A 50,049-nucleotide genomic window follows, 5' to 3' on the forward strand; every position below is an offset into this window, starting at 1 on the left:
TCTCTTTAACATGGAGCAAAAATAACATATTGCTACCTAAGCGCCTATACCTATTCTTTAATATTCCTGGACTGCACGCGTTACGCTTTGCTAAACGCGCGCAAACTGAAGATTTTCTTGGGATGTACTTTAACCTCTTTTCATCTTTCGATGCGGCTGCACCACGGTGGGCGCATGCATGCCTTTGCCGGAAAAAGCCAACAATAAAAATTGGTGTGCATTCATTATTTAAATTTCACTACCTCGGCTCTTAATAAATTTGTAGATAAAATCAGTGCTTCTCCTTCAGGGCATTTTCTATTCATTTTCATCCAAAGTTCATGCATCATAGCACCAGGCCCTATATTTCCAGGATGCCCAATTTTTATTTCACAAATTACTTCATACTCTTGTATTGGATTTGATTTAAAAAACATGTAAGTATTATTTACCAATGAAGTTTTGCCAATATTCTTCTCATCATCCGAAAGTTCGGGGTCGCTGAATTTTATAATCGTACCTACATCCATATCTTCCGTCTTCAAAAGAAGCGCATCGGCTTCTATGCCTTTCTTTTGGAATTTTTCTATCGCAGTGCTCAAAGCTGCCTGCGGGCCAAAATGAGTCGCCTCCACGCCCTTAATAGTTCCCAGGATTTCATACTCATGAATGGGCTCTGCCATGTAAAAGATCGTAATTCCTTTTACAGAGAAAAACTTTCCCAAACTATTTTTCTCCGGTGTGTCGTCTCCCACAAAGGAGCTCAATATCAGAAGCATCAACATTAACGCGGCTGTAATAAATCGTATCTTTTTCATGGGGCCAAATTAGTAAAGACAGAAATGGTTTCCAACGTTACCTTTGGATTGATGACAAAAGAGCCAAAATATTTTTTGCGCATGAATGTTATTTTTTACCTGTTGGCCCTCCTGAAAATCCTGGACTGCACGCGTTACGCTTGGCTAAACGCGCGCAAACTGAAGGAGCCCTCATGGCCTTCGATAGGCAAAACTTTTATGGGGTATTGGACAATCACGTTCAACAACCGGTTCCTTTTGCCCTCGTCCGTGGTTTTGTTGATTTCTTGAACTACAAAGTCGCACACACAAGTATGGTAAAATTCGGCAGCCACATAGTTTTCAAAAAAATCCTCCGTGATCTTTTTCAGGTCAGGTGCATCATCTGCAAAAGGGAAGTTGATGACGGAAGTATCAAGATAAGCGGTTGACTTTGGCCCCTCAGCGCAAATTTGGCTAAAAGTGTCACTTTGAGCAGGAAATGATGGTGAATGCAGGCCGCTCCATGCTTAGGCGGTTTCAGATGGAAGGGCAGACGTTGGTGACGCAACTGGTGGCCGAACGGCTGCTATTGACGCATTGAGTAGATCGGCAAAGGCACGAGGGCATCCTCGCGCCAGGGGGTGAGTTCGAAATGCTACAACAATAACCATTATAAAATGCTTTAAGACCAGAGTTTATCACCGGTCTTTAAGGACAGCAGGCTTTATAACGAACCTGCGACAAGCCAAACCCAGAGCATATGAAGATGATTAATGACAAGCCCGACTACGGAGTATTCATAATCGAATCAATGGAACTAGAGGATGAGAAGAAGGGAAACCTTGATGGCAAAATACTTAAATCTATTCTGGATATCTGTCAAATTCCAAATACTTACTTTTACTTAAGGACTAAAAAAGAGTTTAAACATGCGATCAAAGAATTTCAAAAATCTAATTTTGGGTTCTTACATATATCATGTCATGGAAATGAAGAAGGAATCTCTACAACATTTGATTATATATCGTTTGACTTATTGGAAGATATTATTCAGGAGAAACTCTCCTACAGAAGGCTCTTCTTATCTGCTTGTGAAGCAGCCCGCTTTGAACTGGCGCAACGTTTCATTCCCAAATACCACTGCTATTCTGTTGTTGGATCCCCAGATTCAATCTACTGTGATAAAGCCGCAGTTTTTTGGAGCACCTTTTATCATCTTATGTATGAATCCAATCAAAAGCGAATGCCTCAGATAGAGATTATGCCAACCTTGGCCAACTTAACCAAGGTTTTTAAAATTAAACTTAATTATTATTCTATTATAAAGAATAGCAATCCTAAAAGCATAGATCATCTTAGAGAGATCCACTATCAATCAGGTGACAAGGAATTTGATAAGGTGAAGAGTAGCGGGTCTAAGAACATATTTCGGGCTTAATAAGCTATTGAGCAGCGATGCTCAAACTCAATCATGGACCCGCCCAAATTGTCTATCAAAAACTGCCGATGGGCTGTATCCGAACCAAGATTGAATATCTACTACCTTGCTCAAACATCTAATTTGCCATTTTCCAGTGTTCTTACCACTATCTCAAGTGAGACTGCCTGAGATCCTTGTAATAGAACAATGTCATTTCTGCCAATGGCATTCAACAAATGTTTTGAGGCGAGAATTGAATTTTCGAAATGCTCCCAATTATTTATTTTTGCTTCCTCACCAATAAATTTTGCATATTCACCAACCGTTACGAGCGCCTCGACTGCCCCTAGCTTTGCCATTAACCTCCCAATATGCCGATGCGCTTCTTCACTATGAGTTCCCAACTCTAACATTTCGCCAATCACCGCAACCGTTCGCTTCCCTCTTTGCCTCATTTCAGAAAGGGTATATAAAGCTGCTTTTATCGAGTCCGGGGCAGCATTATAGGTGCTGTCTAAAAGTATTGCCCCAATTTTGGCTGTAGAAGCCACACCTCTGCCTTCTGGGGTGTAAGAAGTAGAAATGCGATTGGCTATATCTTCTTGCTTGACTCCAAGTTCCATACCTACGGTGTATGCTATAGCCGCATTATATGCGTGATGTTTACCTAAACAATTAACCATTGTAATAGGGACCCCATTCAACCTAAAAGTGGGATTGCCAGCCTGATTTAATTGAATATCACTTATTCTTACATCAGCATCTTTGTTTTCTCCAAATGAAACCACCCTGCAGTTCGCCAATTCTTTTATAAAATCAAAGAACTGATCATCCTTATTTAGTATGATCACCGCCTCTGAATCCATGCCTTCATAGATTTCCGCCTTTGCCTTTGCGATATTCTCACGTGTTCCAAGCATTTCCATGTGGGACATTCCGATATTGGTAATGGCCGAGATAGTAGGTCTCGCAATCTTCGACAAATAATTTATTTGATTAAGCCCTCTCATGGCTAACTCAACAACGGAGCATTGATGCTCCTTTTGTAATTTCAAAAGTTCTATTGGAACACCTAATTGATTATTGAAATTCTTCCTGCTTTTATGAGTTTTATATTTACATTCCAATGTGTGAGCGATCAATTCTTTTGTGCTGGTTTTGCCAACGCTACCCGTAACCGCCACTAAAGGAATTTTTAGTCTCCCTCTCCAAATTCTGGCTAAATTACCCAACGCTTCTACCGTAGAGGGTACTATCAATTGAGGAATATTGATATCAAGGTCCTTTACTTCATATTCAACCACAGCTGCAATTGCCCCAGAGTTTTGTGCCTCCCGTATAAAATCGTGCCCGTCCACGCGATTTCCCCTAAGTGCCACAAACAAAGTTCCTTTCACAACTTCTTTGGAGTTTTGAGTAACATCATTCAAATAGTCCACGGGTGAAATGTATTTGTTTGGTCGACCTCCGATAGCTACGCAGGCTTCAAATAATGGAATAGTTATCATGGTAAATCATTTTTAAGGTTGATAAAAGCGCAGGCCCTCCCTACGAGAACCTGCGCTCCAAATATAAATCTTTCCGATCAATCCTATCTCCTCACAACCTTCCCAACCCAAACATCCCCACCAATCCGCCCAGCAGCAACCTCTGCCAAATCCAGCGTCTGAGAGAAAGTACCGGAAGCTGAAGCCTCGCGGGAAAGCACGACATTTCCCACCAAATTAACCACGGAAAGCTGCACATCGAAGTTGCCATTCAACTCCTTCTGTAAGTGCAGCAGACCATTTGTCGGGTTCGGGATTTTTCCCTCCCTTATGCTCAAGAAAAACGTTCTCTTCTCTTTTTCGTACTTCATCTGCCAAGGTATAAATGCCCGTTGCTAAATAAAATACAGGAAGAATATTTCTAAAATGAGAGTCATTCCTGTTGTAGTCTATTTTAAGAAGGTGATCTAATCTATAGATGTCTGTACTCATTGGTTACTATTAATTTATCTTAATATTATCCCCCATCTCTCCCACAATCTCCACCGTCCTCAAACTCACCGTACACACTTTCTTCAGCAGTTCTGCCACGTCAAAAATATATTCTTCAAAATCGTACGTATTAAATTTTTCTGCGATGGTTTTGTCACGGGGTTTTTTGGGTTTGTATTGGTCCAGCACCCACTCCAGGGCTGAGCGGTTGCCGAGCTTGTACTGCCAGGCTTCCTGCGGAATGCCGCTAAGCTGGATTGAAGTTTTTCCACTGGAAAGAAAAATTTTCCCGTCTGTCTTATCGGCTTTTAGCAGTGTCTTTAATTTTTGGTTGGGTATCGATTCCCCCTTTTCTATTGCGCTCCTCAGCGGGTGGGGTTCTGCATTTTCAAAGTTGATGTGCAGGTCCATAAGTTCTTTGCCCCATGCTGCCCACTGGCCGAAATCCTCATAGAACGGCAGGCGCGGGAAATCACGCTTCAGGTTTTGGGCGTATTTCTCGCGGTAATGCGGGTTGTGCAGCACTGCGTAGGCGTAGTGGAAAATGTCCTCGGCCGTGATGCTTTTGTCATTGTAGTGCTCGCGGAATTGTTTCAGGCCCCAAGCGGTGATGTTGTCGGTTCTGCCTTTTTCTAATTTGCGATAAAGCGGAATACATTGAGAATCTCCTGTAAAATGAAGGTCGGCAATTTTATCTGTGGCTAAGCAAAAGAAATCCTTACTATTGCCAGGTGCATTAAAGGTGATAACCGTATTTACTTGAGCAGCCATTATTTCCCGCCACTGATAATTCATAGCATTTAAATGTCTATCAAAGTAAAACCATTGATTTACAAATGGTCTGAAAGCTCCTTTTATAATTTGATCAGTTGTATAAGTTTTGCTGATGTTTCTTTCAAAATATTTATTCAGTTCCCTGTCCCACTTAATGCTCATTTTACCAGAAAACTTAGGGTTCTTCCGGGTTTTCTCATAAACCTCAATCAGGTATTTCACCTTCTTTTCCAGCGTATCTTTATTGAAATCATAAACCCATTCATCGCGCTGGGTCTTAATTCCCGAACTAAACAGTTTAAATACAGCCTTCTCGCTTTTCCCGGTCTTCACCTTTTTGTCTATTATTGGGAGCAAGTCGTCAAAGTTGTTATCGGTGAGTTTGATCCAATTATGCTTTTGGCTCGGAATAATGTGCTGAAATGAAATGTCTTTTATTCGTGATTTGGCAATGAAATCCAACTTCCGGTCAGCCTTTGCGTAATCTTCAATCTCATTGTAGTAAATCTTAATGCGCTCGCCCTTTTCTTCTTCTCTCCTGATTAGAAAGTAAATGGCAACACCCACTTTGATTTGATCGGAAAAGATGTTCCCGCCTTGCTTGCGCCTGGGTTCGCCTGCTGTTCTTGCATCTCCCTTTAAGTTCACCACGTACAGGGAACTGAATTCTTTCTCAATTACCTTTCTAAATCCATCAAACGCGGTTCCGTTGATGAAGGAACTATTAGAGACAAAGGCAACAATACCATTCTCCTGAATCCGGTCGGTTGCCCACCTGATAAACCGCACATACATGTCGTACAGCACGATCTGGTTTTGCGCGGAGCCTTGCTTCACATAAGTTTCCTTGATGCGGCTATCAATGAAGGGGTACTTGCGGTTGGCATTCTGCAGGTTGTAAAATTCCTGCTTGGCGTTGTAGGGCGGGTTGCCAATCACCACCGAAATCTTCTTCCGGTTCTGCTTCTTGATACGCTCGGTGTTTTCCAGCGAAATGCTGAAAAGATCGTGCTGCTGGCCATATCCGGTAAAGTCCATGTTGTCCAGCGTATCCACAAAGCAGATGTTGGGGAATTCCAAATACTTTCCCATGCGCTGGCGGAAGGTGTATTCAATGTTCAGATTGGCAATGTAGTAGGGCAGTATAGCCACCTCATTTGCATGAATTTCATTGAGGTACTTGTACTCCAGCTTGTCTTTGCTAATGTGCTCCATAATGTCCGTGATGAACGTGCCTGTGCCCGTAGCGGGATCAAGGATGTCAACTCCCGGGTCTTCTAAAAACTTCCCGAAGTGTTTATGCAGCAGCCAGTCGGTGCTCTCCACCATAAACTTCACAATCTCATTGGGCGTATACACCACGCCCAGCCTGTCGGCCGCTTTAGGATTGTAGACTTTGTAGAAGTTCTCATAAACGATCTTGAGGAACTTCTGCTTTTCCTCATAATTGCTAATGGCGCCCGCAGCCTCCCGGATGGCGCCATAAAAAGGCTGCACGCGGTTCATCAACTGCCTGCGCACATCACCTTTAAAGAAGGTGTTAATCACTACCTGTAGCTGCTGCGCCACGTTATTGTCGCGGTGAAAGTGCGATTCATGGTAAACCGTGGAAAAAAGCTCGTCCGTCAAGATGTGCTGGATGAGCATTTCGCGCACATCGTCCACGCTCAGCTCGGCATAAATGGCCTGCTTGCCCATTTGCAGGAATTCATCACGCGCCTGCCGGTACTTTGGGTTTTCCGTTGCCTGCTTATCAATCATTACCCGCAGTGCCTCAATCACCTCTGGAATGTCTTCCTTGAACTTTTGGATGGCACTCCTGAATTGCCGTACCTCTGGCCGTTCGTAACTCAGGAAGGCATTGAGCAGGCGGTCCAGCGCCTCCCCGTCCCGCATGTTGATGCGCATGGTTTCTTCCCCATGCTGTATCAGCACCGCCTGTTGTGAATCCTCGAATAGGATATTGCTTTTTGGATAGCCCAGCTTCAGCTTTTTGGCAATCTCCTCGTCCAGCGTGTCGTACTTGTCCTTGCTTTCCCAAAAGCCCCATGGCAGACGCAGCGAATCTTTCACTGTGCCATCCGGGCGGACGGTCTTTTTGTTGGGGAGTTCGTAGGGCAGTTCCGGGATCAGCATCAAGCCTTTGCTGTCACAGTACTTTCCAAGCAGGTTATCAAATGCACCCCGAATTGCCGATTCATTCCTTGAGCCACCATATTGAATTAGCTTCTCTAGCTCACGCTGGTATTCTTTGACAAAATATGTGGTCATGCCGAGTGATAAATGAGCGCCAATAATAAGGACTATTGCAAAGAGTTCCGCTATTTATTATTTGGCCCTAAATCAAACCACTCAATACTGCAATACACTTTCTTGGGTGGAATGGGGATAATAAAAAAAACGCCCCATTCCGTACAGCAGAATGGGGCGTTGATAATTATGGGAAGGAGCGTGTTACTTCACCACCACCAGCCTTCTATAATGTACAGCACCGCTCAATGTTATTTTCACGGTGTATACGCCCATGCGCAGATTAGCAATATTAATCTGGCCTTGAGATTTATAAACTTCCACCAGCTTACCGCTTCCATCAATCAGTTCCACCGTACCGGATTATGCCCTGCCACAAATATTTGAAACGGAGGCAAAACCAACCCCTCTAAAACTCAATCCTATACTGCGGCACGATGAACAGCCCAAGCTGGTAGTTTTTTCTCACTTGCTGGGTTTGGGGATCGTAGCTCAGGGTGAGGATGTTTTGCGTATTGAATATGTTCTCCACGTTCAGTATCCATTCCTGGGAGTATTTCTTTTTATTGTTACGGAAGGAGATTAACACATTGGTTTTGAAGAATGGATCGTATTGTTCTGAATATGCCAGGTCGTTGTTATAAACTGCGCGGCCTTCTCTTGCCGATTCTTCTAAATTGATGGGTGTATAATTTCTGCCGCCAGCGTACGATACTTTTACATTTCCTGCCAGGAAATTATTTTGGCCTATTTTTAATTCATATCCGCCAAGCAGGTTGAGGATGTAATTGTAATTAAAAGCCGTATTTCTTAATATGTTGTCGCTGCCGCGGTATTTCGATTCGAAGAAGGAGCCGGTGAAGAGCAGGTAATAATTATTGCTGAAAAATTTCTCAATGGTGAGCTCTGTGCCGTAGTTGAGGCCGGAACCATTATTTTCAAGGCTGTCAACGAAGGGTAGTCCGAAATCTGCCCCAAAGTTCAACATGCTGAAAGCGTCTGGACGGCTCATTACGGGCACATTGTATATATCCTGATAGTACCACTCCGACTTAAGCCGCCATGATTCGCTAATATTAAAATCGTAGCTAAAAATATAGTGGTTGCTGTAGGTGAAATCCAGGTCCATGTTGGTTTTGGCGAGCGTACCATTGCCCATTTCGGTGGTGGTGAAATATACCTGCAAGGGCTGCATCTGGCTGTGAATGCCAAAGGCAAGGCCGAAAGCATGGCTGCGCCACGGGCGGTATTTCATGCCCACGCGCGGCTCTGCGGAGATAGCATTATTGAGCAACAGGAACTGGGAGGCTATGCCCCCGGAAATATCCAAGTGCTCTGTAATGGCAAATTTTCCCTGTACAAATGGTTGGAGGGTGTAGGTGCTGCCATCAAATTCGGCAGTTGTTACAAAGCGGTTGTTTATCCTGCTCACCACGCTGTCGAGTGTTTTGAATGAAATCCGGTTTAGCCTCACACCGGTTTCTGTGGTAAAGTGAGCACTGAATTTTTTATTGAGCGAAAGGGCAAGCGATTGTCGGATATTGCGGGTGCTGCCCCTGAAAAATGGTGAAGGTTGCAACCCGTTCCGCTCCACAGAATCAAGCTCCGCGAATTCGCTCTGTCCGCTTATGGAGAGCGTGGTCTTGAGCCAGGTGGTGGTGTTGATGCGGGCGATATGGTTCAAGCCCACCACGCCCATTTGCGTTCCATACCGGGTATCCGTTCCATTCAGGTTAAAATCCCATTCATCCGGGTCGCGCTCGGAGTCCAGCATTTCAATCCAGCTAATGCCGCCCAAGCCAAAAAGGGAGAAGCTTCCCAGTTTGGTCTGCGGAAAGTTGAGCTTCAGGGTAAGGTCCTGGTACTGCGGAATGCCGACCACACCAAAGTTAATTCCCACCAGCTCAAAAATGCCGAGGGTAGAATAGCGGTAGTTGGCCAGATAGCTGGAACCTTTGCCGCGATTTATGGGACCTTCTGCCCCGGCTTCCAGGCCATTAAAACCCATTTGCAAAAGGTACTCGCGCTTTTCGTTGTTGCCATTGCGCATCTTCAGGTCAAATGCTCCGGCCACGGCATTACCATATTCGGCAGGAAAAGCTCCCGTCAGGAAATCGCTGTTGGTGAGCAGGTTGTTGTTTAGCATACTCACCGGGCCTCCCGTGGTGCCGAATCCGCCAAAGTGGTTTGGGTTGGGAATGTCCACGCCTTCGAGCCGCCACAGCAGGCCCAGCGGAGAATTTCCCCGGATAATGATGTCATTGCGCGAATCGTCAGAACCGGATACTCCGGCAAAGTTGGCGGCCATGCGCGAAACATCGCCCCGTGCACCGGCATAGCGCTGCGTTTCTTCTACTGAAAATTGCCGCGCACTCACAGTGGCCATCTCGTTGTTGGCTTCTTTCTTATCCTTTTTAACCACAATGGTTATTTCTTTGGCCATAAATGCCTTTTCTTCCAGTTCAATGTTCAGCACCACCTCTTTTCCTGTTCCCACCTCAATATTGCTGACACGCTGTTCCTGATATCCAACATAAGTAATGAGGAGGCTCTGCCTGCCAAGTGGCACTTCTTCAATTCTAAACCGGCCATTAATGTCGGTTGTGGTACCGCGCAATGGTTCTGAATCCAACAGCACAATATTGGCCCCGATGAGCGGCAGTTGCGTTCCGCGGTCTGTTACCGTACCGCGCACCGTTTGCGTCAGTATTTCCTGGGCATGGAGAACGGGTTGGGAAAGTAGAATGAGGAGTAAAAATGGGAAAAGCCGTTTCATATTTCAGTTGCTTTGAAATTTAATATTCAGCACAAAATTATTAACTGCCAATTTTCCCTGTAAAAGAATGGGACGAACTTTAAAATATTGGGACGGAGGGATGAATCTTTGTCCGGGAGAAAATCATCCCACCACCTGGCGATATATTTCCAGCGTCTTATGGGCCGTCTGTTCTTTGGAAAACTGTTGCACCTTTTGGAGGGCTTGCCTGCGAATATTTTCGCGCAATGGCTTATCATTTATGAGCCTTAATACCTGCGCTGCCAGCCCTTCATGGTCTTGCACCTCAGCCAGCAGGCCGGTTTGTTCATGCGCCACCAGCTCCGGAATGCCGCCAGCCCGCGTGCCAACCACCGGCACTCCGGCAGCAAAAGCATCCAGCACCGAAGTGCCCAATCCTTCTGTTTGGGACGTAACGAGGAAAATGTCCAGGCTCTGGAGTAGCTTTATCACGTCTTTCCGGAATCCTGTCATCACAACGTGATCCTGCAGTTGCTTTTCACGAATGTATGCCTCTAGCGGCTGGCGCTGTTCGCCTTCACCAATCATGAAGAACCGTGCATTCAATCCGCCCGCCACCAGCACTGCGATAGTATCAAGAAATGTAAAGTAGTCTTTATGCGGTGCAAGAGCCGCCACATTGCCGATAAGCAGATGATCGTCCGGCACGTTAAATTCTTTTCGCAGGAAATTTTCCTGTGGTGGGTTGGCAAACTTGTTCAGGTCAATTCCGGAATGCACAGTGACGAGCTTGCTTTGATCGCGAATGTCCTGCTTCATTATTTCTTTGATCGCATCGCTCACGCATATTATCTTGCGGAAGGCCCGGTGGTTATATTTTAGCCGGGAAATCCACGTTTGCTGTATTCTGAAATCCACTCTCCGGCTCACCACCACCGGGGTTTTATTTGCACTGAGGGCAGAGGCAAAGGCGAGGTTATGGGCATGCGCATCATGTACATGCACAAGATCGGCTGAGAGTCGCTGGCAAAGGCGCTTCAACCACCTGGCATACAGCAGGGGGTATATAGTCCGTTTTATGACCGGCAGGCATTCGACCTGATTTGCATCACACCATTTTTCCATTTCACTTCCTTTGGCGGCCACAACCACTTGCAGGCAACCCTGCTTTATCAATTCCTGCACAAGGTAGGCTACCTGCTGCTCGCCACCCCGCCAGGTGCGGGCAAGTGCTATGTGAATAATGGTGTACAAAATGGGCGTATTCTGTTTTACGAAAAAATAGTTTGAAATTTTAATTAAGGACTTCGTTCACAATTCTGGATTTAATTCTTCAGGAAATTCATCCTGCAAAAATTCATAAATACTATTGGCAATGACTGTATTTCCTGCGGCATTATTATGAAAATCATAAGGTGCCAGAAAAATGATTGTATCGCGCCCGGCATTTCGCATATCCGGAGTTAAATCCAGAAATGGCACATTGTGCTGCTTGCACATCGCTTCTATTAATTCGGGCATACGGGTAGAAGATTCAGGCTCATAAACGACAACGATGCTGGGATTATAAATGAAAACCGGCTGCGCATTTTGCTCCCGGCATGTTGTGAAAAACAAGTGCAGGGCAGTCAGGTAGTTTGCCACCAGTTCATTCGTTCTGGCTGAAAAGGGTTCTTCAAGGATCCACTGGTCGCCACCAAAATGTTTTCGAAAGAGGGCGATGTTTTTCTCGTGCTCGTCCGGTTCCCAGTCTATGCCTCGGTTGAAGTAATCAGAGAAGTTACTGGTCTTCTGTTCCCAGATGTAGCTGTAAATCGCGTTGCATGCAGCCGAATAATTTATCAGCCAGATAAAAACCTGGTCTGTCAGTTTCATATTCCGGGGTTGGAAAGGTGCTTTCAGCCGCAGAATTTCGTCCAGGTCTTTGTCAAGCAGTTCAGGTATATCATTGCTGGTAAAAGTGAGGAGCACAATATCAGGGTTTAAAGGGAGCGCCACTTCCCGCAGCAGTGCAAGTTCTTTATCAATGGATGCCCGTCCCCGCGCCACATTCAGCACTTCGGCCGGTGCACCCTGCGATTTGAAAAGCTCATTCAGCTTATGCGTCCATATTTCCTCATTATCCAGGAAAAATCCATCGGTTACGGAATCGCCAATAGCGGCAATTCGGAGGGCTGAAGTATCTTTTCCTGGCTCGTTGCCCCGCAGTCCCAGCGAGTTGGTTTTCACCCGGTATGGAAAAGTACCCCAGGTGAGTTCCATATCTTCATTTGGCGGATAAATTCCTGTATCGGTCATCCGCAGAAAATTGAATTTTTCGTTGGGAAATCCCATCAGACGGAATACAATTTCCACCACGGCCAGGACAATAAGTGTGGGATAAATGAAGCTGAAAAAACGGAGCAATGAATTTTTCATAGGATATGTGGCGGCAAAAATAAAAACAAGTGAGATAGCAACCCCCTTTGCGTGGAATTGTAGCCAAACCCAGACCTTTGAACTTTCATTTGGAAATGGAAATAAATAAAAATGAAAACAGCGAAGCCGCACGAACAAACGGATTTCTTTCAAAATGTGTATGCTGTTGCGCGGCTAATTCCGAGAGGCCGGGTAACGAGCTATGGCGCAATAGCCAGGTATCTTGCCTCCGGTTCGTCAGCGCGGATGGTGGGGTGGGCCATGAACAAGGCCGGATACCAGGTGCCGCAAGTCCCGGCTCACCGCGTGGTAAACCGCAACGGCATGCTCACCGGCAAGCATCATTTCGCAACCGAAACCTTGATGCAGGAGCTCCTGAAAAGCGAAGGCATTACCGTGGAAGATGATAAAGTTGTGAATTTTGCCATGCATTTCTGGGATCCCACATTAGAATTAAAAAATATTAAATGATATGATAAAACCTCCAGCCCATCATTCACTGTTTCACTGCTTACTGTTTCACTCCTCACTATTTCACTAATCCCTGTATAATTTGATCTACTTATTACTCTGCATCATTTCCTCATCATGTATTTATGTGGTGTTCAGGCTTCTTAAACATTATGATGTAAATACTTTTCAGGCTATTGTATTTAATTATTTTTTCTGTGTAATTCTGGGATTTTTTTTTCTACAGGTAAATGGAGAGCTGAACCTGGAAATTTTTGAATTGCCAGAATCTCTGTGGATATTTTCTGCTATTGTTGGGTTGATGTTCATTGTGGTATTTTATCTGATGGCACGCACCACGCAGGTTTTTGGTGTGGCGGCAGGAAGCATCGTTTCCCGGATGTCGCTGGTCATTCCCGCAGTTTATGCCATCATTTTTTACAATGAGGTTCTGACCTGGCAGAAAGCAACCGGCATATTGCTGGGGTTGATGGCCATTTATTTTATTATTAATAAAGATAAAAGAAAAGCTGCTGAAGGATTTGCTGGCGTAACGCTCAGAAAAGGGGCGCTTGTGCTGTTTCCGGTGCTGGCTTTTTTGGGCAGCGGCATTGTGGATACCCTCGTAAATATTGCGAAGGAGGAATTTGTAAATGGCGGCTCTCAGAATTTCTTCATCACTTTTCTTTTTACCTCGGCATTTATTTTAGGGAGTATATTGCTGGCCATTCGCCTGGTGCTGAAGCATGAACGGCTGGAATGGCGTAACCTTGTTTGGGGAATTCCACTGGGAACCGTTAATTTTTTCTCGGTATTTTTTATTTTGCTTGCACTCTCAAAAAGTGGACTGGAAGGTTCGGTGGTTTGGCCAATTAATCATGTGAGCATCGTAGCATTATCCACCGCCATCGCAGCGCTATTTTTCCATGAGCATCTCAATGTCAAAAACTGGATTGGTTTCGGACTTTCGCTTGTTGCTATTTTATTGATTACTTTTCACGCATGGAACGGATTCCTGATGAATATTTGACAATTGCTTCGCCTGCCGAAGGTTATTATCGTGAGAAGGGCAGTAAGTTCCTGGCATTTATCCAACCAACAGAGGATGAGGAATCAGTGAAGGAACAGTTGGATGAGATCAAAAATGCGCACTTTAAGTCGAAGCATGTTTGCTATGCTTCCCGGCTGGGAGCTGGCGGAGAACGGGAGCGGGCCGCTGATGCAGGAGAGCCCGCCAACACTGCCGGACAGCCGATTTTGCGGCAGCTTCAAAAACACAATCTTACGCAGGTACTGGCCGTGGTGGTGCGCTACTTTGGCGGTACCAAGCTTGGCAAAGGCGGACTTATAAATGCCTACCGCACCGCCACCGAAGATGCGCTTTCTCACACCACATTTGTATCCCGGTACGTAACTGAGCGGATAAAGCTAAGTTTCAGTTACCCGGAACTTGACCGCGTAATGAAATTGTTAGATGATGCGGAAGGCGAGGTGGTAGGGCAGAATTTTGGCATTGATTGTCAAATGGAAATAAATATCAGGAAAGGAAATATTTCACTTCTAAATAATTTTCTTGAAAATCATCCCGAAATAAGCGTACTGCAATGAAATATATTTTACTTGTTTTTCTATGGCTCTGGCCTGTCGTATTATTAGCGCAATCCTCAGAGGACGACCAGGTTTCTGCAGCGGTCTTTTCGCCCACGGATGGCCAGCTCTACCCAGGAGAGGCCGGACTGGAACATGAGGTAAGGCAGTATTTATTCAATCATTTTCCACAATTAAACTTTAATAATGCTTCACTGACTACGGTTTCTGTGGAGCATTCTCCTGTAGGCAGCCATTTCCATTTTCAGCAGCAGTTGATGGGATTGCCGGTATATGGCGCGTATATCAAAGTAAATGTTAGCAACGATCATAAAATACTTTCACTTTTTCCTTCTGTTCCTACGTATTCATTAAATATTAAAAATTTAAATACAGAGATAATATTTGAAGAATTGAATTTTAATGGCTGGGAAATACTGGAAAAGGAAGAAGTAGTTTGGTTGAATAACGGACAACCTGAGCGAGCTATGCGTTACCGGATATTCCGGGGGCAGGAAGGGGAGATGGTGGAGCGGATATTTGGTGCAACTTCAAATCTTTTGCATGAGGAAAACCTTGTAGCATATTTTGGCCGTAAAGACAGCCTGAGAAAAGTGCTGGCGCTGGTTTTCCTGCCCGATCCGCTTAGCACGGCCCACACAGTGTACGGTGCTCCTTACGTGGACGCCAATGACGCAAACGTGCCGGAACTGAATGCACAGCGCAAGCTCGTACCGATGAACCTGGTTATGGAGAATAAACCTTACCGGCTCGGCAGTGAATCAGTAGAATTCAGGGAAATGTCGCCTCCGTTTAATGCTCAGCCATTCTTTAAAGGAACTACTCTTTTTTATGAAAGAGGCGATTCGTTGTTTGAAGAAGTCAATGTGCTATACCATCTCATGCAATTCCGGGAGCATATCAATTTGCTAGGATATGATTCGCTTTTCAACCGCTCAATTGCTGTAGATGCCCGTGCTTATAATGGCGCTGACCAATCCTCCTTTATTGGAATACAGAATGATCCGCGGCTCTATTTCGGAACTGGCGGGGTGGATGATGCCGAAGATGCAGATGTTATCATCCATGAATTCAGCCATGCGCTCTCAGAATATGCTTCGCCCGGCACCCGCAGTGGCGCAGAGCGGGAAACGATTGAGGAAGCATTGTGCGATTATTTTGCCTGCTCATATTCCCGCAATCTTGAAGAATACCGGTGGGAGCGGCTCTTTAACTGGGATGGTCACAACGAATTTTGGGACGGCCGGTTTTGCACTTCTCAGCGCCAGTACCCGATAGACTTGGCAGGAAACAGCTACACGGATGCGGAAATATTGGTAGCTGCATTAATGAATATCTGGGCCGACATTGGCCGTGATAAGGCTGATGCCCTGATGCTGGCAAGTCTTTACAGTTTAGCCCGTGACATGAAGATGAGTGATTTTGCGAAACTCTACCTGCAAAGCGATAGCCTGTTATTTAATAAAAAATATAACGGCAGCCTTAAATTGCATTTTGTAAACCAGGGATTAATGGAATGGCCCGTAGGCATTGAAGCACCGCGGGATTTAAGCCGCGTGAAATTGCAATCCGGTGATTTTTCCGCAGGTGGAAATACCATTTATTTAAGTGCTTTAAATAATGAAGATTTTACACTTGAATTATTACGAATTAACGGGCAGGTTCTTGCGCAGACCAGAACCGGCCGGGCAGAAGAATTTTCATGGAACGTACCGCCTGTTGCTCCCGGAGTTTACCTCATTCGGATATCTTCGGCCTCCGGTCAGAGAGTAGAGAAAGTAGTATGTTATTAAAATGAAATCGCCAGATGATTGAGGCTGGGGCTATCTGATCTTTTTCCTTTTGCGTTTTCCAGTTCTTTCTAATGGAGCCGCTTTCTTTTTATCAGCCCTGAATCCACGCGTTTTTCCTTCCGTCTTTTTTCTAAAACTTTTTTCCCCTTTTTCTTTTTTCTCAGCGCGGGCACGTTCCACCAATGGAGTTTTCTTTCCATACTTTTTGGTAAAAACTTCAAGGATTTTCTCGGCCTCTTCGAATGGAGCATTTATAAAAGAGAAAGTGTCATAAACTTCTACCTGGCCGATTTTGGACATGTCAATGCCGGTTTCAGTGCTGATGAATTCTGCCAGGGTTTGCACTGTGAGTTTATCTTTTTTGCCCATTGCCACGAACAGACGCGTTTTGCCCGCCATGTCCACTTTGGGAGAGCTTCCCTGGTTCAGGGCATCCGGCTGGCCTGGATTCAGCGCCACCTGGAAGGTATGTTTCAGCAACGCGGCCACGGTTTCCTCCGGGCTATGGTCTTTCAGCAACATTGCCGCGAGGTCATTGTAATCGCTGAATTGCTTTCCTGAGATGATCTCACCTACTTCCTGGTGGATGCGTTTCATGCGGGTTTCCACGACTTCGCGGTGGCCCGGCAGCGTACCTTTCCTGATGTCTGCATTGGCCGCTTTTTTAATAAACGCAAGGCGTCTGAATTCTGAAGGCGTAATAAAGGTAATGGCCGTGCCTGCTTTTCCCGCCCTGCCTGTCCGCCCAATGCGGTGAACATAGGACTCAGGATCTTCCGGCAAGCTGTAGTTGATTACGTGCGTAAGGTCAACAATATCAATTCCCCGTGCGGCTACATCTGTAGCTACCAGGATATGCATTTTACGCTGGCGAAACTTGTTCAGGATTTTTTCGCGTTGCGGCTGCGAAATATCTCCGTGAATAGTGGCGGCACCATATCCTCTTTCATCCAGCTTTTGGGCTACTTTGTCACAATCTACTTTGGTGCGGCAAAATACGAGTCCATAAAATTCCTTTTCTACATCAATGATTCGGCAGAGCGCATCGAATTTATCGTGGTTTTTTACTTCAAAATAAATTTGATCGGTGAGTGGAGTTGTGAGCTGCTCTTTCTTTACAGAGATCAGTTCGTATTTGCCCATGTGTTTCTTCGCCAGGTCCAGGATCCGGGAAGGCATGGTAGCCGAAAACAGGAGTGTTCTCCTGTCTTTACCAGTCTTTTGGAGGATGAGGTCCACATCGTCTATAAAGCCCATATTCAGCATTTCATCGGCTTCATCCAGCACCACGAATTTGACTTTGGAAAGGTCCAGCGTCCTTCGTTGCAAATGGTCAATGATGCGGCCCGGAGTTCCGGTCACCACGTCTACTCCGCGCCTCAGCCGTTCCAGTTGGAGCGACATAGACTGGCCGCCATAAATCGGGACGATTGACAGCTTTTTACCGCCTTTATAACTGTTTATTTCATCCGCAACCTGAATAGCCAATTCGCGAGTGGGAGTTAATATCAGCGCCTGTATGTGCTTTGATTTTTCTTCGGCCTTTTCAATAATGGGAAGTCCGAACGCTGCCGTTTTGCCGGTGCCTGTTTGCGCCTGGCCTACTATGTCAGCAGTTCCCGACATCAGCAGCGGAATGGCCTTTTGCTGGATGGGTGTGGGTTCTTCAAAGCCTTTGCGCTCAAGGGCGGCAATGGTGGCTTCGGAAAGTCCTAAATCTCTGAATTTTTGCAATACAATGATAAATTTTAAGCGTGCAAAGGTAGGCCATATTCACGCGGCCTTTTCTTTTTATTTGTAATACAAAACCCGGAGAGGGGGAAGGGGTTCAAATTTATTTAATCCTTTTGGAGGTAGGATAAGGCCTTGTTGAAACGGAAAACTTTTTCCGCATAGGTAGGAAAGGTATAGGTTGGGAAACTCGCTGAACGGGATGGACGACTTAAAAGGCATTTTTATTTAGCTTCTGCCAGATGTTTTTAAAAAAAGCGCCAACTAACCGTGAAATTTGACCATGTACTGTGTTGATCCACTGAATATGATATCAAGCAAAATTGGTGAATTGAGGTGCTTTCATTTAGTTTTGGATTAGAGAATTGGAATTTTTGAAATGTTTAATAATTCTTGGTCGTCTTCAAAGAAAAATTGAAAGTAAATTTAATACAGTTATGGATTTATGACCAAAGGATTTCTTTCTCTTCTCATAACTCTTGGATATTCCGAACTATACCCCCTTCACCCAATTCCACCAAAAGCTCCCTGAATTTTCTCCATTGCTTTTCTCAACTTTGCCGCTCAAAAAATAAAGGGATTTATATTATGAGGATATGGAGGAAATTGATCGCGGTATGGTGTGTACTGCCCGGCTTGATGTATGGTTGCGGAGATTCGTCATCGAAAAAGCAATTGCCTTACCTGGGAAATCCGTCAACGGCTGAATCCGGGGAGGAGGGCCACCCGAAAATTCCGGAATTCCAGTTTGTGAATCAGGATGGAAATACTGTTTCACCTTCAACTTTTGAGGACAAAATATATGTGGCGGATTTCTTTTTCACTTCCTGCCCTACCATTTGTCCGAAAATGAAGAAGGAGATGTTGCGGGTATATGAGGAATTTGAGGATGAGGATGAGGTAGCCCTGCTCTCCCACACCATTGACCCGGTTACGGATGATGTGCAGCAATTGCATGAATTTGCCGAAAAATTAGGAGTGAAAAGCAGCAAGTGGCATTTCGTGACGGGCAGCCGCGATGAGCTTCATGGAATTGCAGATCACTACCTGGCCAGCGCTATGGAAGATGCAGATGCTCCGGGCGGCTTCCTGCACAGCGGAACGTTTGTGCTGATTGATAAGCAGAAGCATATTCGCGGAGCCTATGATGGTACAGATCCTTCATCCGTGGATGTGCTGATGGCTGATATGAAAATATTACTGGATGAATAAAAAACGGTGGCTGACTGCGGTTGCCTTGGTATTGCTTTCGGTTCAATGCCATTTTGAATCACGAAATCAGGGCGAGCAGTTGTATTCCATCTATTGCCAGAATTGCCACGGCTCAGAAGGGGAGGGGCTGAGGCAACTCATCCCACCGCTGGCAGGAGCGGACTTTTTGCAGCAGCACCAGGAGAATTTGCCGTGTATAATAATGTATGGAATGGACGGAGAAATTTTGGTAAACGAAAAGCGCTACAATCAGCCGATGCCTCCCAATCCTGACCTGGAGCCCATTGAGGTGGCCAACATTATCAATTACATTAACAGCGCCTGGGGAAACGATTTTGGATTTGTTCCGCTTTCAGAGGTGGAGAGGCAACTGAAAAATTGCAGAGAATAAATGAAGCCACAAATATTTTATAAACCGGGAATATTTTTCAGCCGGAGAATTGTTATTATTTTAAAGTACAGTCCATGTCAAATATCATCATGCCGCCCCGCCACCTGCTGCTGATCTGCAATGGAAGCAAGTGCCTGAAAAAGTGTGGAAAGGATATAGCTAAATTGGCTAAAAGGTTCGTAAAGAAGGAGATTGACAAACGCGATTTGCGCGTGGTAAGAACGCATTGCATGGGCCAATGCGATTTTGCGCCCGTGGTATGTCTGCAACCGGAACAGCGGTGGCTTCAAAACACCTCAGAAGAGGAGGTGCTGGATATACTAAAGGAATTCAAATAAATTGTAACCTTCTGCCTGCCTTGAGATTTAATGGACTTTTACAGATTGTCGCAATCAGCCGCTCAGGTTGCCGTGATTGCACCCTCTTCCGAATGTTGAAAGACAGTACGTTTGCATTATTCATTCAACTAAATAACAATTTATATGGCCAGTCAGATTTTTGTAAACCTGCCGGTAAAAGACCTCGGCAAATCCAGGGAGTTCTTTAGCAAGCTCGGATTCTCCTTCAATGAGCAATTCTCAAATGAAAAAGCCGCTTGCCTTATTTTGGGAGAAAACCTTTATTCGATGCTGCTCACTGAGCCCTTCTTTAAATCCTTTACAAAAAAAGAGATAGGAGATGCAAAAAAAGCTATGGAGGTATTAATTGGAATTGATGCTAAAAGCCGGGCAGAAGTAGATGATATAGTAAAAAAAGCCGTAGCGGCCGGAGGTTCTATCTATCTGGAGCCGCAGGATCATGGGTGGATGTACAGCCACAGTTTTGCCGATCTGGATGGCCACCAGTGGGAAATAATATTCATGGATGAAAGTCAACTTGCTCAACAATAAAAAATCAAAACGATATGGCAATTAAAATTAACCCATACCTGGGATTTGACGGAAATACACGCGAAGCCATGAACTTTTATAAGACATGCTGTGGCGGAGAATTAACATTGCAAACCATTGCAGAAACGCCCCTGGCTGCTCAGTGTCCGGCAGGCATGCAGAATGATATTATCCATTCTATGCTGAAAAACGGAGATCTTGTTTTAATGGCAACCGACATGAAAAGTCCTGCGGGATTTAGCTCCGGTACGGATATGTCCATCGCCATTAGTTCAGATGATGAAGAGGAGATACGAACGCTCTTTGCAAAATTAAAAGAAGGCGGTGAAGTGATTGATGAATTGAAAAGTTCCTTTTGGGGGACTCTATTCGGAGTGGTCAAAGACAAATTCGGTAAGGTTTGGATGCTGGATGGAGGGAAAGGATAACTCGCGAATTTATTCGTGAGGTCATTAAAATCAAGCAACTATCCAGAGCGGTTTTAACCAGTTAAAATATGTGCGGTGTCCCGAAAATTTAAAATCATTGAAATGGTTACGTTTATTTTGTGTCACCCTTTCCCACAGTTTCAACCATGGGCTATGGAAGAGATCATGATTTGTGAAATGTTCAATCCAGGATCATAGCCCACGAATTTATTCCTGGGTCATAAAGTCAACCAACACCCAGAATGGTTTTAACCATTTAAAAAAGGTATGGTGATCCCGAAAAATCTATAGGCTGCCTCATTTAAAAAGTATAGGCGGCTTTTTTTATTCAAATTATTCAAATATTTAAACAAACCCCACCCAGGCTTCCTATATCTGAAAATAATTATCAAACCAATGACCGGTTCAGTGAAGAGAAGCTAAGCACCTAATTATTAACAAGAATTAATGCGTCAAAACAATCCGGATATAATATTTTTGCGCAACATTCAATTGTCCGTTTTAAAATAATAAGAGCAATAATTATGGATCAGGCGCTGGAAGAACCATCTGAAAGTAGGGCTGAGCGATGGGTGTGGATATTCCGAACTTCGGTTCAGGACGAGGCTGAAGCTCTCCGGCTGCGCTCCGGGCTGGATGCGCTGGCCCCGGAAGGCCACTGGAACTTCGACCTTGAAGATTGCGATAAGATCCTCCGCATTGAAACCAGTGCTGACGTACGCACGGAAACCAAGGAACTACTCAGGAATTCCGGATTCCACTGTGAGGAGCTTGAGGGATAGCGCTGAGCGGTTAATTTATATTCATTTCTGCGGCAGCGTAGATCTTTCCATTTCACAATCTAACCTTCCGTTTAAGGAATGGACTTTTTATCACCTCCTTGACGTTTTATCTTAAATTGCCAAGAATTCGCGATTTTGATTCTTAAATTCTTAATTTTTGTAATAAGCGCAATTTAAAAACCGGTGATGCTTCAACATAAATATTATGATATTATAGTGCTGGGAGCTGGTTCTGCCGGCCTCAGCGTAAGCGGCTTTATGGGAAAGGCCGGTTTTAAAACTCTTCTTGTAGACCTTGAGGAAAAGGATATTGGAGGTGAATGCCTCAATTACGGCTGCATTCCCAGCAAAGCATTTATCCAGGTTTCACGGATGATCCATGCTTCCAGGCAGTTGAGCGAATTTGGATATACAACAACCGGAAAAACGGATATTGAGAAAGTGCTGAAATACGTCCGGGAACGGCAGGAAATCATAAGAAAGCGGGAAAACAGCCTGTACCTGCAAAAGGAAATGAACGTGGATGTGGTGCTGGGGAATCCTGAATTCCGCTCAGAAAATGAAGTGACAATAAACGGAGACGTTTACAATGGCAAGCAGATCGTAATTGCCACAGGTTCCAGTCCTCGAAAATTGGACGTGAAAGGGTGGGAGCAAACTGATTATTATAACAACGAAAATATTTTTAATATTAAATATCTGCCAGACCATTTGCTGGTAATGGGTGCGGGCAACAATGGAGTGGAAATGGCCCAGGCTTTCCAACGGCTGGGAAGCAAAGTCACAGTGGTGCAGGATAAGGAGCGTATACTTCCGGAAGATGATCCGAAGATCGTGGCGGTGCTGAAGCAAAAAATGGAGGAAGAAGGAGTTAAGTTTTTTACCGGAATGACGGCAAAATCATTTCCGGATAAAAATACACTGGTCATTGAATCGCAACATGGCCGCACCCAAAAGGTACATTTTGATGCCATATATTTCGCCATTGGCCGCGAGGTGGACGTTAGTTCGCTGAAACCCGAAAAGGCAGGAATTGAAACAAAAGACAATAAACTAGTGCTGGATGAATACCTGCAAACCACCAATAAAAATGTCTTTGCCTGCGGAGACGTGGTGGTTTCACTGAAATTCAGCCATGGGGCAGAATTTCATGCCCGCCTGGTGCTCAATAACTTTTTCAGCCCCATAAGGAACAAGCTCGATTATAAGCATTTTTCATGGTGTACATTCACTGATCCGGAGGTGGCCGTCTTTGGTTATTCTGAGCAGCAATTAAAGGAGGAAGGTATAAAGTATGAAAAGCTGGAAATGGACTTCAATGAAGATGACCGCGCTGTAATTGGCGATTATCAATACGGCCGCCTGATGTTGCTGATCACGGAGGGAAATTTCTTTGGCCGGAACAAGAAAATTTTAGGTGGAAGCATGGTGGCGCCTGAAGCCGGAGAAATGATCCAGGAACTTATCCTTGCCAATTCTACCGGAATTCAGCTACAGGAACTGTTTGACAAGATCTATCCTTATCCGGTGCGCGCCCGCGTCAATCAGGGCATTATCCGGAAGCAGTTTGAGGATAAGCTGACACCGCTGCTCAAGAGATTCCTTCGTCTCAGCTATCAAATCAAATCCTGACGATGCAACCTTTTTTAGCCAGCCGGGAAATGAATGAATTAATAGAGGACCGGGAATTGGATTTTATCTTATGAAAATAAGTGTAATTATTCCAACCTTTAAAGAAGAGGGCGTGGGGAATCTTATCTCTTTTTTAAAATCGAACGCGGAACCCGGAACCATCTGTGAGATCATTGTGAGTGATGGCGGAAGTCCTGACCAAACCGCAGCCTTAGCGCACAATGCGGGTGCTACGGTGATCTCATCGCCAGAAAAAGGCCGGGCTGCACAGATGAATTTTGGAGCCTCCCATGCCGTGGGCGACATCCTGTACTTTCTCCATGCAGACTCTTATCCGCCTGAAGGTTTTGCAACTGAGATGTTATCTTCAGTAAAAGCCGGTTTTGATGCCGGCTCCTACCGTTTACGCTTAGATGATGATCATTGGTTTCTGCGGCTCAACTGCTGGTTTACGCGCTTCAATGTAAATGCATTCCGTTTTGGTGATCAAAGCCTGTTTGTAACCCGTCATCTTTTTTCAACGTGCAATGGTTTTAAAAACCTGATCTTTATGGAGGATCAGGAAATTATCAGCAGGTTGAAAAAGCAGGGGCGTTTCCGGGTATTGCCGCGGGCAGTGACTACTTCTGCCCGGAAATATCGTGATAACGGAATTTTCAGGCTGCAGGCCATTTACTTCCTGATCTGGTTCATGTATAAGGCCGGAGCATCCCAGCAACAGATCCTCAAGCGCTACCGGTTGCTGATACGGCAGGATAAGCTATAGTTACCAAAGCAGAACATTGTGAAACTTTCATCAGTTTAAGCCCCTGAAATGGTGGCACCCGTTGTAGTAAAAAAGTGTAAATCATTAAATTTCAAAAGGAAATGACAAGGCTGAGCGTGAACATAAATAAAGTGGCACTGCTGCGGAATTCGAGAGGTGGCAATAATCCTGACCTGATCCAGGTAGCAAAAGACTGCGAGCGATTTGGAGCACAGGGAATAACCGTGCATCCGCGGCCTGATGAGCGGCATGTCCGCTATTCTGACCTTGCTCCGCTGAAAGCCGTGGTATCTACCGAATTCAATGTAGAGGGCTATCCCAGCCAGAAATTCATGGATACCGTGCTGGAGGTAAAGCCGCATCAGGTAACGCTGGTCCCTGACAAGCCGCAGCAACTAACTTCTGACCACGGATGGGACACACTTGACGAGGCTGACTTTCTGAGAGAGATAGTGGGCGAATTGAAAAGAGCAGGGATCCGGGTTTCACTTTTTATTGATCCTGCTCTCAGCATGATAGAGGCGGCCGCCAAAACGGATGCTGACCGCATTGAACTTTATACAGAAGGTTATGCCGCTAATTATACCCAAAATGCAGAAAAAGCTTTAGCTCCCTACATTAAGGCCGCAGAACTTGCCCATGAGCTTGGTCTGGGAGTTAATGCAGGGCATGATCTGAATCTGGAGAACCTTGCCTACCTGAAACAACATTTGCCTCACGTTGATGAGGTGTCCATCGGTCATGCCCTCATATCGGACGCGCTCTATTTCGGCCTCGAAAACGTAATTCCAATGTATCTTCGGAAGCTTGAATAGGCGATTGTCAAGGTAAACCTGCATGGCCAGTGAAAAAATCTAAAAAAATCCTGTTGTTGCTGAATGGACTTTAGTGGGAGAATAAATTTTTCAGCAATTCACTGCAAACTTCAGATCATCAGTTACTTATAAAAATTAGATGTTTTTACAGATATTTTTGAAATCAAACAAAAGCCTTGTAGAATAGGAACTTCAGCGATTTTTTTTAGGCGGTGGTTTGTTTTTCTGATTCCAGTATGTTTAAATTTACCCTTGATAAGAGTCAACAATTCACCATTTAATAAAAACAACACATGAACAAAGGAGATTTAGTAAACCAAATTGCCGAACAGGCCGACATTTCAAAATCCAAGGCACAAACTGCTTTAAACACCATTCTTGATTCAACCGGTGAGGCATTGAAGAATGGAGAAAAGGTAACCTTGGTTGGATTTGGAACTTTTTCAGTTAACAACCGTGCAGCCCGCAAAGGCAGAAATCCCCAAACCGGAAAAGAGATAAATATTCCGGCTAAAAACGTAGTGAAATTTAAAGCCGGGAAAGAATTATCTGACAGGGTTTGAAAATGTTGACAGCGAATGATTAAAAGCGGTCCTGCTACAGGGCCGCTTTTTTTATGTTTGCATTTGATGAAAAACCCCAAAATCCAGGCTGTGCTGCTGTTTGTGCTGGTGCTGATGTCGCGCCTGCCCTTTTTGTCCAGCGGTTTTGGAATGGATCCCGATAGCTGGAATATGGCCCTCGTAGCCCGCCATATTGCTGAGACCGGCCATTATGTGACCTCCCGGCTGCCAGGCTATCCCATGCCTGAACTGCTATACGCCATTCTTCCAGAATCCTATTTTATTTTCAATCTCATTTCTGCGGTTTTCAGTGCTGTTGCAACGGTATTCTTTTTCCTGTTGCTCCGGCATTTCCGGCTTCCGTTCCCGTTCCTTTTCGCGCTGGCGTTTTCATTTGTTCCCATTATTTACATCAACAGTGTTTCCAGCGTAGATTATATGTGGGCAATGGCTTTTATCCTGGCCGGAAATTATTTCGCAGTAAAAAATGAATTTCTGCTTGCGGGGCTTTTGCTGGGCATTTCGCTGAGTTGTCGCGTTACCTCCGTACTCATGTTTGTGCCCTTGCTTTTGTTGATCCCACGCCAGCCGTTACGCATTTATTTGAAGCTGTGCCTGGCAGCAGCAGCGGGCAGTTTGCTTTACTTCATTCCTGTTATCAGTACCTATGGCTTTAATTTTTTAACCTATTATACCGGTCCTGACATTGGCTTACGCAGAATAGTAAGCATGATTACACAGGAATTATGGGGAAGGGTTGGTCTTGTTTTTCTTCTTGCTGCGGTCTTGTGGCAAGTTATCATCTGGCTGAAGAAGCCTGAAACCCTGAAAGCGGATAACAGCCAGAGGCGGCTGCTGATGGCAGGCGGTGCGGGAATTTCGCTCTCATTCCTGCTGTTTCTTTACCTCCCGCACGAAGCGGCTTATCTTATCCCAACAGTAGTTTGGATCATGCTGTTACTTCCCCTTTTTCTCAGGCGACAGGTATTGCTGGTAGTTATTGCGGGCTGCTTGATTTCCCCGGTCGTTACTTTTGGCCACACAGGAATTTATAAAGGACCTGTTTTACTTAATATGGAATACCGGGAATATCATTTCAGACATTTTAGTACACTCTTACAAAAGCTGTCGCAGGTAGAAAAACCTGTGATGCTTGTTGCCGGCTGGCATGAACATGCTTTGAAATTTCTGAATAAAATACCTGATTCCGAATTGCTGATCGTGTATAGGGTCGAAGCAGACGGCAAAATCAGCCATTATCATTTGGAAGAAACGATCACGACCGTGCAGGAAGCAGAGCGCAAAGGCTACCGGATTTTTCTGCTGGAGCAGATGCAGGACGAGTACGAGGTGGATGCGCCACAGCCGGAATTGATACCCCTTTTTCCTAATCATGAGTCGGAATAAAAAAAAACGTCTTGTCCCGGATGTCCGGAGCAAGACGTTTTATCTTGATCAAAATTCAGTTCTGTGAAACTATTCCTGCATTGCCTCTGCCACCGGGTTTTGGGCAGGTGTAGCCACGCCTGCTGATAACTTTTGATGAGAAACCTCAACTTCCGTTTCAAAATTGGCAGCTTCCGCATCATCTTCAGTTTGGTTATCAGCGGGAACAGCCAACTCTATTTTGGGCGATTGCTCCAGTTCTCCCACCGCCAAATCAGCCGGAACCAGCAGCGGAGCAATCACCAGCGCCACAACTGACATCAACTTCAGCAGAATATTGAGGGAAGGGCCGGAGGTATCTTTAAAAGGATCGCCTACAGTATCACCTACTACGGCTGCTTTATGAGGTTCGCTTCCTTTCAGATATTGCTTGCCGTCAATTTCTACCCCTTCCTCAAACATTTTTTTAGCATTATCCCAGGCACCTCCTGAATTGCTCTGGAAAATTGCCATTAATACACCTGAAACCGTAACGCCTGCCAGCAGTCCACCAAGCATTGTTGCGCCTCCGTCAATTCCAAGTAATCCGGGTACCAGGCCTACTGCTACCGGAACGAGTACTGCAATAATACCCGGCAACACCATTTCGCGAATGGCGGCTTTTGTTGAAATATCCACACACTTTCCATATTCTGCAGCTCCGTCCGCTGCCTGAAAGGTGTCACGGTCTTCCTGCGTCCAGGTGTCCTGCTCGCGGCCTTCATTCTTACGCATCACGGCAAGTGCATTGGTCAATGCCGGTATTTCATGGAATTGCCTGCGCACTTCCTGGATCATGCTCATGGCTGCGCGGCCCACAGCCTGCATGGCCAATGCTGAAAAGAGGAAAGGCAACATGCCTCCCAGGAACAGTCCCGCCATTACCATTGGCTGGGAAATGTCAATGGTTGTGATTTGTGCGGTCGTCATGTAAGCACTGAAGAGTGCCAGCGCTGTTAGTGCAGCCGAACCGATTGCAAAGCCTTTTCCGATGGCAGCGGTTGTATTTCCTACTGCATCCAGTTTATCCGTTTTTTTGCGCACATCTTTAGGCAATTCAGCCATTTCTGCAATACCACCCGCATTATCGGCTATCGGCCCGTAAGCATCCACAGCCAGTTGAATACCTGTGTTTGAAAGCATTCCAACGGCAGCGATAGCGATTCCATAAAGTCCGCCCATTGCATACGCTCCGATGATAGAAGAAGCGATGATTATGATCGGAATTGCGGTGGACATCATACCCACCCCAAGTCCTGCAATAATGTTAGTGGCCGAACCCGTTAGCGATTGATTTACTATAGAGCGTACAGGTTTAGTCCCAGTACCTGTGTAATATTCGGTGATCATTCCTATGAGCAAACCGGCAGCAAGGCCAATGATGGTGGCCCAGAAAATACCCGTGCTGGTATAAGTTTCACCATTGAATGTCCAGCTTTCAGGCAGCATCCATGTGATGAGAAAATAGGATGCAACAAGCATAATAAAGGAAGAGCCAAATTCACCCATGTTCAGGGCTTTCTGCGGGTTTCCGCCTTCTTTTACTTTTACGAAAAAGGTTCCGATTATGGATGTTATGATGCCAACACTTGCCAGCGCGAGAGGCAGTAATACTGCTGAAAGTCCATTGAATTCGTCTGCAGTTGCAAACGAGCCTCCTGATTCACCATTGACCAGGGTGGCAGTGGCCATCAAGGCCGCGCCCAGCACCATCGTTCCAATAATGGATCCCACATAAGATTCAAAGAGGTCAGCGCCCATACCGGCAACATCGCCCACGTTATCGCCTACGTTATCAGCGATAGTGGCGGGGTTCAGCGGGTGGTCTTCAGGAATACCGGCTTCCACTTTTCCAACCAGATCAGCTCCAACATCAGCCGCTTTGGTGTAGATGCCACCACCCACGCGGGCAAACAGTGCAATGGATGACGCTCCGAAGGAAAAGCCCGTAATGATTGTGATCACCCGGTTCAGCGAAGCAGCATCGCCTACTCCGAACATGTAACTATAGACTAAAAAGAGTGAACCCAGCCCAAGAACACCCAGGCCAACCACACCCAATCCCATGACAGAGCCTCCGGCAAATGCTACTTCGAGCGCTTTTCCCAGGCTGGTCCGTGCAGCGTGGGTGGTACGGACGTTTGCCTTGGTGGCTACCTTCATTCCAATAAAACCCGCCAGTGCCGAGCAAAGGGCACCTACTATAAATGAAACAGCCACAAGCCAGTGGGAGGTATCTGCCTGTGCCGAAACACCAAGCAGTATGGCCACGCAGATGACGAAGATGGCTAGCACCTTATATTCTGCCCGTAAAAACGCCATAGCACCCTCTGAGATGTAGGCAGCAATTTTTTTCATCCGGTCAGTGCCTTCATCCTGTTTTGAGACCCACGAGGATTTAAATAGCGTAAACAGCAAGGCAATCACCCCAAATACAGGGATTAAGTAAACCAAGTACTCCATAAGAATTTTTTTGTTTGTGTTTGAGAAAATGGTTAGTGATAAATTCCGGGAGCAAATATGGACTTTTAGCAATAAACATGTGACAAGAAAGGCTTTTTTGATTTTGAAGACCACCTCGCACTGATAAGATTGTAATCAGCTATTTTCTGACGGGCTTCCGGCTAAAGCGGTGAATGCTGCATTTTTTGGATGGGATTGAGAAAGAACATTTTGGCCCAGCCCATTGGCGAACCGTCAATTCGCCAGAAATACGGGATAGGCGTGAAGATGCTGTAGTGCAAATGAGGCGGTTTTCCCGCAGCGTTGCCGGTTGAGCCTACTTCACCAAGTTTTTCGCCCCGGCTTTTCCATGAAAGTAAACCGGCATCGGCCGAGCGCAGATGTGCATAATAATGGAAGTGCCACTTAGGACCCATCACCACTACTACCTGGCCGCCACGCCTCAATTCTCCATTGAACACCACAAGGCCATGATCGGCAGATATAACAGGGCGTCCTTCTTCAGCAAAAATGTCAATGCCCTTATGCACCACTGATTTTCCCCAGGGGTAATACCAGAATGTTTCCGGGTGCCAGTCTCTGGCAGAAGCATTTTCCACAGGAATGATAACTTTCTCCGGAAGGAGAAAGCCAATCAGGAGAATGATCAGGAAGAGAATCAGCAATTTCTTTTTCATGGAAAAAATAAACAGAGCGCTTATTTGGCAATATTATTAATTTTTGCAGTTCATAGCGAAAGCGGCAGTTCCTTTACTTTTCACGCATGATCGAAACAGCATCCCTCATCATTTTCCTCGTATTCGTGTGGCTGATGATAAAAGCATCCCGGAGCAGATGGCGGGGAGCCACATCAAAAAGCAGGGAAACGCTAAAGCCGGGATGGAAGGAAATCCTTGAAGATAAGGTTCGTTTTTATCAGCGCCTTGAGCCTGAAGAAAAGAAGGAGTTTGAGGCCGGGGTTTTAAAATTCCTGCGGCAATGCACCATTACCGGCATTAAAACCAAAGTTACTGATGAAGACAGGATTTTGGTGGCGGCAAGCGCAGTTATACCGCTTTTCCGGTTTCCTGATTGGGAGTACAGAAACATTAATGAAGTGCTGTTGTATCCTGACTCTTTTGCTTACGATTACGATCTGGAAGGAGACGACCGGTCCATTTTAGGAATGGTCGGAACCGGAACGCTGAACAATAAGATGATCTTATCCCGCCCTTCGCTGCGAAAGGGGTTTGGCAACAAGACGGATAAGCACAACGTGGCCATTCATGAATTTGTGCATTTGCTCGACAAGGCTGATGGCAGCACCGATGGAATTCCAGAATATCTCATGGATAAGCAATACATCATCCCCTGGCTAAAGCTGATGCGCAACGAGATAAAAGCAGTTCAGGAGGGGGATTCAGATATTCATCCTTATGGAAGCACCAGCGAAGCCGAATTTTTCAGTGTGGTGAGCGAATACTTTTTCGAGCGGCCCAATCTCTTTGAACGTAAGCACCCCGAACTTTACCGGATTCTGGAGAAAATATACCGACTGGACAGTGAGCAGTGAAAAGTGAACAGTGAATCAGTGAGCAGTGAACCCAGAACACGGAACCCTGAACATTGAACACGGAACCCTGAACCAATTCACTAAGGAAACCTGGGGAACTTACTGAAGTCCGGTTTGCGTTTTTCGATAAAAGCATTTTTGCCTTCTTTGGCTTCTTCGCTTAAATAATAAAGCAGGGTTGCATCGCCCGCCAATTGCTGTATGCCGGCCTGTCCATCTAATTCAGCATTAAATCCAGCCTTTAACATGCGCAGGGCAATCGGGCTTTTCTCCAGGATTTTGTTGCACCACGCAATGGTGGTTTCTTCCAATTGAGCCAGCGGCACCACTTTATTCACAAGTCCCATATCCAGCGCCTCTTCTGCATTGTATTGATCGCAGAGAAACCAGATCTCACGGGCCTTTTTCTGACCCACAATCCTGGCGAGATAGCTGGCGCCAAAACCGCCATCGAAGCTGCCCACCTTGGGGCCGGTCTGTCCGAAGCGGGCATTATCCGCAGCAATGGTGAGATCGCACACCACGTGGAGCACATGCCCGCCACCAATGGCCCAGCCCGCCACCATTGCAATTACAGGTTTAGGAATGCGCCTGATCTGCATTTGCAGGTCGAGTACGTTAAGGCGCGGAACGGTATCCTCGCCTACGTAGCCACCGTGGCCGCGTACGCTTTGGTCGCCACCGCTGCAAAATGCTTCTCCACCTTCTCCGGTCAGGATAATCGCACCGATGCGCTCGTCCTGGCGGCAAAGCTCCATGGCTTCACTCATTTCCTGCACCGTGAGTGGAGTAAAGGCATTGTGAACCTTTGGCCGGTTAATGCTGATCTTTCCAATTCCATTATAATAGGAAAAGATGATCTCTTTATAGTCTTTAATTATTTCCCAGTTAATGACCATTTTTTTAAAGTTTAAATTTAAATGTTTGGGGATTGAATAAAAGATTTAACACTTAAACAAATTTCTGATAATTGATAAACAGTAGTTGTATAGCAATTGCGAGATCGTAATTCAGCATTTATATTAAACAAGTATATAGTTAAATTTAAAACTGAATTCCAATTTAATAAATGAAATTGCCTGCTTTTCAATTTATCTGAATTCACCATTTAAACCTTCACTTATTTGACATACAAGGATTCTTTGGCTTTTTCCACAACCTGATCTACTTGCGGCAAATGGGCTTCCACGAGTGTGGGCGCATAGTTCATCGGAGCATCAGCCGTGGTGATTCGCTTAATTGGAGCGTCCAGATAATCAAACGCGTGCTTTTGAACCTGATACGAAATTTCGGAGGAAATGGAGGAAAAAGGCCATGCTTCTTCAATGATCACGAGGCGGTTGGTCTTTTTCACCGATTTCACGATGGTTTCAAAATCCAGCGGGCGAATGGTGCGCAAATCAATCAGTTCCACAGAAATATCTTCTTCGGCAAGTTTGTCGGCAGCGGCTTGTGCTACCTTAAGTATTTTGCCGAAAGACACGAACGTTACGTTAGAGCCTTCCTGCTTCACGTGGGCTTTGCCAATTGGAATCAGGTATTCTTCTTCAGGTACCTCCATTTTATCGCCATACATCTGTTCGCTTTCCATAAAGATAACCGGATCATCATCCCGGATTGCGGATTTCAGCAGGCCCTTAGCATCATAAGGATCGGAGGGCACCACCACTTTCAGCCCCGGTACGTTGGCGTACCAGTTTTCAAATGCCTGGCTGTGCTGCGCGCCAAGCTGGCCCGCAGAGGCTGTTGGTCCACGGAATACAATTGGACAACCGAATTCGCCACCACTCATACTTTTGATTTTGGCGGCTGAATTTACAACCTGGTCAATCGCCAGCAGGGCAAAATTGAAGGTCATGAATTCAACGACCGGCCGGAGCCCGTTCATGGCTGCACCTACCGCTATTCCTGCAAAACCAAGTTCGGCAATGGGCGTGTCTATCACCCGTTTCGCGCCAAATTCATCAAGCAGTCCTTCGCTTACTTTGTAGGCACCATTATAGTCGGCTACTTCTTCACCAATAAGGAATACCGTGTCATCGCGTTTCATTTCTTCGTACAGCGCTTCGCGCAGTGCATTCCTGAATTGGAGGATTCGGTCTTTGTTTTCGTTGTTGCTCATTTCTCAGTTTTCGCGTGTAAACAGGGCGCAAAGTTAGGAGAAATTCGGTTTCAGCCTGCGGACGCTGACCGGGTTTATGGCTGCAATTTGAGAACATGCCAAATTTTTGTGCTTTCCTTCTGGTGCTATGAGCAATTCGCAATTGGCGATTGGTAAAAAGAGGTGGCTTCACGGTTTTTAGGCCCAAGCGCATTGTGGGATTAATAAAAGGATTATAGCCAAAAGTAACCAGCGGGTTCATGGATTCCAGAGCTGACGTGGTAAAGTGTCTTTTTCAGGAAATGGATATTTTGTTTTAAATGAATTATTGGGTTTATAGAAAGTCAATATTTTACTTTTGTAATCTTTAAAATATATTTTTTGAATCAATGAAAAGAATATTTCAACTCCTATTCCTTGCGATCGTAATTACATGCTCGTGGGCTGATGCACAGGATACTACGCTGCTCTATCGGATCAGCGGCAATGGACTGACGCAGAATTCCTGGCTTTACGGCACGATGCACTGGCAGGATGAAAGGCTGACGAGTTTTGGCCCTGCAGTGTTGGATGCCATAGCCCAAAGCGATGTGGTGGCGGTGGAAGTAATTTTGGATGATGATCTACAGGCCCAAATGGGTTTGCTCAAATATATATTTATGGATACCACGCTGAGCGCTCTGCTTCCTGAAGAGGATGTGGAAAAAGTGAAGGCGCTGGTGCAAGAAGTGAATCCGATGATGGGCTTGGTCGTGGAAAAGCTGAAGCCGATATTTATCAGTACCTTAATAATGGAAAACCGTATGGAAAAATCGGGCGATCATACGGTGGATAATTTTTTTGAGAAGTATGGAAAGGCGATGGGCAAGGAAGTTACCGGCATTGAAACTGTGGAGGAACAGATGCAGGCACTGGATGCCATTTCGCTGGAAGACCAGGCAGCCATGCTTCAGCAGCAAATAAGCGATATGGACGAATCGGATTCCCTGAGCGATGAAATGATGCGGATTTATTTGTCTCAGGACATGGATAAACTTTACCGGTTTTATAAGGAACAGGAAGATATTCCTTTGAACTTTGACCAATCCCTGCTGGGCGACCGCAACAAGATCATGGCGCATCGCATGGACAGCCTGATGCAGAGCCGGCCTACGTTTCTGGCGGTGGGTGCGCTGCACTTGCCCGGGAAAGAGGGCGTATTGCAGCAATTACGAAATGCAGGCTACAGCGTGGAATCGGTTTCTTCTCCGTTTGCCGCAGAACCTACCCAATTGCCTTTATTAAATGAGGATGAATAGTTATAGTTTTAAAACCATTGAAATGGTTTGGGGTGTATGTTTAATCGCTTTTCCCACGGTTAAAACCGTGAGCTATGGGTTCGATTTTTATAAGGCTCGATCGTTATTTTGTTGTATGTCATTATCCATAAATATAGCCCACGAATTAATTCGTGGGGCAAGAAGTTAACCCAACGATAGAATGGCTTTAACCATTTCAATATTTTGATTTTTTTCAGCCCTGGCCATATATTCATAAATAAATTGGGGAATATAGAATGGCCGGATTCATTCAATCCCTCATTGAGAAACCCGGCTTGTAAGTGGATACTTTAAGTTTTGGAATTCAGAAAGATCTGCCTGGATATAACCAACGAAAATGGCTGACTCAATGCGGATGGGAAGTTGATTTTTGTCAGCCGAAACATAGAGGGTCATATCGCGCTGATCTTTAAATATTCTTCCTTCTATTAATTTAGGTTTAATTATGTACACTTTGAATTTTCCAAGCTTTGTTTTAATCGTGGTGGTTCCGGTATAGGTGGCTCCAACCGGAAATAATTCGTCATCCAGGAAAGTGAACATATTAAGTGAATCGCCTGCCTTTAGTTTGGAAAGATCAATACAGCGGGCGTAATAAAGGGCGCTAAGAATATCATGTATCTTAGGAGGAACTGCAAATTCCTTGTCCCCACTTCGCAACATATTCGAGTTGCGCATAAATATATAGGATTCCTTTTTTTTATAGTCACCCTCCGTAACGTTCCTGATAAAAAAGGAGGGAAGCAAAGTTTTAGTATCCAGATATGTGTTGTAATAGTCGCGCACTTTATAAACGAGGTCCCATCCTCCAGTGGTTCTGCCAATAGCTCCAATCTGGTAGTGTGGTTTTCCATTTATATTTTTCAGCTCTTCCCCCACTTCGAAGCGAGCATAGCCGGCATTGATCAGCCCGTAGTGGATCCGGTATTCCAAGACCTCACCCGGCTTAAATGCCCGGTAATCGGACGTTTGGCTAATTGCCATCAAAGGCAGGAGAAAGAAAAATAAAAGGAATGTTTTCATCAATAGAATGGCGGAAGCTCACGAGCAAGCGAGTATCAGACCTGCTTATCGTAATAACAATGAGTGCAGGAAATGTTGCAAAAAGGTTTGCGGCTATTATTTCAGTTTGGAGGTCATTGGGTTTCGCAGCCCTTCGTAGGTGCTGAGGTCTGCTACTATTGCTCCAACACTAATGCCTGACTCGATCCTCACGGGAATCCGGTTTTTGTCGTCCGTTACATATAGCGCCATATCTTCTTCACTCTTAAAGATGCGGCCAACGATAAGAATGGGCCGAAGTTTCAGGCATCTGAATTTGCCGGCTGAGGTTTTTATTTCTTCAGTACCATAATATTTTACCCCTACCATATAGGTAGTATCATCCAAAAAAGCATTGATCATGAAGCTGTCTCCTACGCTGGCATTTTCGTAGTCAATATTGCGTGCTGAATAAATCGCGGAAATAATGTCGTACGTCTGCTTAGGTATGGACTGAACTCTTTTTTCACTTTTGGCTAAAAGTTTTTCATGGTTAAAGACCACGGATTCATTGAACTTATAGCCGCCTTCATTTACAAACCTGAGAAATACAAGAGGGAGCAGTGTCTCGGTATGTACGTAACTGTCATAGCGGTCGCGCACTTTATAAAAAGGATCGTAAAAGCCATAAGTGCGGCCGATGGTGGAAATATGATAGCATCGCTTTCCATTGATTGTCTTGGGTTTATCCTTTACCTCAAAGGTTATTTCTCCGACATGGATATTCAGATACAGGCTATATTTTACTTTATAGACCAACTTCTCTCCAAAGGTGAAAGAGAAGTTCTCTGCTTTAGGTGGAGCGGGGGCAGCAGCGTCATCCGGTGGCTGAGCCACCAGGAGATGAAGGGGAAGAAAAATCCATATAACTAATTGTAATATAAGTGCTTGAATCATATTTTTCCTGTTTTGATGCTTAAATATTCAATAAACGGTCCAACACCAAACTAACAATTCCGGAGGGCCTGATGTGCGGTGCAATTTCAAAATTGCCTTACTTGCACAAATTAATTTTAGACTTTTTCAGAGATGGCAGAACACGCGAAGAAGAATCAGCCAAGAACGATGAATGCCTGGGCCTTTTATGACTGGGCCAATTCCGTTTATCCATTGGTAATTACCTCAACGATCTTTCCCATTTTTTATGATGAAGTAACCAAAACGGACAGCACAGACATCGTGTGGTTGTTTGGATTCAGCTTCAAAAATACGGTTATCTACTCCTATACGCTCTCAGTTTCTTTTCTGTTTATAGGTTGCCTGCTGCCGTTCCTGTCAGGCATTGCCGATTATGGCGGGCATAAGAAGCGTTTCATGAAATTCTTCGTTTACCTGGGGGCAACAGGTTGTTCAGCGTTGTTCTTCTTCACGGGCGAAAATCTGTTTTTCGGGCTGGCCTGTTTTGCTACAGCTACCATCGGCTTCACGGGCAGCCTTGTTTTCTACAATGCCTATTTGCCTGAAATTGCCACGCCTGACAGGTTCGACCGGCTTAGTGCCCGCGGCTACATGATGGGTTATATAGGGAGCGTAGTGCTGCTATTATTTAATTTGAGCATGATCCTTTTTCCGGATTTTTATGGCGTGACCAAAGGTTTTGCTTCGCGATTTTCCTTTTTACTTGTAGGCTTTTGGTGGGCGGGATTTGCACAGATCACGTTTGCGAATCTTCCCGATTCAGTACCTGCCGGACCTTCTACCAAAAGAATCGTCAGAAAAGGATTGGACGAACTCAGAAGAGTAGTGTATTCGCTGCACAGGCTGCCGAGGCTTTCGCTGTTTCTCACCTCTTTTTTTTTCTACAGCATGGGCGTGCAAACCGTCATGTATATGGCCACCCTTTTCGGATCCAAAGAATTGAAACTCGAAACCGAGAGCCTCATTATTACCATTTTAATAATTCAAATTGTGGCGATCCTTGGGGCTTTTCTTTTCTCGCGCGCTTCAGAGAAGTTTGGGAATATCAATGCCCTGACCGTTGCCATCATTATCTGGATTGGCGTGTGCATCGGAGCCTATTTCACCTACACTGAATATCATTTCTACGGTCTGGCATTTGTCGTGGGGATGGTGATGGGCGGAATCCAAAGCCTCTCACGTTCAACCTATAGCAAACTGCTGCCGCCTTCGCGGGACAATGCATCCTACTTCAGCTTTTATGAAATATCGGAGAAAATCGCCATCGTGGTGGGCACGGCTTCATACGGCCTTATTGAAGATATTACAGGCAGCATGAGGAATTCCGTTTTTACCCTCGGAGGTTTCTTCCTTCTGGGATTGTTCAGCCTTCTCCTTGTGGGAAACAAAAAGCTGCTGCAGCCGCAGGAACCTGATGAAGCTGAGCCGCAACCAGACATCCTTGACAGCTCACTCCTGCGAAAGGAGGATTAAATCATCCAGACTGAGCTCGTAAGATTATCTGTACTATTTGTTGATGAATACTTAGAAAAAAGGATTTATATTAAAATTTGAACAGGAAAGATTATAGTCATTGAGTGTTGGTTGTCGCCTGTTCTAACAGTTTCTTTGTAATAGAAATTTAAAAAATAACTAATTATGATGCACTTAACAAAAATTTTCAATTTGACAGCGGCAAAGGCCAAATGGTGTTTGCCATTAATAATACTGGCAGGAATGATGACTTCCTATGCCCCTGCTGCCGCACAATGCAATGCCTCGTTCACCTTCAATGTGCTGAACGATTCGACCGTAGATTTTACCAACACCTCCACTTACTCAGGATCACAGGTTTACTGGTTCTGGAGTTTTGGTAATGGCAACTCATCTAACCTCGAGAATCCATCCAACCATTATTCCCAACCCGGACAATACGGAGTTAACCTTCAATTAATTGATAGCCTCAATGGTTGTTTCGATTCTTACTGGGACACCATTTGGGTAGGAAGCAAAAATTGCTATGCAGATTTCAGCTATAGCATTAATGGAAGTCAGGTTAATTTTTACAACAGTTCGGTAACTACCACAGGCAGCCTCAGCTATGAATGGATTTTTGGTGATGGTTCGTCTAATTCGACAGCAGAACATCCTGTTCACAACTACAATACATCCGGCACTTTCGATGTAATACTGTTGGCACATCGAAGCGGTTGTGCAGATACTATTGTTAAACAAATACAGATTCAGGCTTCCTCCTGCCAGGCTGATTTTCATTATTCAGTCAATGGTGCGCAGGTAAAGTTTTATGATACCTCCGTCTATAGCGGCCACGTAATCCATACATGGGACTTTGGTGATGGAGATACTTCCGCTCAGGTCAATCCCACCCATACTTATTCGGCTAATGGCACCTACGAAGTGTGCCTTATCATCTGGAATTCGTCAACCAATTGCTGGAGCCAATTCTGCGATTCTGTAACGGTCTCTTTGCCAACATGCAATGCTGACTTTTCTTATGCTCCGGCAGGCGCCAATTATATCAAATTTACCAACCTAAGCACCCCGACCAACGGGAATATGCACTGGAATTTTGGAGACGGACATACCTCTACACAGCATTCGCCACAGCACTACTATTCCATTGCGCCTGATACGATGGCTTATGTCACTCTTATCGTAAGCAGCTCCCATTGTGCTGATACGATCGCCAAGTGGATCAACCTGCCACCACCCCAGTACTTTATCCAGGGAATGATCTATAAAGGACTGCAGGGAAACAATATTGCCTCAAGCCTCACCGCTTACCTGATAGAGCATGACAGCTCTGCCGGTACGCTCACGTTTGTTGACAGCATGAATGGCGATTCAATGTATGCATTTGAGGTAACACCCGGCAACCGCTACCTCGTGAAAGCTGCCCTTACAAGCGCAGATCCTGATTACACCGATTTCCTGCCTACTTATTATGACAGTGTGTTGTTCTGGAATAATGCAATTGAAATTAACGTAGTGGCGAGCCAAACAATTTACAACCACTCTTTCCGGTTGTTGAGCGGCACCAACCCCGGAGGCCCCGGCTTTGTAGGTGGTTTGATTTCACAGGGTGCCAACAAAAAAGGTGGCCCTGGCGATCCACTGGAAGGTGTGCAGGTAATGCTGCTGAATATGGACGATTCTCCGGTAGCGTATACATATTCTGGTGCTGACGGCAAATTCGCTTTCGATGATATTCCGCTCGGCCAGTTCCAGGTCTATTCTGAGGTAATTGGCAAAACTACCGTTCCCCTTGTCGTAGACCTGACCAATGATAATCCTGAAGTGGAAGACCTTGAAATTGAGGTAGGAACAACTACGGTTACCGGAATTTTCGATAAGGCCAATGTTTCGCTTCCTCTGGCATTGGAGATATTCCCGAATCCTGCCAACGGACTGGTGAATATTCTTCACAACAGCAAGGAAAGCGGTGATGTCACCATCCGCGTAATGAACCACCTGGGCCAGGAAGTGATGCGCACCAATGAGCAGGCGGCAGCAGGGCAAAAGAATCTCTGGAAACTGAATTTGGATGAAATGCCTGCGGGACTGTATCTGGTGGAAGTGATGAAAACCACTAATAGCAATACAGCGGTAAACGTGAGCAAATTGATGATAAAATGATTTAGTTCTTGAGTATCCTTTTTTCAATTAAAGCCCCACCTGTTTTCAGGTGGGGCTTTTTTAATGTGTACTGGTATTTTAATGGAAAGGTGCTCAAAGTTACTATCGGCTTTACTTTGTAGCTCAATAGCGTGGGGTTTTAAACCCTACGCCTGTTGAGCCTGGCATTGAGTAAAAATTGAGATATATATTCCACTTTTTAATTTAATTAAAAAATAAACTCTTAACCTCCGTGGGACAAATTGGCTTTAAACATAAAAACCAGCCTGGGGGCTGGTTTTGTCTTAATAAATATTGGTCTTAAATTTTGAAAAAATAAAAGTGGAGCCGGAGGGATTCGAACCCTCGTCCGGTCAAAAAAAGTCATGCGCTTTCTTCATGCTTAGCAAATTATTGGTTCTCGGCAGCGCCTGGTCTATTGCTTACCGTAACGCTACCAAAGCCCTGATTGAATTTTCGACCCTGAGGCAAGGCAACCTCAAAGCTTATCCTGTAATGTTTCGAAGTTCCGAGGAGCGCCTTACAAGCATAACGCTCCGGGAACTGCTTACTGTGTAACGCCTAGGTTACGCAGCGTAAGCGTAAGAATAATTGTTGCCGTTTAAAGCAAGTTGAGAATTTTGTTTCGGACAAACTCACAAAGTCCGGCATGCTTACGCAACACCTCTTATGCCGTCAAATCCGGTCGGCCCCAAATATTAAAAGAACATTGATAAAACACGTTGTTTTAGGCGTTGCAAGGGTACAAAAAACAATCCATAGTTGTTGTGGATTGAAAGCTGCCAAAAGGGCAAACTTCCTATATACCGGAAATGGCCTGTTACCGATTTTGCTACCTTTGCCCGCCTAATTTTTCTAATGTATGCCTACAAGTGTTTTTGGAGTAATAGCTGAAAAAAAAGAGGAACCGGACAAACGGACACCTCTTACACCTATTCAGGCTGCCGAACTCATGGCACATTTCCCCAAGCTTACCATCATCGTGGAGCCATCAGAATTCAGATGCTTTACCAATGAAGAATATGAGGCAAAGGGCGTAACAGTATCCACTGATCTCAGCAAATGTTCCTTGTTGATGGGCGTGAAGGAAGTGCCGGTGGAAGAGATGCTGGAGCAGAAAACCTACATGTTCTTCAGCCATACGATGAAGGAGCAGGAATACAACCGCGATATGCTGCGCGCGATTCTCGAAAAGAAAATTTGCCTTATTGACTACGAAGTGCTGATGGACAGCAGCGAAAACCGGCTTATAGGATTCGGACGATTTGCCGGTTTGGTGGGTGGCCACTATGCTATGCTGATGTACGGAAAACGCACAGGAGCCTATAAAATAAAACCTGCGGCACAATGTGACGGCCTCAAAGAGATGTTACGGGAATACAAATCCATTGAGTTGCCGGCCATGAAAATAGTGTTGACCGGCAGCGGCAGGGTTGCAGGCGGAGTTTGCGAATTGCTTGATGAAATAGGCGTTACTTCAGTAACCCCCGAAGATTTTCTTAATAAAACTTTTGAAGGTCCGGTATATACGCAGCTTTTTTCCCAGGATCTGTTCCGGCACAAATACAATTTTGGTTATGACCGCGATGATTTCCATCAAAAGCCTGATGAATACAAAAGCCTTTTTCAGCCCTATGCTGAGGTGGCAGATGTGCTGATCAATGGCATTTATTGGAATCCTGCCGCCCCGCCACTTTTCACGAAGGAAGACGCCAAAAAAAGCAGTTTCAGGATCAGGACCATTGCGGACATTACGTCTGATATTCAGGGTTCCGTACCGATTACCCTAAAGTTTACTACCACCGCAGATCCCGTCTGCGGATACAATCCATTTGAAGATGCGAATGAAGCACCTTATCAGCCGCATACGATTGATATAATGTCTGTTGTAAACCTGCCGAACGAGCTCCCGAAAGATGCTTCCCGCGAGTTTGGCGAAGCGCTGTCAACCCAAGTGCTGCCACGGTTCCACGTAAATCCTGGTGACAAACTCTTTGAACGCGCTACGATAGCACAGGATGGCCATCTCACTAAAGATTTCCAATATCTGGAAGATTTTGTCCGCGACAAATAATCCTCTTTTTACCCGTCTGAAAAAAATATTTTGTTCTTGTGTAACTTTTAGAACAGCCAGCCGTAAAAGGTTCCAGGACGATGACACCACAGGAATACAATAAATGTGTGACCCTTTACTCTGACAGAGTTTACAGGTTTATCAAAAAAAACCTGAAAGACGAACTGACGGCTGAGGATGTGATGCAGAATAGCTTTGAGATCCTGTGGAGGAAACGCGATGAGGTAGCTTTTGAAACCGCCAAAGCCTATCTTTTTAAAGTAGCTTATCATAATATGATTGACCAGATACGAAAAACAAAGCGCGAAGTAGCATTGGAAGAAGTACACTGCGAAACGTATGGCTATGAAGATGAAGGATATACCGGCCGCATGCAATTGCTTGAAAAAGGTTTGGCCCTGTTGCCTGAAGCACAGCGATCAGTAGTGATGCTGCGCGATTATGAAGGTTACAGTTATGATGAGATCGGCACCATTACGGGCCTGAACTCAAGTCAGGTAAAAGTCTACATTTTCAGAGCAAGAAAATACCTCAAAGATTTTTTTTTCAAAATGGAGGGCATTAATGAAAATCAATTATAGTAATTACGAAGAATATCTTGTAGCATATCTCGAAGGAGAGCTTGTGCCAGCGCAGGAGGAAGAGGTCCGGGAATTCCTGGAGCAAAATCCTGAACTCAAAGACGAGCTGGTGTTGCTGCAAAAGACTTTTCTGGATACGAAAGAGGAGCCACCGGTATACCGGAACAAAACATCGCTTATGCGCGAGGAGCGGGGGCGTGTGATCAAGCTCTCAACGGGTTGGAAAATGGCAGGCGCTATAGCAGCCGCTGCAATGATGGTTTTCGCCATAGCGCTTGTACTCGTGCTTATGCGGCCATCGGACGAGCCACAAAATTCTGTTGTGTTTTCACAAAACAGTGAAATTGAGAAAGACTTAAATGAAAAAGAAAACTCAATTCTTAATGGACAAGCTCATTCACATTCTGAAGAATTAATTGCTGCAGCGGGAAAAGAAGAATTTGAGGATAAAAAAGATGGTACTAAAATAAACGTTGTAAAATCAGACATTAAAATTCAAAGTAAAGTGAATAATAATGATTTGATTAAAACAACACTTTCGGGTGCAGATGCAACACAAGAGGCTTCGGTAAAATCTCAGCCAAAGACCGGAATATTAATTAAAATGCCGGTAGAACCGGAAGCATTGAAGATTGCTGCCACTGAAATCAGGGTGGAGCGAACGGAACCCAAAAGGATCCTTGAAAAGCCTCGACAATCGGAGAATACGGCCATAGCAAAGACAGACCCTTCTGGGATAGGAGAAGTGAAGGAAAAAATATTTACTTCAGAAATTAGTACACAGCAGAAGGGATTGTTGGCAATGGGGGGCAATTTACTTAAAAGAATTACCGGGTATAACGACCAGGTAACTGTGGAAAAACACGAAGTTGAGGGCAAGAAGCGCTATAAGTTTAAGCTGGAAAGTGAGCAGTTCGTTTTCTCAGCAAATTTCCCAGGGTTGAAATAATTAAAACAATTTTAAATATTAATTAAAAATTATGAAAACGATCAGATTTATACTGATGATGGCTGTGCTGTGCATTTCGCAGAACGCGATGAGCCAGGAAACGAAGACCGGCAGTGAAATGACTGAGGAGCAGCGAGAGGCGCTGGAAGCGCGCCTCAACTCGGTGCGTGCAGAAATGCAGGGAATCAGGACAACGCTGGATGAACAGCTTGACAGCCTGGCAGATTTGATGAAAGATCTGAAAATGAAACCGGCACCCGATACCACTCGCAAAAATGACAGGGTGAGTGTGTCAATATCCGACCAGGGAATGCAATTAAATTTTGGAAATGAATCTGGAAAAGGGGATAAGCAGAAAAAGGAAGAGCTGAAGAATTTTCAGACAGAATGGTTGCTGCTGGACCTCGGAATAAATCCTTATCTTCATGAGAATTCCTTTAACATGCCGGATAGTGGCGGTGCTGCGGGTTTGGACCTGAATTATTCACGTTCCGTGCATGTGGGCCTGCACCTTTTTCAGCAGGCCATGCGGCTCGGAACCGATAAACTGTGGCTTCGCTATGGACTCTCGGTTGATTACCGCAATTACTCGTTCCAGGATGACATTGTTTTAATTCCTGATTCCAGCCGGTTTGCTTTTATGGGCTCAGAAGTTCCGCTTAAAAAGAGCAAGCTTACTACGCAAAGCTTCCTGGTGCCACTCATGTTGCAGTTTGAAAACAATGCAGAAGAACGGGGAAAAAGCTTTCGGTTAATTGTTGGCGGTTATGGCGGTTATACATTCCGCATTTATTCCAAAAGCGTAAACGAGGACAATCATAAAACAAAACTGGTGGATAATTTTAATGTGCAGCAGATCCGCTACGGAGTTACTGCCCGCTTGGGCCTGAGCAAGTTTACGCTATACGCCAATTACGATATGTCCCCGCTTTTCGAGGAAGGACGGGGCCCGGAGCTATACCCGGTTACGGCCGGCATCGTTTTGCATGGGTTTAGTTTTAATTAATTGGCAGTTGGCTGTTGGCCGTTGGCTGTTGGCGTTGGCAAAAGGCAAGTTGCTGCGGGGGGGACAATTGGATTTAAGTTATCGGGTTTATTCTGAGACCCCAATTGGGAGAAGAAACCCTTTTGCACTGGGTTTGCATGATTGCCATATCGTTCTTTTAAAGCTTGACATGCACCTGGTTCTATCGTTCCGTTTTAATGTACGGGAAGGAAAGTCCGGGCAACACAGGGTGCCGCACCGCTGGATAACAGCGGGTTCCGGTGCAGAGATGCACAGGAAACAGACAGTGCCGCAGAAAATAACCGCCTGAAAGGGTAAGGGTGAAAACGTGAGGTAAGAGCTCACGGCCCGGGTTGGTAATAATCCGGGCGGGTAAACCTTGCGGGTTGCAAGGCCGAATATACCTCGCTTCTCCTGCTGCTTACACTTTTTGGAGAGAAGAGTGCCCACTCAACTTCTGCCTGAAAGGGTAGAAAGCGGGGAGGGTTGGCCGCTCAGATAAATGATAGAAATTCCTTTGGGAATACAGAACCCGGCTTACAAGGGTGCATGTTATTTTAAAATCCGGAAGGAGCTGATAAAACGGTTCCTTCCGGTTTATTATAGTCCTTATCTTTGCCCCACAATTGGCCTCATAGCTCAATTGGATAGAGCGTCAGATTCCGGTTCTGAAGGTTGGGGGTTCGAGTCCCTTTGAGGTCACCAGATTCATCAAAAATGCACTGCAAGCACTTGACCTGCAGTGCATTTTTTGGTTTTTGAGGGACGGAATTCAGAGCAGCTGTTATTGGTAATAATGCATGTAGTGTCGATTGGGTGGCGTTGAAGGCACGGTTTGCAGATAAGAAACGTGGTGCTTTTCGAAGCCTTTTCCTGCCCAACTGTCAGAAACGTAGCCTCGAGAAACGAACCTTGAGGATCTTTTTTTCGCCCCAAATCTTCTTAAGTGTTAATGGCAAACGTTTTATTAGTCACACCTTTTTCTAAACTCATAATCAGGTCTTAATTTTTTTGGAATCACTTTATTTATCTTTTTAATTAATGTGTCAAGTTGTTCTTCACAGAGATAGTATCTAATAAAATATGATTCAAAGTTATTATCAATAATCAGTATTCTGGTTCCTAAATCATGTGAAGAAATAAGACGCTCTTTTGTTAAGGTATCATCTTCAATTATTTGAATTTCACTTTCTTTATTCAGCGGTTCGAAGGACTTGTAATTAAATTCATTTAAAAATTCTAATAAGTCACTAAAGTTTTTCCTATAGTCTTTTAAATCTGAACCTTCTAATTCTCTAAAATTAACGAGTTTGGATGTATGGTTAGAATTTCCCGATAAGTCTGTTTTTCTTAAAGTCAAACCATTAATGTCCATTTTCAATATATGAGTTCCATTTTTTGTCGGTCCAGTGAATACCTGAATTTCATGAAAGTTAACGGTCAGCGATTGGGCACTGCATTTTTGTCCAAATGGCAATAGGCAACAAAAGGTCAAAAATATGTTTAAAAATATTATATAGCTCATCGTGAAAATTTTTACATGTTTATCAATCGAATAATGTATGCTGGCGCGCGCCTGTGGCGCGTGTCCTGATCTCGCTTATATACCCAGTATTTTATTCATTCTTCAGTATTATTTGTGTCGTAATTATTTCGTTTTGGTCTGTCAATATAGTTATAATGTATTGTCCTGCCGATATGTCGGAAAGAGAAATTACTTGCTTGTCAGTCGTGAGGGATTTTACTATTTTTCCATTCAGGTCTGTTACAATAATTATCTTGTTACCGGCTAAAGGAATTGATATGCGGTCAATTGTCGGGTTAGGAAATATAAGAACTTTGTCATCTGGTTTGTTATCTGAAATACCTGTAACAGAGCCACATTTGATGGCATATTTAACTATACTTTGGTTTGAGCCGATGTCAAGCCGAACGAAATAAGCACCGTCATCTAAGCTGTCTCCAAGTAAATTTACGTTGTACGAGCCGCCTGGTAAAATTGTCGCCTGAAAAAAGGTTCTTACTGTTTCTCCAAAACGATTAAATACACGTAAAGAAATTGTGTCAGGTTGAACAATATCAAAATGAATGGTAGTGGAATTTTTAAAAGGGTTGGGAAAAATACTTAAACTGTCTGTTGTTTGAGAAAATGTTGTCCCAAAGCAAAAGGTCAAAAAAATGACTAAAAGGTGTCGTATTAAAAATTTCATTGTCGTCAATTGTCATTCATGCAAATATAGGATAAAATATGGGCACGCAAGAGTGATTGTTGCTTGCACGGCTGTGTCGTGTATCCTGAACCGGATTCAGTTATAATTTCACAACAAAGCTGATATATGGCATGCCTACAATTAAAACTTCAGCAAGGTCGGCATTATTGATGAAAGCCAGGTCAACAGCCATCGTTTCGCTAAAGAATCTTATTCCGTATGAGAAAACACCGTAGTAACTATCAATCGGAACGAACCAATTCTCAGTTACTAATGCTGTTTTTTTAGCTATTCGCGTCATTCCTGAAAAAGTAATAATTGGCCTTTCTGAAAATTCCTCCTCAAAAAATCCCCAGCCTAATCCGCCAGTTATATTGTGGTCTGTAGAACCGTATGTTCCAACTCCGTAACCAATCCCAAATCCCCTTCTCCTAAAAGAACCAAAAAGTGGAAGACTGGCATATAAAAGCCCACCACCGGCATGAAAGCTTTCCGTAACTTCAACACCAATCTTAGGTGTGATAAAAAATATGGGTTCAAAACTACCGGCTGCAAGCGAGCCGAATGTAGAAATAAACTCCAACCCTCCACCTATGGATATATTATCTGTAATCCCCACATTGAAAGAGTTTATAGAAAGGTATGTATTCTGATAATACGCTTCCCCTTTTTTTAAATTAAAAGCTGATGGTGAGAATAAATATCTTGTTGCATTTGGATTGGGGAACCAGTAACTCCCGTTTTTTAGATTTGATTCATCAATTTCATCTATTCTTTTTATTTTTAAAATCGGGATTTCAAGCTTAGGTATGGATGAGGTTCTCATTACCATATTAATCGAATCTTTTAGTAGAATATTACCGAAAAATGCCGAGCCGTCATTCAGTTCTATTTTATATGTTTGCGTGGAGTCAAATGAATCGCTGATATTTGTATTTTGACCATATACATTACTTGAAGCGCAAACCAGTAAGCTGACGAAGAGTGCCTGAATTAATTTTTTCATTTTTTCGTGTTTATAAATTAAAGATAATCGGTTCTTGCAAGGGTATTTCACCATTGCTGCTACGCCTGTCTCGCGCGTTCTGATTCGCTTAACTTGATAAATGATCAATATCAAAATTAAGCAGTAAAAGCTGAAATAAAAGTTTTTACATACCTATTAAGAATTACATTCCTTTATCAAAGCTCTTAATCTTACTGGGTTGCCACCTGTAGGATAGCCTAATGCTTGCGTTAATCTTCTTGCTCCGATGGCTGTTGCCCTACCTTGCCTTAAAGCAGTTAGAAGTCTTTGTCTATCTTGTTGACTAAAACTATTCGGCATCTGATTGTTTTGAAAGATTAATGAACTTTTCTTTGTATTTGAATTCTTGTAATTGGTCAGGTTCAGCAAAACCTTCTTTAATAAGATGGGCATTCAAAAAGGTTTTGTTCTTCAAATACAGATAGCACAATAGATTATTTTCATCATCATACTTCTGATTATCGAACTTCATAAAAACCTTTTGCCCCTTCGTTTTATCGTAAAGAAATTGTTTTGCTGAACCATTCGAAATATCCTTCTCTTTAACGCCAATTAGTCTTACAACGAGGTCATTGTTTAGCTTTACAAGCTCAGGGCTAATAATTTCTTTTACAGAATAATATTCTTCCCTTTTACTCCCATTCTTGTCGATTTTTGAGCCAAATTGCAACTTTTTAGGATCAACCTTTTTATCAAATTTTTGAAAATCCACAAAACGATAAGGCAAATTTTGAAACTCATTTTCGATATCTAAATCAATGGAATCGTTTAGGAATTCATAAGATGTATCCGAAATATTATCGGCCTTGTTAATATTCAATTTGTCCTTTGCTATTTCAATGAATTCGGGATTTACTTCATAGCCAATAGAGTTCCGTTCCAAATTTCTTGCAGCCAATGAGGTTGTTCCACTTCCCATAAATGGATCTAAAACGGTTTCCCCTTTGAAAGCAAACATTTTTATAAGTCGTTTGGGTAGTTCTTCAGGGAATATAGCTATATGACTGTCCTGTCTTGCTCCCCCAAAATTCCAATGACCCGCAAAATATTCTTTCCATTCCTCCGTGGTCATTTTTGATTGTTCTTTTATTTCCTTAGTTACTTTAGCTGTCGGTTTTCCAAGTTTTTTAAAAATTAGAATAAACTCGTAATCAATTGAAAGAATACCATTTCTTGGTGTTGGAAAACTACCCATCAATGAAGCGCCTCCAGTCGTGTTTGTAGTAGTCTGTTTTTGCCAAATAATGGCTCCCATATAGTCAAATCCGATGCTTTCACAGAATTTGATTATTTCAGTCCTGATGGGGATTACTTTATATCGACCATAGTAAACGGCCCTGGCAAATTGGTCTCCGATATTTACACACAACCTGCATCCATTATCAAGAACCCGATAACACTCTTTCCAAACAAGATTTAAGTTGTTGATATAGGTTTCATAGTCCTCATGATACCCTATTTGATTCTCTGTTCCGTAGTCCTTCAATTGCCAATATGGTGGTGAAGTAATTACTAAATTAACCGAGTTGTCTTCAATGAGATTCATCTGTCGGCTGTCACCATTTACTATTTTATGTATTGTATTCAATTGTCTACGTTTTTGTTTGCAAAGTTAGCCATTATATAAGGTAGTTCCGTCTGATTTTTCGGGTTTTCTTAGCCTTTGTTGGGGCATCGTGCTTTTCATTCTTTTTGTTTTTTTCAACATTGACAACCGATTAAAATATTCTTAATTGTCCATCTGATTTAGAGTCATCGTCTTTCTTTTTAGTCGCGCGTGGGGCATTTTTGAAAATTTCTCTTTCCAGGATGGGCAGGCACACTCTTTGGCTGGCTTTGGTTTGCGGGAGGCTTTGAGCGGCCAGCCATTGTGTGTTACTGCTGCGTTGGCCTAATCTTTAAATCCATATTTTTGTACTTTTTTTAAGTTTAGCCCGGCTATATATAAATTTCTACTGGTCATACCTTTTTTACCGTCAGCAAGGTCTGACATGAAACGATATTCATAGGGCTTAAGTCGTTTATTACGTTTATCCCATTGAACTACTTTCTTAACAAGGTCAATCGTAATTTCTTCTGCTTCCTGTTTTTTGTTTTCATCTTCATCAAAAAATTCTTCCATGTCAAAGAATAGTTCCGGGTTTTCATTCGCCACGACATTTAGAATTTCTTCTCCCTGCTTTCTTTCAATATCCGAAATGACTCTGTTTGATCTAATACGATTTCCTAAAGTGTTTGCCATATCGATCTGGTAGTGCGAAACTTTTGAAGTTTCCCTGCCCCAGTTTTCTATCTTCTTCCAGGTTTTTGGATGAATTGATTTAATGCGTTCAAGGGAAGCGTCAATTTC

45 protein-coding genes, 1 tRNA gene and 2 other RNA genes are annotated in these 50,049 nt (G+C 44.3%); 27 read left to right on the forward strand and 21 right to left on the reverse strand.

The features are described 5' to 3' along the window. Positions 1–254 (forward strand): hypothetical protein (locus WD077_00855; GenBank protein MEX0965760.1); only part of this gene is annotated, 254 nt, incomplete at its 5' end. Here WD077_00855 and WD077_00860 read toward each other — a convergent pair. After that, positions 225–797: a hypothetical protein gene (locus tag WD077_00860; protein MEX0965761.1), complete on the reverse strand. Its 573-nt coding sequence runs from the start codon at positions 795–797 to the stop codon at positions 225–227. The genes WD077_00855 and WD077_00860 overlap by 30 nt on opposite strands. Positions 798–1,569: 772 nt before the next feature. Between WD077_00860 and WD077_00865 the strand changes: the two genes are divergently transcribed. Further along, positions 1,570–2,196, forward strand: coding sequence for a hypothetical protein (locus WD077_00865; protein MEX0965762.1), 627 nt, complete (start codon positions 1,570–1,572; stop codon positions 2,194–2,196). 110 nt (positions 2,197–2,306) lie between these two features. Here WD077_00865 and murF read toward each other — a convergent pair whose 3' ends face one another. The 7 genes from murF to WD077_00900 all read right to left on the reverse strand — a co-directional run bounded on the left by murF (position 2,307) and on the right by WD077_00900 (position 12,336). Further along, complete coding sequence (gene murF / locus WD077_00870; GenBank protein MEX0965763.1) at positions 2,307–3,686, reverse strand: UDP-N-acetylmuramoyl-tripeptide--D-alanyl-D-alanine ligase; 1,380 nt, start codon at positions 3,684–3,686, stop codon at positions 2,307–2,309. A gap of 83 nt (positions 3,687–3,769) precedes the next feature. Continuing rightward, a complete protein-coding gene (locus tag WD077_00875; protein MEX0965764.1) occupies positions 3,770–4,036 on the reverse strand; it encodes a hypothetical protein in 267 nt (88 codons plus the stop codon). Between the two features lie 130 nt (positions 4,037–4,166). Next, on the reverse strand, positions 4,167–7,202 hold the full coding sequence (locus WD077_00880; GenBank protein ID MEX0965765.1) for a type ISP restriction/modification enzyme: 3,036 nt from the start codon (positions 7,200–7,202) through the stop codon (positions 4,167–4,169). Between the two features lie 183 nt (positions 7,203–7,385). Further along, the gene (locus WD077_00885; protein ID MEX0965766.1) at positions 7,386–7,535 is read right to left on the reverse strand and encodes a T9SS type A sorting domain-containing protein; all 150 of its coding nucleotides are present in this window, start codon (positions 7,533–7,535) and stop codon (positions 7,386–7,388) included. A gap of 55 nt (positions 7,536–7,590) precedes the next feature. Continuing rightward, positions 7,591–9,957, reverse strand: coding sequence for a TonB-dependent receptor (locus tag WD077_00890; GenBank protein ID MEX0965767.1), 2,367 nt, complete (start codon positions 9,955–9,957; stop codon positions 7,591–7,593). A gap of 123 nt (positions 9,958–10,080) precedes the next feature. Then, the gene (locus WD077_00895) at positions 10,081–11,172 is read right to left on the reverse strand and encodes a glycosyltransferase family 4 protein (protein MEX0965768.1); all 1,092 of its coding nucleotides are present in this window, start codon (positions 11,170–11,172) and stop codon (positions 10,081–10,083) included. A 57-nt stretch (positions 11,173–11,229) separates the two neighbouring features. Next, entirely contained in the window at positions 11,230–12,336 is a 1,107-nt protein-coding gene (locus tag WD077_00900; GenBank protein ID MEX0965769.1) for an SGNH/GDSL hydrolase family protein, read from the reverse strand. Positions 12,337–12,447: 111 nt separating this feature from the next. Between WD077_00900 and WD077_00905 the strand changes: the two genes are divergently transcribed. The 4 genes from WD077_00905 (at position 12,448) to WD077_00920 (ending at position 16,187) form a co-directional block, all read left to right on the forward strand. After that, positions 12,448–12,807: an MGMT family protein gene (locus WD077_00905; protein MEX0965770.1), complete on the forward strand. Its 360-nt coding sequence runs from the start codon at positions 12,448–12,450 to the stop codon at positions 12,805–12,807. Positions 12,808–12,889: 82 nt separating this feature from the next. After that, positions 12,890–13,816 carry a DMT family transporter gene (locus WD077_00910; protein MEX0965771.1) on the forward strand — a complete coding sequence of 309 codons (927 nt, stop codon included), beginning with the start codon at positions 12,890–12,892 and terminating at the stop codon, positions 13,814–13,816. After that, positions 13,789–14,394, forward strand: a complete 606-nt coding sequence (locus tag WD077_00915; GenBank protein ID MEX0965772.1) for a YigZ family protein — start codon at positions 13,789–13,791, stop codon at positions 14,392–14,394. The genes WD077_00910 and WD077_00915 overlap by 28 nt, the downstream gene beginning before the upstream one ends. Next, positions 14,391–16,187, forward strand: coding sequence for a T9SS type A sorting domain-containing protein (locus tag WD077_00920; GenBank protein MEX0965773.1), 1,797 nt, complete (start codon positions 14,391–14,393; stop codon positions 16,185–16,187). The genes WD077_00915 and WD077_00920 overlap by 4 nt, the downstream gene beginning before the upstream one ends. A 30-nt stretch (positions 16,188–16,217) precedes the next feature. On the opposite strand, the gene WD077_00925 is transcribed toward WD077_00920, so the two are convergent. Beyond that, the gene (locus WD077_00925; GenBank protein ID MEX0965774.1) at positions 16,218–17,921 is read right to left on the reverse strand and encodes a DEAD/DEAH box helicase; all 1,704 of its coding nucleotides are present in this window, start codon (positions 17,919–17,921) and stop codon (positions 16,218–16,220) included. A gap of 585 nt (positions 17,922–18,506) precedes the next feature. Here WD077_00925 and WD077_00930 point away from each other — a divergent pair. From WD077_00930 to WD077_00980, 11 genes are all read left to right on the forward strand, one after another. Then, entirely contained in the window at positions 18,507–19,130 is a 624-nt protein-coding gene (locus WD077_00930; GenBank protein ID MEX0965775.1) for an SCO family protein, read from the forward strand. Continuing rightward, the gene (locus WD077_00935) at positions 19,123–19,521 is read left to right on the forward strand and encodes a cytochrome c (protein MEX0965776.1); all 399 of its coding nucleotides are present in this window, start codon (positions 19,123–19,125) and stop codon (positions 19,519–19,521) included. Before WD077_00930 ends, WD077_00935 begins: the two co-directional genes overlap by 8 nt. 74 nt (positions 19,522–19,595) lie before the next feature. Further along, positions 19,596–19,859, forward strand: a complete 264-nt coding sequence (locus WD077_00940) for a (2Fe-2S) ferredoxin domain-containing protein (protein MEX0965777.1) — start codon at positions 19,596–19,598, stop codon at positions 19,857–19,859. 144 nt (positions 19,860–20,003) lie between these two features. Next, entirely contained in the window at positions 20,004–20,411 is a 408-nt protein-coding gene (locus tag WD077_00945) for a VOC family protein (GenBank protein MEX0965778.1), read from the forward strand. A 14-nt stretch (positions 20,412–20,425) separates the two neighbouring features. Continuing rightward, a complete protein-coding gene (locus tag WD077_00950; protein ID MEX0965779.1) occupies positions 20,426–20,839 on the forward strand; it encodes a VOC family protein in 414 nt (137 codons plus the stop codon). A gap of 524 nt (positions 20,840–21,363) precedes the next feature. Beyond that, complete coding sequence (locus WD077_00955; protein ID MEX0965780.1) at positions 21,364–21,621, forward strand: hypothetical protein; 258 nt, start codon at positions 21,364–21,366, stop codon at positions 21,619–21,621. 186 nt (positions 21,622–21,807) lie between these two features. Continuing rightward, positions 21,808–23,253, forward strand: coding sequence for an NAD(P)/FAD-dependent oxidoreductase (locus WD077_00960; GenBank protein MEX0965781.1), 1,446 nt, complete (start codon positions 21,808–21,810; stop codon positions 23,251–23,253). Positions 23,254–23,323: 70 nt separating this feature from the next. Then, complete coding sequence (locus WD077_00965; GenBank protein MEX0965782.1) at positions 23,324–24,019, forward strand: TIGR04283 family arsenosugar biosynthesis glycosyltransferase; 696 nt, start codon at positions 23,324–23,326, stop codon at positions 24,017–24,019. A gap of 101 nt (positions 24,020–24,120) precedes the next feature. Further along, positions 24,121–24,834 (forward strand): pyridoxine 5'-phosphate synthase, encoded by a 714-nt coding sequence (locus WD077_00970; protein MEX0965783.1) that lies wholly within the window; start codon positions 24,121–24,123, stop codon positions 24,832–24,834. A gap of 293 nt (positions 24,835–25,127) precedes the next feature. Continuing rightward, positions 25,128–25,397, forward strand: a complete 270-nt coding sequence (locus tag WD077_00975; protein ID MEX0965784.1) for an HU family DNA-binding protein — start codon at positions 25,128–25,130, stop codon at positions 25,395–25,397. A gap of 66 nt (positions 25,398–25,463) precedes the next feature. Then, the gene (locus tag WD077_00980) at positions 25,464–26,804 is read left to right on the forward strand and encodes a hypothetical protein (protein MEX0965785.1); all 1,341 of its coding nucleotides are present in this window, start codon (positions 25,464–25,466) and stop codon (positions 26,802–26,804) included. Between the two features lie 69 nt (positions 26,805–26,873). On the opposite strand, the gene WD077_00985 is transcribed toward WD077_00980, so the two are convergent. Both WD077_00985 and WD077_00990 read right to left on the reverse strand, forming a co-directional pair. After that, the gene (locus tag WD077_00985) at positions 26,874–29,285 is read right to left on the reverse strand and encodes a sodium-translocating pyrophosphatase (GenBank protein MEX0965786.1); all 2,412 of its coding nucleotides are present in this window, start codon (positions 29,283–29,285) and stop codon (positions 26,874–26,876) included. 161 nt (positions 29,286–29,446) lie between these two features. Beyond that, complete coding sequence (locus WD077_00990; GenBank protein MEX0965787.1) at positions 29,447–29,962, reverse strand: M23 family metallopeptidase; 516 nt, start codon at positions 29,960–29,962, stop codon at positions 29,447–29,449. An 86-nt stretch (positions 29,963–30,048) separates the two neighbouring features. Between WD077_00990 and WD077_00995 the strand changes: the two genes are divergently transcribed. Beyond that, the gene (locus tag WD077_00995; protein ID MEX0965788.1) at positions 30,049–30,837 is read left to right on the forward strand and encodes a M90 family metallopeptidase; all 789 of its coding nucleotides are present in this window, start codon (positions 30,049–30,051) and stop codon (positions 30,835–30,837) included. A gap of 80 nt (positions 30,838–30,917) precedes the next feature. Here WD077_00995 and menB read toward each other — a convergent pair whose 3' ends face one another. Together menB and WD077_01005 are read right to left on the reverse strand one after the other, a co-directional pair. Continuing rightward, complete coding sequence (gene menB / locus WD077_01000) at positions 30,918–31,736, reverse strand: 1,4-dihydroxy-2-naphthoyl-CoA synthase (GenBank protein MEX0965789.1); 819 nt, start codon at positions 31,734–31,736, stop codon at positions 30,918–30,920. A gap of 221 nt (positions 31,737–31,957) precedes the next feature. Beyond that, positions 31,958–32,959, reverse strand: a complete 1,002-nt coding sequence (locus WD077_01005; protein MEX0965790.1) for a pyruvate dehydrogenase complex E1 component subunit beta — start codon at positions 32,957–32,959, stop codon at positions 31,958–31,960. A gap of 368 nt (positions 32,960–33,327) precedes the next feature. Between WD077_01005 and WD077_01010 the strand changes: the two genes are divergently transcribed. Further along, complete coding sequence (locus tag WD077_01010; GenBank protein ID MEX0965791.1) at positions 33,328–34,236, forward strand: TraB/GumN family protein; 909 nt, start codon at positions 33,328–33,330, stop codon at positions 34,234–34,236. A gap of 279 nt (positions 34,237–34,515) precedes the next feature. On the opposite strand, the gene WD077_01015 is transcribed toward WD077_01010, so the two are convergent. Together WD077_01015 and WD077_01020 are read right to left on the reverse strand one after the other, a co-directional pair. Beyond that, the gene (locus WD077_01015) at positions 34,516–35,280 is read right to left on the reverse strand and encodes a DUF3108 domain-containing protein (GenBank protein ID MEX0965792.1); all 765 of its coding nucleotides are present in this window, start codon (positions 35,278–35,280) and stop codon (positions 34,516–34,518) included. A 96-nt stretch (positions 35,281–35,376) separates the two neighbouring features. Further along, positions 35,377–36,195 carry a DUF3108 domain-containing protein gene (locus WD077_01020; protein MEX0965793.1) on the reverse strand — a complete coding sequence of 273 codons (819 nt, stop codon included), beginning with the start codon at positions 36,193–36,195 and terminating at the stop codon, positions 35,377–35,379. A gap of 132 nt (positions 36,196–36,327) precedes the next feature. Between WD077_01020 and WD077_01025 the strand changes: the two genes are divergently transcribed. Both WD077_01025 and WD077_01030 read left to right on the forward strand, forming a co-directional pair. Continuing rightward, positions 36,328–37,689 (forward strand): MFS transporter, encoded by a 1,362-nt coding sequence (locus WD077_01025; GenBank protein MEX0965794.1) that lies wholly within the window; start codon positions 36,328–36,330, stop codon positions 37,687–37,689. Positions 37,690–37,854: 165 nt separating this feature from the next. Further along, positions 37,855–39,852 (forward strand): PKD domain-containing protein, encoded by a 1,998-nt coding sequence (locus WD077_01030; protein ID MEX0965795.1) that lies wholly within the window; start codon positions 37,855–37,857, stop codon positions 39,850–39,852. 319 nt (positions 39,853–40,171) lie between these two features. Here the strand turns inward: WD077_01030 and ssrA are convergent. Continuing rightward, positions 40,172–40,545, reverse strand: a transfer-messenger RNA (tmRNA) gene (ssrA, locus tag WD077_01035). Positions 40,546–40,714: 169 nt separating this feature from the next. Between ssrA and WD077_01040 the strand changes: the two genes are divergently transcribed. The 6 genes from WD077_01040 to WD077_01065 all read left to right on the forward strand — a co-directional run bounded on the left by WD077_01040 (position 40,715) and on the right by WD077_01065 (position 45,167). Then, positions 40,715–41,926, forward strand: a complete 1,212-nt coding sequence (locus WD077_01040) for an NAD(P)-dependent oxidoreductase (GenBank protein MEX0965796.1) — start codon at positions 40,715–40,717, stop codon at positions 41,924–41,926. Between the two features lie 80 nt (positions 41,927–42,006). Further along, positions 42,007–42,507, forward strand: a complete 501-nt coding sequence (locus WD077_01045; protein ID MEX0965797.1) for an RNA polymerase sigma factor — start codon at positions 42,007–42,009, stop codon at positions 42,505–42,507. Continuing rightward, positions 42,491–43,456, forward strand: coding sequence for a hypothetical protein (locus WD077_01050; protein MEX0965798.1), 966 nt, complete (start codon positions 42,491–42,493; stop codon positions 43,454–43,456). Before WD077_01045 ends, WD077_01050 begins: the two co-directional genes overlap by 17 nt. 31 nt (positions 43,457–43,487) lie before the next feature. Then, complete coding sequence (locus WD077_01055) at positions 43,488–44,462, forward strand: outer membrane beta-barrel protein (GenBank protein MEX0965799.1); 975 nt, start codon at positions 43,488–43,490, stop codon at positions 44,460–44,462. Between the two features lie 168 nt (positions 44,463–44,630). Continuing rightward, an RNA gene (gene rnpB / locus WD077_01060) (RNase P RNA component class A) lies at positions 44,631–45,018 on the forward strand. A gap of 72 nt (positions 45,019–45,090) precedes the next feature. Continuing rightward, a tRNA-Arg gene (locus tag WD077_01065) sits at positions 45,091–45,167 on the forward strand. A 262-nt stretch (positions 45,168–45,429) separates the two neighbouring features. Here WD077_01065 and WD077_01070 read toward each other — a convergent pair. The 5 genes from WD077_01070 to WD077_01090 all read right to left on the reverse strand — a co-directional run. Then, positions 45,430–45,987, reverse strand: a complete 558-nt coding sequence (locus WD077_01070; GenBank protein MEX0965800.1) for a hypothetical protein — start codon at positions 45,985–45,987, stop codon at positions 45,430–45,432. A 91-nt stretch (positions 45,988–46,078) separates the two neighbouring features. After that, complete coding sequence (locus WD077_01075; GenBank protein MEX0965801.1) at positions 46,079–46,672, reverse strand: T9SS type A sorting domain-containing protein; 594 nt, start codon at positions 46,670–46,672, stop codon at positions 46,079–46,081. Between the two features lie 100 nt (positions 46,673–46,772). Then, complete coding sequence (locus WD077_01080; GenBank protein MEX0965802.1) at positions 46,773–47,678, reverse strand: hypothetical protein; 906 nt, start codon at positions 47,676–47,678, stop codon at positions 46,773–46,775. A gap of 310 nt (positions 47,679–47,988) precedes the next feature. After that, positions 47,989–49,245 carry a DNA methyltransferase gene (locus WD077_01085; GenBank protein ID MEX0965803.1) on the reverse strand — a complete coding sequence of 419 codons (1,257 nt, stop codon included), beginning with the start codon at positions 49,243–49,245 and terminating at the stop codon, positions 47,989–47,991. Positions 49,246–49,590: 345 nt separating this feature from the next. Further along, positions 49,591–50,049: abortive phage resistance protein (locus tag WD077_01090; GenBank protein MEX0965804.1), on the reverse strand; the 459-nt coding region annotated here is incomplete at its 5' end.

The organism is Bacteroidia bacterium (assembly GCA_040880525.1).
Lineage (GTDB): Bacteria > Bacteroidota > Bacteroidia > CAILMK01 > JBBDIG01 > JBBDIG01.

Bases quoted from the DNA above. Each gene is read 5' to 3' on its own strand.
- WD077_00860 (MEX0965761.1), bottom strand. From the start codon at position 797: ATGAAAAAGATACGATTTATTACAGCCGCGTTAATGTTGATGCTTCTG.
- WD077_00865 (MEX0965762.1), top strand. From the start codon at position 1,570: ATGGAACTAGAGGATGAGAAGAAGGGAAACCTTGATGGCAAAATACTT.
- murF (MEX0965763.1), bottom strand. From the start codon at position 3,686: ATGATAACTATTCCATTATTTGAAGCCTGCGTAGCTATCGGAGGTCGA.
- WD077_00875 (MEX0965764.1), bottom strand. From the start codon at position 4,036: ATGAAGTACGAAAAAGAGAAGAGAACGTTTTTCTTGAGCATAAGGGAG.
- WD077_00880 (MEX0965765.1), bottom strand. From the start codon at position 7,202: ATGACCACATATTTTGTCAAAGAATACCAGCGTGAGCTAGAGAAGCTA.
- WD077_00890 (MEX0965767.1), bottom strand. From the start codon at position 9,957: ATGAAACGGCTTTTCCCATTTTTACTCCTCATTCTACTTTCCCAACCC.
- WD077_00900 (MEX0965769.1), bottom strand. From the start codon at position 12,336: ATGAAAAATTCATTGCTCCGTTTTTTCAGCTTCATTTATCCCACACTT.
- WD077_00905 (MEX0965770.1), top strand. From the start codon at position 12,448: ATGAAAACAGCGAAGCCGCACGAACAAACGGATTTCTTTCAAAATGTG.
- WD077_00915 (MEX0965772.1), top strand. From the start codon at position 13,789: ATGGAACGGATTCCTGATGAATATTTGACAATTGCTTCGCCTGCCGAA.
- WD077_00920 (MEX0965773.1), top strand. From the start codon at position 14,391: ATGAAATATATTTTACTTGTTTTTCTATGGCTCTGGCCTGTCGTATTA.
- WD077_00930 (MEX0965775.1), top strand. From the start codon at position 18,507: ATGAGGATATGGAGGAAATTGATCGCGGTATGGTGTGTACTGCCCGGC.
- WD077_00935 (MEX0965776.1), top strand. From the start codon at position 19,123: ATGAATAAAAAACGGTGGCTGACTGCGGTTGCCTTGGTATTGCTTTCG.
- WD077_00940 (MEX0965777.1), top strand. From the start codon at position 19,596: ATGTCAAATATCATCATGCCGCCCCGCCACCTGCTGCTGATCTGCAAT.
- WD077_00945 (MEX0965778.1), top strand. From the start codon at position 20,004: ATGGCCAGTCAGATTTTTGTAAACCTGCCGGTAAAAGACCTCGGCAAA.
- WD077_00950 (MEX0965779.1), top strand. From the start codon at position 20,426: ATGGCAATTAAAATTAACCCATACCTGGGATTTGACGGAAATACACGC.
- WD077_00955 (MEX0965780.1), top strand. From the start codon at position 21,364: ATGGATCAGGCGCTGGAAGAACCATCTGAAAGTAGGGCTGAGCGATGG.
- WD077_00960 (MEX0965781.1), top strand. From the start codon at position 21,808: ATGCTTCAACATAAATATTATGATATTATAGTGCTGGGAGCTGGTTCT.
- WD077_00965 (MEX0965782.1), top strand. From the start codon at position 23,324: ATGAAAATAAGTGTAATTATTCCAACCTTTAAAGAAGAGGGCGTGGGG.
- WD077_00970 (MEX0965783.1), top strand. From the start codon at position 24,121: ATGACAAGGCTGAGCGTGAACATAAATAAAGTGGCACTGCTGCGGAAT.
- WD077_00975 (MEX0965784.1), top strand. From the start codon at position 25,128: ATGAACAAAGGAGATTTAGTAAACCAAATTGCCGAACAGGCCGACATT.
- WD077_00980 (MEX0965785.1), top strand. From the start codon at position 25,464: ATGAAAAACCCCAAAATCCAGGCTGTGCTGCTGTTTGTGCTGGTGCTG.
- WD077_00985 (MEX0965786.1), bottom strand. From the start codon at position 29,285: ATGGAGTACTTGGTTTACTTAATCCCTGTATTTGGGGTGATTGCCTTG.
- WD077_00990 (MEX0965787.1), bottom strand. From the start codon at position 29,962: ATGAAAAAGAAATTGCTGATTCTCTTCCTGATCATTCTCCTGATTGGC.
- WD077_00995 (MEX0965788.1), top strand. From the start codon at position 30,049: ATGATCGAAACAGCATCCCTCATCATTTTCCTCGTATTCGTGTGGCTG.
- menB (MEX0965789.1), bottom strand. From the start codon at position 31,736: ATGGTCATTAACTGGGAAATAATTAAAGACTATAAAGAGATCATCTTT.
- WD077_01005 (MEX0965790.1), bottom strand. From the start codon at position 32,959: ATGAGCAACAACGAAAACAAAGACCGAATCCTCCAATTCAGGAATGCA.
- WD077_01010 (MEX0965791.1), top strand. From the start codon at position 33,328: ATGAAAAGAATATTTCAACTCCTATTCCTTGCGATCGTAATTACATGC.
- WD077_01015 (MEX0965792.1), bottom strand. From the start codon at position 35,280: ATGAAAACATTCCTTTTATTTTTCTTTCTCCTGCCTTTGATGGCAATT.
- WD077_01020 (MEX0965793.1), bottom strand. From the start codon at position 36,195: ATGATTCAAGCACTTATATTACAATTAGTTATATGGATTTTTCTTCCC.
- WD077_01025 (MEX0965794.1), top strand. From the start codon at position 36,328: ATGGCAGAACACGCGAAGAAGAATCAGCCAAGAACGATGAATGCCTGG.
- WD077_01030 (MEX0965795.1), top strand. From the start codon at position 37,855: ATGATGCACTTAACAAAAATTTTCAATTTGACAGCGGCAAAGGCCAAA.
- WD077_01040 (MEX0965796.1), top strand. From the start codon at position 40,715: ATGCCTACAAGTGTTTTTGGAGTAATAGCTGAAAAAAAAGAGGAACCG.
- WD077_01045 (MEX0965797.1), top strand. From the start codon at position 42,007: ATGACACCACAGGAATACAATAAATGTGTGACCCTTTACTCTGACAGA.
- WD077_01050 (MEX0965798.1), top strand. From the start codon at position 42,491: ATGAAAATCAATTATAGTAATTACGAAGAATATCTTGTAGCATATCTC.
- WD077_01055 (MEX0965799.1), top strand. From the start codon at position 43,488: ATGAAAACGATCAGATTTATACTGATGATGGCTGTGCTGTGCATTTCG.
- WD077_01070 (MEX0965800.1), bottom strand. From the start codon at position 45,987: ATGAGCTATATAATATTTTTAAACATATTTTTGACCTTTTGTTGCCTA.
- WD077_01075 (MEX0965801.1), bottom strand. From the start codon at position 46,672: ATGAAATTTTTAATACGACACCTTTTAGTCATTTTTTTGACCTTTTGC.
- WD077_01080 (MEX0965802.1), bottom strand. From the start codon at position 47,678: ATGAAAAAATTAATTCAGGCACTCTTCGTCAGCTTACTGGTTTGCGCT.
- WD077_01085 (MEX0965803.1), bottom strand. From the start codon at position 49,245: ATGAATCTCATTGAAGACAACTCGGTTAATTTAGTAATTACTTCACCA.